The sequence below is a fragment of the Mesorhizobium sp. LNHC229A00 genome (assembly GCF_000502415.1).
GTDB lineage: Bacteria > Pseudomonadota > Alphaproteobacteria > Rhizobiales > Rhizobiaceae > Mesorhizobium.
This window is the reverse complement of the sequence record NZ_AYWQ01000026.1, coordinates 1-41,395: the sequence shown is the minus strand read 5'-3', so window position 1 is coordinate 41,395 and position 41,395 is coordinate 1. Positions and strand designations below refer to the sequence as shown.

General features: G+C 60.1%; 42 protein-coding genes and 4 pseudogenes. 12 read left to right on the top strand and 34 right to left on the bottom strand.

The features are described 5' to 3' along the window. From X742_RS0138725 to X742_RS142515, 8 genes and pseudogenes are all read right to left on the bottom strand, one after another. Nucleotides 1–260 (bottom strand): hypothetical protein (locus tag X742_RS0138725; RefSeq protein ID WP_031248610.1); only part of this gene is annotated, 260 nt, incomplete at its 3' end. Between the two features lie 254 nt (nt 261–514). Next, nucleotides 515–1,541: pseudogene (locus tag X742_RS1000000176195) on the bottom strand (IS30 family transposase); the annotation flags it as partial. Between the two features lie 775 nt (nt 1,542–2,316). Beyond that, the gene (locus tag X742_RS1000000176190) at nt 2,317–2,556 is read right to left on the bottom strand and encodes an MFS transporter (RefSeq protein ID WP_245275642.1); all 240 of its coding nucleotides are present in this window, start codon (nt 2,554–2,556) and stop codon (nt 2,317–2,319) included. Between the two features lie 17 nt (nt 2,557–2,573). Further along, on the bottom strand, nt 2,574–3,536 hold the full coding sequence (locus tag X742_RS01000000170845; RefSeq protein WP_245275641.1) for an arabinose transporter: 963 nt from the start codon (nt 3,534–3,536) through the stop codon (nt 2,574–2,576). 47 nt (nt 3,537–3,583) lie between these two features. Then, a complete protein-coding gene (locus X742_RS142500) occupies nt 3,584–4,327 on the bottom strand; it encodes an SDR family oxidoreductase (protein WP_023775055.1) in 744 nt (247 codons plus the stop codon). A 29-nt stretch (nt 4,328–4,356) separates the two neighbouring features. Continuing rightward, nucleotides 4,357–4,752 carry a cupin domain-containing protein gene (locus tag X742_RS142505; RefSeq protein WP_023775054.1) on the bottom strand — a complete coding sequence of 132 codons (396 nt, stop codon included), beginning with the start codon at nt 4,750–4,752 and terminating at the stop codon, nt 4,357–4,359. Nucleotides 4,753–4,771: 19 nt separating this feature from the next. Then, the gene (locus X742_RS142510; RefSeq protein ID WP_023775053.1) at nt 4,772–5,239 is read right to left on the bottom strand and encodes a cyclophilin-like fold protein; all 468 of its coding nucleotides are present in this window, start codon (nt 5,237–5,239) and stop codon (nt 4,772–4,774) included. Then, nucleotides 5,236–6,426, bottom strand: a complete 1,191-nt coding sequence (locus X742_RS142515) for an MFS transporter (protein ID WP_023775052.1) — start codon at nt 6,424–6,426, stop codon at nt 5,236–5,238. The genes X742_RS142510 and X742_RS142515 overlap by 4 nt, the downstream gene beginning before the upstream one ends. Before the next feature lie 148 nt (nt 6,427–6,574). Here X742_RS142515 and X742_RS142520 point away from each other — a divergent pair, with 148 nt between their 5' ends. Then, nucleotides 6,575–7,468 carry a LysR family transcriptional regulator gene (locus tag X742_RS142520; protein ID WP_023775051.1) on the top strand — a complete coding sequence of 298 codons (894 nt, stop codon included), beginning with the start codon at nt 6,575–6,577 and terminating at the stop codon, nt 7,466–7,468. 109 nt (nt 7,469–7,577) lie between these two features. Here the strand turns inward: X742_RS142520 and X742_RS142525 are convergent, their stop codons facing one another. Next, nucleotides 7,578–8,411, bottom strand: a complete 834-nt coding sequence (locus X742_RS142525; RefSeq protein ID WP_031248607.1) for an SDR family oxidoreductase — start codon at nt 8,409–8,411, stop codon at nt 7,578–7,580. A gap of 33 nt (nt 8,412–8,444) precedes the next feature. After that, the gene (locus tag X742_RS142530) at nt 8,445–9,608 is read right to left on the bottom strand and encodes an NADH-dependent flavin oxidoreductase (RefSeq protein ID WP_032925065.1); all 1,164 of its coding nucleotides are present in this window, start codon (nt 9,606–9,608) and stop codon (nt 8,445–8,447) included. A gap of 108 nt (nt 9,609–9,716) precedes the next feature. On the opposite strand from X742_RS142530, the gene X742_RS142535 reads away from it, so the two are divergent. The 3 genes from X742_RS142535 (at nt 9,717) to X742_RS142545 (ending at nt 11,634) form a co-directional block, all read left to right on the top strand. After that, nucleotides 9,717–10,610 carry a LysR family transcriptional regulator gene (locus tag X742_RS142535; protein ID WP_023775048.1) on the top strand — a complete coding sequence of 298 codons (894 nt, stop codon included), beginning with the start codon at nt 9,717–9,719 and terminating at the stop codon, nt 10,608–10,610. A 400-nt stretch (nt 10,611–11,010) separates the two neighbouring features. After that, on the top strand, nt 11,011–11,223 hold the full coding sequence (locus tag X742_RS142540) for a hypothetical protein (RefSeq protein WP_156939467.1): 213 nt from the start codon (nt 11,011–11,013) through the stop codon (nt 11,221–11,223). Nucleotides 11,224–11,430: 207 nt separating this feature from the next. After that, entirely contained in the window at nt 11,431–11,634 is a 204-nt protein-coding gene (locus X742_RS142545; protein WP_023775046.1) for a hypothetical protein, read from the top strand. Between the two features lie 212 nt (nt 11,635–11,846). Here X742_RS142545 and X742_RS142550 read toward each other — a convergent pair whose 3' ends face one another. Beyond that, entirely contained in the window at nt 11,847–12,038 is a 192-nt protein-coding gene (locus X742_RS142550; protein WP_023775045.1) for a hypothetical protein, read from the bottom strand. Further along, the gene (locus tag X742_RS142555; RefSeq protein WP_023775044.1) at nt 12,035–12,328 is read right to left on the bottom strand and encodes a hypothetical protein; all 294 of its coding nucleotides are present in this window, start codon (nt 12,326–12,328) and stop codon (nt 12,035–12,037) included. Before X742_RS142555 ends, X742_RS142550 begins: the two co-directional genes overlap by 4 nt. A gap of 301 nt (nt 12,329–12,629) precedes the next feature. On the opposite strand from X742_RS142555, the gene X742_RS142560 reads away from it, so the two are divergent. Beyond that, nucleotides 12,630–12,893: a hypothetical protein gene (locus X742_RS142560; RefSeq protein ID WP_023775043.1), complete on the top strand. Its 264-nt coding sequence runs from the start codon at nt 12,630–12,632 to the stop codon at nt 12,891–12,893. A 15-nt stretch (nt 12,894–12,908) separates the two neighbouring features. Here X742_RS142560 and X742_RS1000000173300 read toward each other — a convergent pair whose 3' ends face one another. From X742_RS1000000173300 to X742_RS142565, 3 genes and pseudogenes are all read right to left on the bottom strand, one after another. Then, nucleotides 12,909–13,172 carry a PilZ domain-containing protein gene (locus X742_RS1000000173300; protein ID WP_084569678.1) on the bottom strand — a complete coding sequence of 88 codons (264 nt, stop codon included), beginning with the start codon at nt 13,170–13,172 and terminating at the stop codon, nt 12,909–12,911. A gap of 4 nt (nt 13,173–13,176) precedes the next feature. Further along, nucleotides 13,177–14,034: pseudogene (locus X742_RS01000000170840) on the bottom strand (ATP-dependent DNA ligase). A 1,323-nt stretch (nt 14,035–15,357) separates the two neighbouring features. After that, nucleotides 15,358–16,365 (bottom strand): alpha-hydroxy-acid oxidizing protein, encoded by a 1,008-nt coding sequence (locus tag X742_RS142565; protein ID WP_023775038.1) that lies wholly within the window; start codon nt 16,363–16,365, stop codon nt 15,358–15,360. A 202-nt stretch (nt 16,366–16,567) separates the two neighbouring features. Between X742_RS142565 and X742_RS142570 the strand changes: the two genes are divergently transcribed. Together X742_RS142570 and X742_RS142575 are read left to right on the top strand one after the other, a co-directional pair. After that, on the top strand, nt 16,568–16,951 hold the full coding sequence (locus X742_RS142570; protein ID WP_023775037.1) for a hypothetical protein: 384 nt from the start codon (nt 16,568–16,570) through the stop codon (nt 16,949–16,951). Nucleotides 16,952–17,427: 476 nt separating this feature from the next. Then, on the top strand, nt 17,428–17,640 hold the full coding sequence (locus tag X742_RS142575; RefSeq protein WP_023775036.1) for a hypothetical protein: 213 nt from the start codon (nt 17,428–17,430) through the stop codon (nt 17,638–17,640). A 449-nt stretch (nt 17,641–18,089) separates the two neighbouring features. Here X742_RS142575 and X742_RS1000000176185 read toward each other — a convergent pair whose 3' ends face one another. The 7 genes and pseudogenes from X742_RS1000000176185 to X742_RS0138685 all read right to left on the bottom strand — a co-directional run bounded on the left by X742_RS1000000176185 (nt 18,090) and on the right by X742_RS0138685 (nt 22,002). Further along, nucleotides 18,090–18,260 carry a hypothetical protein gene (locus X742_RS1000000176185; RefSeq protein ID WP_245275640.1) on the bottom strand — a complete coding sequence of 57 codons (171 nt, stop codon included), beginning with the start codon at nt 18,258–18,260 and terminating at the stop codon, nt 18,090–18,092. Nucleotides 18,261–18,413: 153 nt separating this feature from the next. Beyond that, the gene (locus tag X742_RS0138700; RefSeq protein ID WP_031248604.1) at nt 18,414–18,731 is read right to left on the bottom strand and encodes a hypothetical protein; all 318 of its coding nucleotides are present in this window, start codon (nt 18,729–18,731) and stop codon (nt 18,414–18,416) included. Between the two features lie 358 nt (nt 18,732–19,089). Continuing rightward, nucleotides 19,090–19,635, bottom strand: coding sequence for a restriction endonuclease (locus X742_RS1000000171740; RefSeq protein WP_348524194.1), 546 nt, complete (start codon nt 19,633–19,635; stop codon nt 19,090–19,092). A 219-nt stretch (nt 19,636–19,854) separates the two neighbouring features. Next, nucleotides 19,855–20,099, bottom strand: a pseudogene (locus tag X742_RS1000000174370) (DNA methyltransferase); the annotation flags it as partial. An 85-nt stretch (nt 20,100–20,184) separates the two neighbouring features. Further along, nucleotides 20,185–20,838, bottom strand: coding sequence for a DNA methyltransferase (locus X742_RS1000000171730; RefSeq protein WP_023775032.1), 654 nt, complete (start codon nt 20,836–20,838; stop codon nt 20,185–20,187). A 281-nt stretch (nt 20,839–21,119) separates the two neighbouring features. Further along, nucleotides 21,120–21,353, bottom strand: a complete 234-nt coding sequence (locus X742_RS142580; protein ID WP_023775031.1) for an Arm DNA-binding domain-containing protein — start codon at nt 21,351–21,353, stop codon at nt 21,120–21,122. A 241-nt stretch (nt 21,354–21,594) separates the two neighbouring features. Next, nucleotides 21,595–22,002, bottom strand: coding sequence for a hypothetical protein (locus X742_RS0138685; RefSeq protein ID WP_031248602.1), 408 nt, complete (start codon nt 22,000–22,002; stop codon nt 21,595–21,597). A 349-nt stretch (nt 22,003–22,351) separates the two neighbouring features. On the opposite strand from X742_RS0138685, the pseudogene X742_RS0138680 reads away from it, so the two are divergent. After that, nucleotides 22,352–23,071, top strand: a pseudogene (locus X742_RS0138680) (ATP-binding cassette domain-containing protein); the annotation flags it as partial. Between the two features lie 25 nt (nt 23,072–23,096). Here X742_RS0138680 and X742_RS1000000175030 read toward each other — a convergent pair. Then, entirely contained in the window at nt 23,097–23,234 is a 138-nt protein-coding gene (locus tag X742_RS1000000175030) for a DUF1127 domain-containing protein (RefSeq protein WP_198019264.1), read from the bottom strand. Between the two features lie 211 nt (nt 23,235–23,445). Here X742_RS1000000175030 and X742_RS142585 point away from each other — a divergent pair, with 211 nt between their 5' ends. Next, nucleotides 23,446–24,351 carry a transcriptional regulator GcvA gene (locus X742_RS142585; RefSeq protein ID WP_023775028.1) on the top strand — a complete coding sequence of 302 codons (906 nt, stop codon included), beginning with the start codon at nt 23,446–23,448 and terminating at the stop codon, nt 24,349–24,351. Between the two features lie 396 nt (nt 24,352–24,747). Here X742_RS142585 and X742_RS1000000173285 read toward each other — a convergent pair whose 3' ends face one another. The 6 genes from X742_RS1000000173285 to X742_RS142610 form a co-directional block, all read right to left on the bottom strand. Next, the gene (locus X742_RS1000000173285; RefSeq protein WP_245275639.1) at nt 24,748–25,008 is read right to left on the bottom strand and encodes an IclR family transcriptional regulator C-terminal domain-containing protein; all 261 of its coding nucleotides are present in this window, start codon (nt 25,006–25,008) and stop codon (nt 24,748–24,750) included. A gap of 248 nt (nt 25,009–25,256) precedes the next feature. Then, nucleotides 25,257–26,171, bottom strand: a complete 915-nt coding sequence (locus X742_RS142590) for a dihydrodipicolinate synthase family protein (protein ID WP_023784717.1) — start codon at nt 26,169–26,171, stop codon at nt 25,257–25,259. A 51-nt stretch (nt 26,172–26,222) separates the two neighbouring features. Further along, nucleotides 26,223–27,914 carry a hydantoinase B/oxoprolinase family protein gene (locus tag X742_RS142595; protein ID WP_023775026.1) on the bottom strand — a complete coding sequence of 564 codons (1,692 nt, stop codon included), beginning with the start codon at nt 27,912–27,914 and terminating at the stop codon, nt 26,223–26,225. After that, on the bottom strand, nt 27,914–29,755 hold the full coding sequence (locus X742_RS142600) for a hydantoinase/oxoprolinase family protein (protein WP_023775025.1): 1,842 nt from the start codon (nt 29,753–29,755) through the stop codon (nt 27,914–27,916). The genes X742_RS142595 and X742_RS142600 overlap by 1 nt, the downstream gene beginning before the upstream one ends. A gap of 7 nt (nt 29,756–29,762) precedes the next feature. Further along, entirely contained in the window at nt 29,763–29,948 is a 186-nt protein-coding gene (locus X742_RS142605; protein WP_023775024.1) for a 4-oxalocrotonate tautomerase, read from the bottom strand. A gap of 22 nt (nt 29,949–29,970) precedes the next feature. Then, nucleotides 29,971–31,503: an altronate dehydratase family protein gene (locus tag X742_RS142610; RefSeq protein WP_023775023.1), complete on the bottom strand. Its 1,533-nt coding sequence runs from the start codon at nt 31,501–31,503 to the stop codon at nt 29,971–29,973. Nucleotides 31,504–31,727: 224 nt separating this feature from the next. On the opposite strand from X742_RS142610, the gene X742_RS142615 reads away from it, so the two are divergent. Beyond that, nucleotides 31,728–32,429 (top strand): GntR family transcriptional regulator, encoded by a 702-nt coding sequence (locus tag X742_RS142615; protein ID WP_023775022.1) that lies wholly within the window; start codon nt 31,728–31,730, stop codon nt 32,427–32,429. Nucleotides 32,430–32,458: 29 nt separating this feature from the next. Here X742_RS142615 and X742_RS142620 read toward each other — a convergent pair whose 3' ends face one another. From X742_RS142620 to dctP, 5 genes are all read right to left on the bottom strand, one after another. Continuing rightward, nucleotides 32,459–33,502: a hypothetical protein gene (locus tag X742_RS142620; protein WP_156939465.1), complete on the bottom strand. Its 1,044-nt coding sequence runs from the start codon at nt 33,500–33,502 to the stop codon at nt 32,459–32,461. Between the two features lie 87 nt (nt 33,503–33,589). After that, nucleotides 33,590–35,059 (bottom strand): aldehyde dehydrogenase, encoded by a 1,470-nt coding sequence (aldA, locus tag X742_RS142625; RefSeq protein ID WP_198019263.1) that lies wholly within the window; start codon nt 35,057–35,059, stop codon nt 33,590–33,592. Between the two features lie 19 nt (nt 35,060–35,078). Next, nucleotides 35,079–36,386, bottom strand: a complete 1,308-nt coding sequence (locus X742_RS142630) for a TRAP transporter large permease (RefSeq protein ID WP_023775019.1) — start codon at nt 36,384–36,386, stop codon at nt 35,079–35,081. Between the two features lie 9 nt (nt 36,387–36,395). Beyond that, nucleotides 36,396–36,833, bottom strand: a complete 438-nt coding sequence (locus tag X742_RS142635) for a TRAP transporter small permease (protein WP_198019262.1) — start codon at nt 36,831–36,833, stop codon at nt 36,396–36,398. Between the two features lie 51 nt (nt 36,834–36,884). Beyond that, nucleotides 36,885–37,910, bottom strand: coding sequence for a TRAP transporter substrate-binding protein DctP (gene dctP / locus X742_RS142640; protein ID WP_031248597.1), 1,026 nt, complete (start codon nt 37,908–37,910; stop codon nt 36,885–36,887). Between the two features lie 175 nt (nt 37,911–38,085). Between dctP and X742_RS142645 the strand changes: the two genes are divergently transcribed. Together X742_RS142645 and X742_RS142650 are read left to right on the top strand one after the other, a co-directional pair. Further along, on the top strand, nt 38,086–39,078 hold the full coding sequence (locus X742_RS142645) for a dihydrodipicolinate synthase family protein (protein ID WP_023775016.1): 993 nt from the start codon (nt 38,086–38,088) through the stop codon (nt 39,076–39,078). Nucleotides 39,079–40,013: 935 nt separating this feature from the next. Then, nucleotides 40,014–41,039, top strand: coding sequence for an IS110 family transposase (locus X742_RS142650; RefSeq protein ID WP_031248595.1), 1,026 nt, complete (start codon nt 40,014–40,016; stop codon nt 41,037–41,039). The last annotated feature ends 356 nt before the right edge of the window (nt 41,040–41,395 follow it).

The following is a 41,395-nucleotide window of genomic DNA, read 5'->3' as shown; positions in this document are numbered from 1 at the left end:
GGGCGAGCCTGCCCGGCCGCGCGGGCATTCTCGCGGGTATCCGCCGCCTCGCGTTTCGCTCGAGCCTTACGCAGGCTGCGGCGAGCCCGAAGAAACGCCAGGCCGATCCCTCCTATCGGGATGAGAAGCAGGAGCGTTCGGCGCAGGAGAAGCGGTTCGATCATCGCGCCGTTCCATGTCTCGACGCCGGCCACCAGCATTATCATCGCGAAGACCGCGACTAACAACGTCGCGACGAAGGTAAGGATGGCATCGAGCATTTGTGTCCCCGCCACGAGCTGTCACGTCGAAAGTGACCCCGCAACGAAGATCGTATGGCTGCGACGGCAAGTCCAGCCTGTGCACGCGTTGCCGCCCAAACAGGGGTGGTCATGTTGCGAGCATGCCTCCGTCCAACATGATGTCGGCTCTTAAAGATTAGGACACCAAGCTGTCGGATTGCTGTCCGCCCATTCCAGGTACATGTCCGATCACGACAGGCGAATGGCAGCTTTGCGCCGGTGGGTTCAACCGGTCACTGCAACACCTTGTGTAGCCTATCGGCGGGTGTTTCGAAGTCCAGGGTTTTTCGGGGGCGCTGATTGAGCCGCAGGGCGACGCTGTCGAGTTGGGCCTGCGGGACCTGCGAGAAGTTGGTTGTTCNGGGGAAGTACTGCCTGAGCAGGCCGTTGGTATTTTCGTTGCTGCCTCGTTGCCAGGGACTGCGCGGGTCGCAGAAGTAGACCTGGAGATCGGTTGCGACGGTGAAGCTCTTATGACGAGCCATCTCCTTGCCTTGGTCCCATGTCAACGAGCGCCGCAGCTCTTGGGGCAATGTGCCGACTTTCTCGGCGAGGGCCGCCACGACAGTCGCTGAGTCCCTTCTGGCCAACTTCACAAGCATCGTGAACCGGCTGTGTCGCTCGACCAGGGTGACGATGTTCGTGTCGTTTGCTCCGGTGAGCAGATCACCCTCCCAATGACCTGGGATGGCACGATCCTCTGCCTCGGCGGGACGCTCGCGGATGGAGACCATATCGAGGATTTGACCTTGCCCCGTTCGGTTGCTCTGTGCACCTTTGCCGAGGCGCATCTGTCGTTTGGTGCGCAGATGGGCTGTCAGCTCCTTCTTGAGCACCCCTCGCGACTGGATGAACAGGCTGCGATAGATCGCNTTTGGTGCGCAGATGGGCTGTCAGCTCCTTCTTGAGCACCCCTCGCGACTGGATGAACAGGCTGCGATAGATCGCTTCATGAGATATCCGCATGCTTGGATCGCCTGGGTACGCTCGCTTCAGCCAACCCGCAATCTGCTCCGGCGACCATTGCAGTGCCAGCTTTTGCGCCACCCGCCACCTTAGCCGTCCAGAGCATGCCAGGCGACATTGCTTCGGGCGAAGCGCGCGCTGCCAAGCCTGCTTGTCGGCTCGGGTTGCTCGATACGCTTGGGCACCGCCATTGCGCGAGATCTCGCGACTGACCGTTGATGGGGATCGCCCCAGACTTCGTGCAATAGCGCGGATGGCAAGACCTGCCGCAATCCCGCGAGAGATCTCNCGTTTGGTGCGCAGATGGGCTGTCAGCTCCTTCTTGAGCACCCCTCGCGACTGGATGAACAGGCTGCGATAGATCCGCTTCATGAGATATCCGCATGCTTGGATCGCCTGGGTACGCTCGCTTCAGCCAACCCGCAATCTGCTCCGGCGACCATTGCAGTGCCAGCTTTTGCGCCACCCGCCACTTTAGCCGTCCAGAGCATGCCAGGCGACATTGCTTCGGGCGCAGCGCGCGCTCCCACGCCTGCCTGTCAGCCCGAGTTGCACGATACGTTTTTGCACCGCCATTGCGCGCGATCTCGCGAAATATCGTTGTTGGAGATCGCCCCAGACTTCGTGCAATAGCGCGGATGGCAAGACCTGCCGCAATCCCGCGAGAGATCTCTTCGCGCTCCCCCAGCTCGAGCGCCGAGGCCGCTCTACGCCTTGCTGACGGAGCAATGCCGCCGTGTAAGGATACGATCCGCTGAACGCCGCCCTTGGTCCGGCGGTCTAGTGCCCGCGAGATCGATGAAATGCTCTGACCCTGCTTCCACCGCTCCCAAAGCTCGGCCTTCTGCTCCGGGGTAAACCAGATCCGTGACGTCACCATGCGACACCTCCCAATCCTCTCAGATTAAAGGTGTTGCGGCGACCGGTTGAACCCACCGCCTAAAGCCGGACCTAGAGGCCAACTTTTCCTGTTCCGAAAGGTGACGTTGGAGGCGACCGCTAGGAACGTCGCCGTCGTGTCGCCTGCGGTTATTTTTCAACTTGCATTGGGATGGCTACCTTGGCCGGTTTAACGACGCGGGTAGCCGTCCGCCGTGGCTTCGATGCGCGTTGACGCTAAATGCAAAGCAATGGCAGTTGTACAAAAAGTGACACCGGCACTGATAACGAACACAACGCTCAACCCTGCTCGATCGGCAACCCATCCCAACGCCGGGCTTCCCAGAGCCATCGCGACATCCAGAAACGCCGTGTAGATGCCCATTGCCAACCCGCGGTTTCGCGGCGATGTGCTACCAACCGCTTCCACGCCAAACCCGGGGTAGACTAGCGAGTACCCAGCCCCGCCAGCGCGGCTCCCAAGGAAGCAAATACACTGCTTCGTGCCAATCCGATTAGCAGAATCCCCGCTGACTGCACTAGCACGAATATCAAGGCGATCTTTGCACCGCCGTACCTGTCAGGCAAATGACCGCAGAACACACGTGCTACGATCAGCGCAGTTCCAAACGCCGTGAATCCAACCCAGACGGGTCGCCAATGATTGTCGGCATACAGAAGGGAGCTGAAGGCAAGGATTGAGCAGTAGCCGACACTGGCGAGTGCCGCACCGACGCCTGGCAGCCATACTGCGCCAAAAACAGCTCTCAAATCGGATCTTCTCTGTCGCAGCTGTATCCGAGGGTTCGGCGCTCGCATGAGCGATCCCAGGACCAGCAACGGCAATAATGTTGTTAGCAGCCCTATCGCCGCAAAGCCGTGGGCTGTGAACAATATGGTTCCGAAAGGTCCGCTGAAGGCCAACGCCGCGAACATCGCAGTGCCGACCCATGCAATCACCTTTCCCGAATGCTCCTTATCAACGAGCACCAGGCCCCAGGCCACCCCACCAGTGATGATGAAGCTCTCGGCACCGCCCAGCACCGCGCGTCCAACGACGAGGATCGAGATGGAGAGAACGGGGGAGCGCGCGACGGCGATGGACAGAAGATAGAACAGCCCGGCAGCCGCTGCGGAAACCAGGCCCACCAGAACGGCTCGTTTTCCTCCGTTTGCGTCGGCAAAAGAACCAGACCACACGCGTGAAACCAGGGACGCCGCGAACTGCGTTCCTGCCACCATGCCGACAACGACGCTACCGAACCCCAGATTCTGGCTGACGTGCAGTGGAAGCACAGGCAATGCTGCACCGATGACAACAAACCCGGCCAACACCGCCGCCATGGGGGCCAGCAGGCTAACCGCGACCGAACGCGATGGTGTTGGCGATGATGTCGGCAGGTGTGTCATTCGTCAGAAGCAATCTGATCACGTTGTATGCGCGGCTTCGGTTTGGATCACCAGGGTTGGTTGGCGGGCCCGACCGTGAACTCGTTGATCGTGGTGTCTTCCGGTGCATCGATGGCGAACGCAACCACGTGAGCAATCCGGTCGGGCGAGATTCCGTATTTGTCATAGGTATTCTGCATCGCGGCGGCCGTGCCTTCGTCGCTGATTGTTTCAAGCAGCTCCGTGTTGATCGCGGCCGGATAGATGGTGGCGGTGCGGATGTTCGTCCCTTCCATGGCCGATTCCATGCGCAGGACTTCCATGAAGTCGCGCACGAACCATTTCGTGCCTCCATAGACCGCGCCATTTGGATAGGCCTTGAGCCCGGCGACCGAAGAGGTCGCGATGATGTGTCCGGATTTGAGTGCGAGGAACTCCGGCAGCACCGCGGCGACGCCGTTCAGGACACCCTTGACGTTCACGTCGACCATCTGGTGCCAGTCGTCGGTCTTCAGTGCAGATAGTGGCGAGATCGGCATGAGGCCGGCATTTAGGAACATGACATCGACGCGGCCGAACGTCTTCCTGGCCAGCTCGACGATAGCGTCGTTGTCGGGCTGCTTCGTCACGTCCAGTTCCTTGTAGGCCGCCTGACCGCCGTCGTTCGCGATCTCGTCGACGATTCGCTTCAGCTTGTCAGCGCGCCGCGCGCCAAGGACGACCTTGGCGCCTTTGCTCGCGAGCAGCTTCGCGGTTGCCTCACCGATGCCCGATGAAGCTCCGGTGATGATTACGACCTTGTCCTTGATCATGGCTGTTCTCCAAAGTTGATGGTTTGGTCTCAGGCGCCGTATTGTGCGTCCGTCACATGCTCCCTCCAGTCGACGACCTTGCCGTCCTTAACCTCCTGAAGCGCGATATGAGTCATGGGGGTTTCCGCCGACGCGCCGTGGCAGTGCTTTTCGCCCGGGCCGAACCAGACAACGTCGCCGGGACGGATTTCCTCGACCGGTCCTCCTTCACGCTGGACGCGGCCGAGGTCGGATACGACGATCAACGTCTGTCCGAGCGGATGCGTGTGCCAGGCGGTGCGGGCGCCGGGCTCGAACGTCACTTGCGCGCCCTGCACCCGCGCGGCGTCGAAGGGGTTGAAGAGCGGGTCGATCCGCACCGTGCCTGTGAACCAGTTTGTCGGACCCTTGCCGGAAGGTCTGGTCCCAGCGCGAAGAATGTCCATGGTGATCTCCTATGCGTTCTCAAATGCGTTCGATCCGGAGCGGGAATTCGCCGCGTATGTGCAGGGCCTGTTCGCTCCCGTTGAAGCGGCCGAGCCTGATCAGTCCGGGATGGCGATAGTTGGCGTAGAACATGGCCAGGTTGCCCCAAGGCATGAAGTAGAGGTCGTAGGGCTGCTCGTTTGCGAATGGACCGCTTCCCTCCTCAGTCAGCTTGCGCGGCAGATAGGCGATCTTCTCGTTATGCGCGTGGTCCTCGATCTTGACGTCGAGCGGCAGCATGGAGAAGAAGTCGCGGGCTGAGGGATTGTTGTAGAGCGCGGCGGTCATGGTCCGGCCGTTGAACATCATTCTGATCTTCATGTCGGTGGGCTCCTGGCTGGCTGGGTCGTTGCCCTCTTGGCTGGCGGCAGCGCGCGGCGCAACCGCCACCGCGAGCGCGGCGCCGAGCAATGTCCTGCGGCTGAGCGTTGCGCATTCGGTGGTCATGGCAACAACCTCCGGGCAATATGCGATGCGGCAACAGCGGCGAGGGCCGATCCGACGAGCAGCACCGCGCCGAACGCGAATGCACCCCACCAGCCGACCGCATCGAAGAGCGTGCCGCCTATCGCGGCGCCGCCGGTGATAGCGAGCTGGATCACGGCGACCTGCAGCCCACCGCCGGCTTCCGCGTCGTCCGGCAACATGCGGCTGAGCCACGTGCCCCAACCGACGGGCGCGGCTGTGCCGAAGAAACCCCAGGCAACGAGCAGCAGCGCTGTGGGGATCGCCGACGCGCCGACGGCGATGAGCGCTATCGCCAGCGCGGCCATGACCAGCGGGATGACGATGAGGATGCTGAACAGGCGCGTGCGCAAGAGCCGGCCGATGCACCAGGTGCCGAGCACCCCCGCCAACCCCATGGCCAGCAGGATCGCCGAAAGCGCGGCGATATCGAGCCGGGTGACGTTCTCGAGGAAAGGGCGCAAATAGGTAAAGAGAGCGAACTGGCCTATGAACAGCATCATGATTGATGCCATGCCGATGGCAACCGGAAGGCGGCCAAGCAGGGCCAGCGGATTGCCTGGACGCTTCCTTTGGCGCGGGGGCAGTGCTGGAAGGCTGATCCACTGCCAGACCAGCGCCAGCAGACCGAGCGGCACGACGAGAAAGAAAGCGCCACGCCAGCCGATAAAGGCGCCAAGAAAGCTGCCCAGCGGTGCGGCAATCGTGGCGGCAATGGCATTGCCAGCGTTCAGCATGGCGAGGGCCTTTGGAACCATGTGTTCCGGCACAAGGCGCATGACGATCGCGGTCGACATCGACCAGAAGCCGCCGATCGCGACGCCGAGCAGCGCCCGGCCAACCATGAGGAACGCGTAATTCGGCGCAAAGGTGACGACTATACCGGAGACAATGAGGAGAACCGTAAAGCCGGCGACGACCATCCGACGGTCAATTCGGCGGGTGAGGCTGGCGACCAGGAGGCTGCTCACCACGGCAAAAGCACCCGAAATCGAAATCGCTTGTCCGGCGCGGCCTGCGGTGGTGGCGAGATCGGCCGCGATCGGACTGAGCAGGCTGACCGGCATGAATTCCGACGCGATAAGCACGAAAACGCATAGGGTCATTGACGGCACCGCACCCCACGCAGCGCGGTCTTCGATCAGTTTGGTGTCGTAGGTCGTTTGCATAGTTGGCATCCCGGCAACGCAGCCGGGTGGATCAATTGCCTCCCGTCGCGATGCCCGGAATATATCGTTGAGGAACCCATTCGGTTAGTCCACATAATCCGCATGGACTTATGTGCGCGTGATATAAATGCTGGTCGGGAGGTGACGTATGCAGCGCGATGGCATGAAGGATCTGCTCTGGTTTGTTGCTGTCGCCCGAGAGCGCAGCTTCACCAAGGCGGCGGCCAAGCTCGGTACCTCGCAGTCGACCCTGAGCTCGACAATCAAGGATCTGGAAGCTCGGCTCGGAGTCCGTCTGCTCACGCGCACGACACGGAGTGTCGCACCGACCGAGGCCGGCGAGCGACTTTTCCAATCTCTCGTTCCCCGCTTCGAGGAAATCGAATCCGACCTTGCAAGCCTGGTGGCCTTTCGCGACAAGCCCTCCGGAACGGTCCGTATTACCCTGTCCGACCATGCGCTCCAGACGACCGTCTGGCCGAAGCTCCAGCCCTTGCTCAGCGACAATCCTGACGTGCGCGTCGAGCTCTACAGCGACAACGGCATGAAGAACATTGTGGAGGAGCGCTTCGACGCAGGCGTGCGGCTTGGTGAGAGCGTCGACAGGGATATGATCGCAGTGCGCATCGGGCCGGATTGGAGGCTCGTGGCCGTGGCTTCGCCGGACTACTTTTCCCGCCATCCGGTTCCCACCGCCCCACAGGATCTGGTCGATCATGACTGCATCAATATGCGGCAGGCGACGTTCGGCGGATTGTATGCCTGGGAATTCGCCAGGGATGGCCGCGACCTTCGTGTGCGGGTGGAAGGCCAACTCACCTTCAATTCGTCCATTCCCATGATCGAGGCTGCGACAAGCGGTTTCGGGATCGCCTATGTCCCGGAAAACCTCGTCAGCCACCACATCGGCGAGGGACGCCTTAGGCTCGTGCTTGACGACTGGAGTCCGCCTTTTGCCGGCTATCACCTCTACTATCCGAGCAGGCGACAGCTCTCCCCTGCGATGGCGGTGATCATTGACGCCCTCCGCCATCGCATCTGAATCCCAACACAGTGCCTATGGATTATGAAGCTGACATCGGTAACTGGTAGGAGCCTATCAATGGCACTCATAAATAGACCTGCGACAACGGCCGTGCCGGATGCGACGTTCAGCTGTCGAATGCCAGTGAGCTGGATAGCTCCTCATGTGCATCGACCTGTTGCTGCAACAGAGCGAGTTTCTGCCTGACCATGCCAAGAGCATCGGCGCCAGCGATGAACCGACGGGGCAGCTCCGGCTTGTCGACCAGAGTGATCAACGCCTGCCCGAGTTTGGCCGGGTCGCCGACTTGCTGACCGTTCGCGGCTTTCCAGCCCGTTATCTGCTGGGCGCGACGTTCGCTGTAGTCGCTTACGGAAGACGGAGCATATTGAGTGGATTCATCCGCCAGTAGCTCTGTGCGGAAAAACCCCGGGTTCACGATCATCGTTTCAATGCCGAACGGCGCCACCTCGGCTTGCAGCGACTCGATCCAGCCATCCACGCCGAATTTTGCCGCAGCGTACGCAGAACAGAACTCGAAGCCGACCAGGCCTGCCGTCGATGAGATGGCAATGACCTTGCCAGAACCCTGCGCGCGCATGACCGGCAGGACTGCGCGGGTGACATTCATGGCCCCGGTCAGGGTGGACGCGAGCTGAAGTTCGATGTGAGCAGGAGTGAGGTCCTCGAAATACCCGGCATAGAAGCCCGCGGCATTGTTGACGAGCACGTCCAGGCGCCCAAAGCGGTAGAGGGTTGCCTTCACCGCAGCATCGGCGTCGGCCGGCTTGGTCACATCCAACTTGACGACCAAAAGATTGTCCGACTGCCCGATCGCCTTGGCGACCCGATCCGGGTTACGACCGGTCGCAACGACTTTGTCGCCGATGGCCAAGACCGCCTTGGCAAAGTCGAGACCCATGCCTCGCCCAGCGCCGGTAATCATCCATACTCTACTCATAGCCGTATCCTTCCTGGCCAGTATCTTTTCAATTTATGCCGCGTTGGCTTTTGGCATGTCCGTCTCAGCCGTGATCTTGAACCATCCGGTGGCGGACTGAATTACACCCCATAGTTTCGCTGGAATATCGATACCTCGAACGCTCGACGGCCGGATTTCGGTCTCGATCAAATGTTCGCGGCCGCTCTTTGCTAGCTCGACCCACTCCGGGTTCATCACCAGTCCTTGCCCAACCGCGACGAGCGTGAGGCCTCTCGCTAGGGCGAGTTCGGCCTGAACAGGCGTCCTGACCTGGCCCGCGGCAACGACCGGGACCCGACCGCTGGCTCGGTGAGTGATCAGGCCGGCGATGGTGTCGCCCTCGGGCGCCTCTATAGGCTTTGCCTCGAGAACGCTCGTTAGAGATGCATGGAGGTAGTCCACACCTTCATCGATAAGACGTTCGATCAGCTCGTACGTCTCAGCAATACGCAAGCCACCTGCCTCGGGTTCCTCGGGTGACGCCCTGTAGCCCACGAGGAAGGGGCGGTTCGCATGTGCGGCGACCACTCGCTTTACTTCACGCACCACGGCGATTGGGAAACGCATCCGATTTTCGAGCGTGCCGCCCCATTCATCGCCACGCTGATTATAGAGAGGCGAGAAGAAGTTCTGGATGAGAAATCCGTGAGCGCCATGCAGTTCGATGCCATCGAAGCCTGCCTCGATGGCCCGCAGTGTCGCCTCGCCAAAGGCAGTAATGATCGCGAGGATTTCGTCATTCGTCAGTGCGCGTGTCTTCACACCGCCCGGATTGAAGGGACCGGGCGGGACTTCGAGGGCGCTGGCGCTGACGACCTCGCCGCCGGGTATAAGCGCCGGCACGGCCTTATTCCCGGCGTGGAAGATTTGCAGGACGGCCAGGGCCCCGCCACTTTTGGCCGCTGACGCTAGCCTCGAGAGGCTTGGGGTGAAACGGTCGTCGTAGGAGGCGAATTCGCCCGCAAAGCCGATGCCGTCGGGCAACACATGGGTGCAGCCAGTGAGCACAAGTCCGACGCCAGTCGCCCGACGGCGGTAGTAGGTGATCTCCGCATCAGAGACCGTTCCGTCGTCATTGGCCGACCAGGTGGTCATCGGCGCCATGACAATCCTGTTGTCGAGGCTCAACCCGTTCGGAAATTGGAACGGCTGGAAGATCTGTCGTGAGGTGTCCACAGCATTTCCTTTCAACGCGCGTTTCGTTGTCTGCGGGGTGAAATAGCGAATAGGACTCGATACGATTAGTCGCTATAATCTGCATGAAGTTAGAAATGGGATTGATAAATGAGGCGCGGTGATTTCAGCGAGCTGGCAGTCTTCATCGCCGTGGCAGAGGCTGGCAGCTTCACACGCGCCGCAGCAAAGCTCGGTCTATCGCAGTCGGCGCTCAGTTACGCTGTCAGGACGCTGGAACAGCGCCTGGGGGTCCGGCTGATCTCGCGCACCACACGCAGCCTGTTCGTGACCGTAGCTGGAGAGCGCTTGCTGAGAAGCCTGCGACCGGCCTTTGATCACATCGAAAGCGAGATCGCCGCCGTCACCGCCCTGCGCGACAAGCCCACCGGCCTCATTCGGCTGACGACATTCCGGTATGCTGCCAAATCGGTACTGTGGCCCGTCCTCGCCAAACTCCTGCTGGAGTATCCGGATATCGAAGTGGAATTGTGCCTGGACGAGGGGCTGGTTGACATCGTTGCAAACAAATTCGACGCCGGTATCCGGATCGGCGAGCAGGTCCAGAAGGATATGGTGGCAATAAGGATCGGCCCGGACCTGCGCATGGCGGTGGTCGGATCACCGTCGTATTTTGCAAACCGAACGGTACCAACGACGCCGCGCGAACTTGGGGAACACAGAGGCATCAGCTACCGTCAGAAGACCGGCGGCGGGCTCTTTGCCTGGGAGTTCGAGAAAGGCGGGGAGGAACTTGAAGTCAGGATGAACGGCCCACTCGTCATCAACGACGGTGAAATGCTCGAGGATGCGGCTCTTGACGGGCTCGGTTTAGCATACACGTTTGAAAGCCAAGTTGCTCCGTTCATCGCAGACGGACGCCTTATCCGGGTACTGGAAGACTGGTGCCAACCCTTCTCAGGCTATCACCTCTATTACCCCAGCCGACGCCAGCACACCGCAGCCTTCGCTCTACTTGTCGAGGCACTCCGTCTCAAGGCGTGACAGAATTGCATTCAAACACGTATGAGTTATCCTTCCCTCATACGCACAACCCTGCGGAACGTCGACGATCGGGTTCCCGCTCAGGCAGAATAGGCGGGCGCCCTGGCAACTTGCCCTTGAAAAAGTGTCAACTTAATCTGACGGACTGCGTCGCGGTGAATGTCCGATTCCAGAATTCAGTGCCTTAAGCCGCCATTCCGCTTCCGGCCCGCCACAGTCTAGCGGCGTTTCTCTGGTGGCCATCATGGCCGAAGGAGAAACGAAATGGGACACTCGTGCTACGACCTCACCGGCTCCGATCGCCAAGCATGGAATGCTGGCAAGAAGGTTGGAACGAAACGTCCGCTGAAACCTCAACAGATATGGGCGATTTTCCGCCCGATGCGGGAGCGTGATAACGGTGGTCTACACAGTGATTTGGTGCGGCAAACAGGGCGTAGTTGAAAAGTCGCCCTTCGATGCCGAGAAAGATGCCAGGGAGCATGCCCAAGCGGCGTTCGCTACCCGACAAATTGATGACGGCGTCGTGGCGGTGGAAGTTCGCAAATATGACGGCACGGTTGTCTTTAGCCAAGCGGGCGGCAGCGGCGGCTGCATAGACAGCAGCGGCTAATAAGCGCTCCGAGGGCCGCTGGGCAGAGGAGTGGAAAATTGACCGGGGTACCGCGAGGCCCTTTCAGCTTGCCTTCCGCTCGCAACGTGCAACATCGAGAAATCGTGTGGCTGGCGCCGATATCTCGCGGTGCGGCCTTTCTTCTGCCACCCGAGGCGCGTTCATCGCCCTTTCACGTATTCTACTGAGTAGCACAAAGGAGTTCACATGGCTGCTACCGCAGTTCTGGTCTGGTACCTGGTAATCGCCGGCCCGCAGGGCGGCATGGTGGTGCTGCCCAGCACTTTCGACAAGCGCGAACAGTGCGCCGCCGCCATCACCGAATATCAAAAGCAGCCGACCCCCACCGGCTGGTCCGTGCAGTGCGTGCCGAGCGCCTCGCCCTTCACCAACAATGGATCAGCCGAATAGCTCCGTAACGCAGAAATGCCCGCCGCCCCATTCACGGCAGCGGCGGACCGATCTTGACCTTTTTGGGCCGGATCTTCGGCAGACGAAACGAGGGAGAATCCCCTGCCGCCTGGGCTAATCTCTATCGGTCATTTACGTTCCGCCGCGCTTCGATCAAAGGTGGGTTTCCAATCGCGATTCCGCTCCCGATTTTGGCCGTCATAGTCCGCCGCTCACGGGCCCGCAGCCTTGCAATTCGAGCAGCCGAACAGCCCGGCGAGATCCTGACGCATCGATCCGTGACCGGCGCCGAGCCTATCGATCAGCGCCTGGACGTCGAGCTTGATCGACTTGCAGCTCATGGGGTGCGCGCAATTGACGTAAAGGCTCTCGCGGGCGGCCAGCCTGTCGGCAAGAGTTTTCATCCACGGAAGCGCTCGGTGTGCCAGTGGACCTTGCCGTCGATCTTCATGGGCTTGTGAATCATCAGGCGCTTCGGCAAATGCTCCGGATGCACCTCAAGCAGCGTGATTTTGATTTGCGGCTTGCACCGGCTGCAGTCGAACTTCAGCGTCAACGGATCGACCCCCCCGCCATAGACCATCATCAAATCGGCCGATCGGCAGTAGCGGACATTGCCACAACTGCATTCTGCCTTCACAAGCATGTTGTGCCGGGTCGCCTTCCCCAGCGTGTCGATCGGATCGTGAGCCATCCTGACAAAAAGAGGAACATATTCGTTTCGGTCAAGGGATCCTTGACTCTTTTGTTCTTATTTTGTTCACTGCCGGCAGGATAGCAACTGGAAGCTAGCGCGATGAGCGATGAACCCGCTAGGCTTGCTGATGGCATGACTGCCGTGCCGCGTGAACGGCAGAGAGTTGAGAACCACGTCTGCGAGCATGGTGGATGCGGCTTGCGGGCGCCTTTCGGCTTTGCTCGGCCGAAGCAAAAGCCGCACTGGTTTTGCCTTGGGCACCGCGCCGACGGCGATCTGTACCTTTAAGGAGCGATGAATGTCCGACCACGTCCTACCGGGCCATAAGAAGCCAAAGCTGATCGTTGTCGTGGCATTCGACCGGGGCGAGGATGGCGAGTTGTTCACCGCCTATGGCCCGACAGATCAGCAAAGCGAGGATCGCGCCATTCGTACCGCCAAGGCGCTTACCGGGCAACATGTTGGCGTCATAGCGTGGAGCCGTGATGCCGATCCTGCGTTAGGGGACTATGGTCCGCCGACCCTGCTGTTCACCAACGGCGAAGTGCCCGACATGGAGTGACCGAGCACCATCTTTTCAATAAATTTGGATGCCAAGCCGCTCGTTTCTTCTCCACCTCACCACGGCACGATATTCGACGCCATCTGCATGGATGTGCAGAACGAACCGATCAGGAACAACCACGCCGGGATCCACTCGTAGCTCCGCACCATGGGCGTGCTGATTTCGGACGGAGCAAGCCACCTTCACGTCTTCGGTGATGATGGTCCCATCCTTTAGGACAGCCATCCGGGGATGCGAGCGTCGTTCAATCGGTGGATCATCGGGGTTGCCGCTCATGGTGTCATTCCTCCCGGAAATCCTGCAGCGAGGCGTGCCGCAAATCTTCTTCGCCGCGCAAGTGCTTCACACGGCCAATGATGCCTGGCTTGACCCACTGCGTCGCCGGCCGTTTCATGCCCTTAGGCGCCGGCCCGCGTGCTCCTGGAACGCTTCCAAAGCCGCTCACGGATCGCCTGGCTCGAATTGATGAAGGCCGAGCCGACATAGCGACCAGTTGCGCGATCGGCCATCAATGGTGCAAAGGCTGGCTTGCCGGCCTCCCGCTCCACCCCCAGCAACTCATATTCGTCGACCGAATAGAACCGCTTTCAGCCAGTTTGCGGAAGGGCCGCTGCGGTATTTGCTGTCGCGCCGCTTGGACACCATACCCTCGAGGCCGGCTTGGTCGACAAGCGTGCAAGATCGCCTTCGCTGGGCCCGGAAGCGACTCGCTGAACTGGATGCGTCCACCGGGCTCGATCATGCTGGCCAGGACCTCGCGACGCTCCTCCAGCACCATGTCGCGCAGATCGTGGCCGTTGAGATGTAGCAAATCGAAGGCGACAAAATAGAGATCGTGCTGCCGGCGCGTGATCGCTTTGCGGAGTTCGGCGAAGTCCGACAATCCTGCTTCGTTCAGCACGATGATCTCGCCGTCAATGATGGCGCTCTCCGCGCCGAGGCTCTTAGCCTCTGTCACCAGGTCGCGATATTTCGCCGTCCAGTTGTGGCCGTTGCGTGTGAAGATCCGCGTGCCGTCTTCATCGATGATCATCTGTGATCGGTAGCCGTCGAACTTGACCTCGTGAATCCATCCATCTCCCTCGGGAGGCTTCTCAACAAGGGTCGGCATCAGGGGCGCGACGAAGTTCAAACGCATGCACTGGGCTCACAAACCGCCATTTAATCAGCATGTGCTAAAATGGTTCCCGGAACATTTTTAGACGAATTGAAAGTTCGATAGCGATGACAAAGCTATCCGATCTCGGTCCTCTGATCCCTGGCAAGCTGCACGGTGGCGACTTAATCGGCGAAAAGGGCCATTTCTACAATTGCCCGAACTGCGGGCAACGGGTCGATCAATGCGACTTGCGTTAGGTGTTTTGGCATGAGGAGCCGGGACATGAGCCGCTTGAGCCGGAGTTCGAGGCAAAGGTCATTAAATTCCGGAAGAGATAGTTGCCCGCCGCCCCATTCACGCGTGCCGCATATCCTCCTCGCCGCGTGGATGCTTGACACGGCCGTTCAGCACGACTGCTGAGCGTATCGTTTAACACAATCCCCAATTGGTAGACTCGCGCGATGCACGGGCAGTTAATCCCTCCGGGCAAAGGAGGGGCAGCGAACTGGGAGGAAACGATGCCTGTGCAAAAAGGCGACTATCGAACGAACAGAGCCGACTACGCCATTGCCGTGATGCATAGCCGAGCGACCACTGACGGCAGTGATCGCGATGAGTTACTGGCAAGAAAAAAGAAATCCCTTTGGCTGAAAGACCAGCGATCCGTGAGATTGTCCGCAAACCCGGCGGAAAGTTCGTCGTCAGGACGGAAAAACAGACCGCGCGGTTAGCCCGTGCGAGCCGACCAAGAGTCGCGGCCCCCCGATTGAGCAAACAAACAAGCCCGCCAGGAGCCAGCGGGCTGATCGTTCGTACAGTTTTGGTCTTCAGGTTGCGACGGTGGCCGACGGGCCAGCAACTACCCTGGAGAGCCGATCCTCTTGTGGGGATCAGCCCTGTGGGAACCAGGTATCACGGCGGTTTCACTCGCCAGCCGTATTAGAAAGTTCTCCGGTGCGTTCTCTGGTCAGCGCTACAACGCGAGCATGAACGGAGCGATCACATCCAACGGCGGCGGCAAGTCTCCCGGAGCGCCCAGAGGCAATAGCAACGCGTTCAAACATGGGCGGTACTCGGCTGAAGCAATGGCGGAACGTCGGTACTTCCGCGAGCGTCTTGCGGATATCAAAGAAGTTATCGAGTTGGTGAGGTGATATGCCAAGGTCCCGTCAACGAGCCACGCTGGAAGCGGGCCTAAAGAACTGACTGGATTGATCGGCGGAGAGTTCTCATCATGGTCGGTGGAACCGATCCTTGCCGCTTCGCCGGGCTAGTGGATCCTATCGGTCGGTTGAGGCTCGTCGGATTTTCGCGAGCGCCGAAGACGACTTCTATCCTGGTCCCTAAATGCGGGCCAGGCTTTCACCAGATTACCGACCGGTCGATTTCGCCGATGCGCGCCCGGCCGGTTAGCGCCATTGCCATCTCGAAGTCACGGCGAAGCAGGTTGACGCAGTGGGCTACCCCCTCGGCCCCAGCCGTTGCTAGGGCGTAGACATAAGGGCGGCCAATCATGACAGCGGTTGCCCCGATGGGGATCCGGCCGGCCACCCGTTCCGCGATGGCGGGCAGGGCGTCGATGGCTGCCGGCAGTGTGTCGAGGTTACGCGAACCGTGGTTCGAGACGACGATAGCATCTGCACCAGTTCCGATGGCTTGCTCGGCATCGTCAGGATCGAGGATACCCTTCAGGATAAGCGGCAGGGTTGTCAGCGAACGCAGCCAGGCAATATCCGCCCAGGTCGGCATGGCCCGCTTTTGCGCAGTGCCGACGTTAAGCACGCCGGTGTTCCGGTCCTTGAAGTACGGCGTTGCAATGCTATCGGGCATTTTGAAGCCTGCCCGGAATTTGCCTGCGGCGATCGCCTGGCGTTTTGGCAAGTCGACCGTCACGCTGATCGCCTTTGCGCCCAGTGCCGCCATGCGAGATACGAGTTCGCCATTGAAACTGCGATCGCTTTGCCAATAGAGCAGGAACCATACTGGCGACTGGCTCTCCGCTAAGCAATCCTCGATTGCCGCCGTCGCCGTAGTTCCCACAATGAACACCGCTCCCGCCACTCCGGCGCCGCGCGCCGCGGCCACCTCACCTTCCGGATGCGCCAGCCGCCGATACGCTATTGGGGCCAGGATGATTGGATGGGGCAGCCTTTGCCCGAAGAGTGTGATCGCGGTATCAAGTCTTGTGACATCGCGCAGCACACGCTGCCTCAACTTGATGCGGTCGAATGCGGCTTCATTGTCACGCTTGGTGATTTCGTCGCCAGCACCCCCGGCAATGAACTCGTAAACCGCATGCGGCAACACCTCTCGCGCAGCTGGTTCAAAATCCGCCAAGCCGAGAAACCGGGTTTCGATGTCAAGTGGCATTGACCAGTCCGATCGGTATCTCAAAAAAGTCGGCGATTTCACAAGCAAAATTGCTGCAATCCGCAAGGGCGGCACGACGCGCAGGGTCAGCGAGTTCCCATCAACGGAGTTTCCGGGACATGATGCACATTTGTTGGCCGCTGGTTCCTCTCCATGAGATGTCGCGGCCAATCAAGACTTAGCGGCGCTTCCGAGCAGCGGCGTGGCATGGTTCGGAACCCTGCGCGCGCTCGGCGTGCCGCTCGGCCACCTGGTCATGCTGATGGTGCTGGAGCTTGTTGTGCTGGCGACGCTTGCGGGCGCGCTCGGCGCCGCGCTCCGCTATCTCATGGCAGCGCTCCTGCTGCCGGACGTCGCGCTACGCCGGCTCTTTGGACTCGATGCCAAGGCCGCTTGCTCCGTCATACGTGAAGTAAACCGGCTCAGAGCCCAGTTCCCTCAAATGCAAACCGCCGCTCCAGTTGACGAGACCGGAAGCGGCGGAAATTGCGGGGGACAGGAAACCGTTGCGGTGGCTCGATGTAACAATATAACGCCTCGCCACAATTCCGCAATCTCATTCGTCAACGGAGACCATCGCCAGTGACGCTATCCCGCACCTTTTGTTCGACCCGTGTCTGCTCGGAGGTTCCCGGCCGCAAGGACGATCGCGTGCGCTTAATCGGCCGTCCTCTCTCGATCTCGACCGAGCCGATCGCCAGCAATGGCGGTGATGGAGATCTACAGGCCCGCCGCGGCCGTAGCCAAAACGCGGAACCAGAAAAAATTGCGGGCTCTGTTGTGCCCATTGCACCCCGCAGCCTTGAGACCGGGCAACCCCCGGAACGGTGGAAAACGGCGACGCGCTGTCATTGGGATGACGACCTGACCAGCGATCGACGTGTTGGCGCCGAAAAAAGCCGACGGCGGACTGCGTAGCGACAATGCGTGGCCTCTCTTGCGGGAGAGGGAAGGGAAGCGAGTATGCGGGACCATTGGTCCTCTCCCTCGTCGGGAGCTTGAAGGTGGCCCCAAGGGCATACCTCAAGGCGGAGAGGGCGCAGCTATGCGGAAAGGGAATATATGCCGGATTCTAGGGCCTACCGCTCCGCAGCCGCATGGATTGAACAAGCCCTTGGCCACCTGGCCGAGGCCGTCGAGCAGATGCCAGACGAGCGCTTCCTGGCTGAGCACCAGGCGGCGCACGATGAGCCACGCTCGCCGTCGGACGACATGGTGGCCGCGACGCTCGAGCGTGAGTTCTGGCGCCGCTGGCCGTCCGGGCGCGACGAATGACCGGCGGCCTACATATTGCTGCAGGGCGGCACCGGCGGTCTCGGCTTGTGCGGTGTCGTCCGGCGCGTCGGCCAGTTGGGTGCGACGGAGCGTGCCAAAGAGTTGGCGATTGGCTTGATTGGAATGGTTGGCGTGGCAGCCCGCCGCTTCAGCAAAGCCGCCGACATCTTGGCCACAAGGTCTCTAACTTCCATAGGCGTCTCCGCCCGAGAAGCCCGCAGATTATCCATAGCACGGCCTCGAGCCCGCCGGCATTAAAGTTTGACATAGCGCCGCGCCGAGCGGGTCTAAGCGATGCTCAACGAACGGCGTTGGAACCGCCATGGAGCTTCGTTCGCACTGAACAGAAATCCGCGATGGGGGGATATCGCCGGAAACCAGCCCTAATAAGCCCATGTGGCCGACGCGACAATCGGCCGAAATGGCGTGACGGGAAGTTGACTTGGTGCTCACATACCGAGCGTCTGGCCCGTTTCCAACTGAAGGAAACCCGCCGAAGGATTTCTGTAAACCGCGTCCTGGAACGCTTCGACGGCAGAGCCATGGGTGACATCGACCAGGACGGCCGCCGCGGCTTCAACCTTGTCGACCGCTTCGTCGACCTTGTCGAAGCGCATCATCATTCGATCATGGAGCGTCGACAATCGCGCGGCATGATAAAGGCCGCTGCGCTTGCGACCGTCGGAGTCCAAAGGTTGAAATACCATCGTCATGGCGAAACCTTTCGCTCCGATGATGCCCGGCTCCCGGTGCAGAAGCCGGGCAGTCAGAGATCAATAGTCGGTATCGCTATCGTTGTTGTCGTCTTGCTGGACAACGACGTGACGGTGACGATGCATTGGACGGTCGACCGATCCGGTGACCACAACGTCGCTGGACCGGTGGTGACGGCGCCCCTGATCGTAGAAGGTCACCTGACCATGATGGCGATGGTGGAGACGCTGCCCGTCCCGGTTGATGATCACGGCGTTGTCGTCGTTCCAGTGATGGCGGTGATGTCGGTGGGTCTGGATGACGACGTCCTGTGCGGACGCGATCGCAGGTGCCGCCAGGGAAAGCGCCAACGCGCTAAGAACGATTGCGGTTTTCATTTCGAATTCTCCAAGAAACTGAGACGCCCTTCGCTGAGTAAACCTTGCTCAACGACTTTCGTTCCGCTGCAGTCGTGGCGGGTGGCCCCCCGGGGGGTAGGGTCGATCTTTGGCGGGCATGGGGCAAGGACCGCTCCGGGGTTTCGTTCGCAGTGCCATCAAAAAAGCAAGGCCCCCTTGTCGCGGCAGAGTCGGCCTCAATGCCATGTGCAGCAAGCGACACAGCCGCAAAAGTTTGTCGAAAAGGCGCGAGAACTGGGGGACGGACGAGTCCGAAGAGAACTTTGACCGCGTGCTCAAGAAGGTGGTTACGTCGAAACCAGCAAAGGACGATAAGCCCGACAAGGCGGGCCGATAGTTATCCTTGTTTGGCTTTGCGCGTGTATGCCGATCTGGTGACTTCAATGTCAACGGGCCGGATGGGCCTATTCGCCTTACGCTTCGGCATCTCTGCCGCCCCTTCGATTGGAAACAGCATTTCTGTCTGACCTTCAATCCGCTTGCGGTTACGCTTAGCCAATGGTGGCGGAGTTGAAAGAACCTCCGGCGGGTCTACCATTCCCGGCAGAAGCACGGGAGATGGACCAAACAACTGCTCGATAGTGACGATTTGAATCTTAGGCACCCGCTTGTTCGTGGGGCCAGTGTCACGCTCCGACGCTGCCTCTCGAACCATCGGCCCCGTGGAAGGATTGACGCAAACAAGAACGCCAATTTCTGCCTCCTCTCGCTTCATGACCGACTTAAGTTTGTGAATTGCGTCCACGCCGACGTTCAAACCACCTTTCACCGAGACTATCGCCCGGCTGGCGCGGTCCTTGCCTAGTTGATGATAGCGAATAATGCCATCGATGCCGCCATGCGCGCCCGGTCTGTCCTTGGGCAATCCATCGAGTTTGAACACGGCCCATTTTTGGAATTCGAGCCAATCTCGTGCGGCGAGAGCTCTCGCGTCTTCGGCATCCTCCGGGCGCCCGTAGAGGGTGTAGTTGCTTTTAATTTTAGGGCCGAACGCCTTCACAACCCGTTCTTCGATGACGTGGATAGCGAGGTAGGTGACATCATCGATCCCAATCCATTTGCGACCTAGCTGTTCAGCCGCTTGGATAGCAGTGCCGCATCCGCAAAATGGATCCAACACAATGTCACCTTCGTTGATGAGGCGAAAATAATACGCTCCAATAGCGCCTCCGGCTTCTGCGTCGGATATCTCAGCCTTTCCTGTGAACTGGCGTGTATCGGCGGCAAATCGGTCCAGACATCGGAAGCGGCCACGCCCGGACTTTCGTCCAGATAATTCTTCTTTCGTAGGCGGGCATCGTCCTTCGCTGGGAAGAAGAGGCTATTCTCCCGGTCAAGCCGTTGCATGACTTCGAGTGACACTTTCCAGCCATTGGAGTGAGGCTTGTAAACTCGGCCATTGCTGGCGCGATAGTCGTAACGAAGGTTCGGCCTAACGGCAGGATTCACCAAATCCGACCGTCGAAAAAAGGCGCCCATCTGGGTCTTTATGGACAAAGTGTTCCGCAACGTATTCGGGGCTATAGGGCGCATATATCTGGTTCCAGACAACTTGGTCGGACTTCCCATAGAGTAAGATAACGTCATGCACCGCAGCGGCCCTCTGGCTTGCGTTCGCATGGGCGCTTGTCCTTTTCCAGATAATCTCGTTTCTGTAGTTCCTAACGTTGAATATCGCGTCCAAGATCAGTTTTAGATAGTGGCTGGCCGTCGGATCGCAGTGCAGGTAGAGCGACCCTGTGGGCTTCAAGACGCGTCGCATCTCGATCAGACACACTGCCATCATCGCGAGGTAAGCCATCATATCGCTGCCCGCGAACACCTTCTGAAAGGCGTCAAGCAAAGCACCGGCTTCCAAATGGCGAGCCGCCGTCTCGTCCAATGCTCTTTGCGCGTCTATGCCCCAAGTCCAGGTATCTTCGAATGCATGGGATTGAGCTTTCGACGCGCCGCCGTGCTTGGTGCCATAGAGGACATTGTAATTTGCGTTCGAATTGAACGGTAGGTCTAGGTAGATCAAATCAACGGACTCTGCTGGCATTGCCCGAAGAACATCAAGATTATCGCCGAAGTGAAGCTCATTCATAGCTTTTATCCCCGGCAACAGAGTTGCAGGTTGCGGTTAAGTATTTGAGAATTTAAGATTTGTTAACTAATGATTGGCTAGCGCCAAGCCATTCCCCTACGGCTGGGTAGCGCATGCTCGCACATGAGCGCGGATTGCGGCTGAGTCTCTGAGTCCCATGCGGAGGTCTGCAAGGTCGGAAAGCAGGGCAAGCATTCGCGCACGGTCGCGCGCAAGGCTGACACGTAGCGCTCGCGCTAGCTCGATCTCCATCCACCCTTCGGCAAAATCAAATTCGGTAATCAACGCGTGACAGGTCCGCTGTTTAGTGTGAGGCTAACCTTCAACAGCGGCTTGTGGCCTTCACGAACTTCAATTGAAAGAATCTGGTGGTCTGGTCGATCGATGCCTCTGGCAAGTTCGGCCAGTGTCTTGACGGCTTCCAGCCTTGCAGTTTCGAGATCCGCTATCTCTGTTCCCAACTCGTCTGGAAGCATCTTGTCGTTGTCGCGGTAGTCGAAATGGTAAGTCGGCATGGCGCAACCTCCCTCAAGGCGGGAGCACAGATCACTCTTTACCACTGGGCACCCTACCCATCGTTGGGATTTTATACCGCCAAATTCGCGTTTCAATACGATGTACGAATCGTACAAATAATGCCCTAAAAGGGAAGCCCGCTGCCTATTCGACAGCGGGCTTTTTGCGGACCTGATTGAGGAGCTGCGGCTGCGTCCACGGGGAATAACCAATGGCGGGCAGAATTAGTTCCCTAAAATTTTATCTACTCCATACCAGCTGGTAGCTACTGCCGATGATCCAATCCACCAACCCAGCCTCGATCCGCTCGCATCCGGTGAATTCATGTACCAGGCTCGTAGCCAGTTCGCGCCATTGACACTCCGGCACGCCCGTTTCCAAAACCAGATCGTGGAAGACCTTGCGGATAATGTCGGCATCGAATGCTGACACGGCAACAGGAGCCGCGTCGGCATCTTCCCAACCGTGCGCCACGTCCTCGCGATGACGTTGACCAAGGCGCTTCAGCAGTTCGCGTGACGCTTGAATAGCCTTCCGAGATTGATCCATGTCCCGGCGAAACGCGGATGCCCCTGCTATGGAATGATGTCGCAACCTGAAGCTGGTTTCAATGACCGACCGTGCGACCTCCAAATGTGGTTGTGCCATCGCGGCCTCCCTTCCAGCGAAGAGAGTTTTTTACACCCTTCGGGAGGCCGTCTCAAAGGGAATCAATGTACAATTTTAACTAATGGGAGCGGGCCGGCCTGTCAGGACCATATCCCTATTTTCGATCTAGGTTTGTCAACGATATAATCGCCTTAGCGGAAGGAACTCACGAAGCGGTCCACGTTTCGGTGGCGGCAAGTTTCCTCGACGCCCCCCCACATGGAGACGTCGCGGTGACGACTAAGGCTCCTGGGACTATACGATGGGAACGCTGGCGCGATCGGCAGTCTAGGGGCGAGATTGTCGTCTCGGTTCCGGTAGACCATTCTCTGTCGACGGCCACGGCCAGCGCGAATTGTTTCAGGCGCTGTTTGGCGCCAGCAAGGCCAACGGCACCATCGAAATCTGGGGCAAGTCCACCTCGATCGGCACTCCTCGCCAAGCGCTGATCGGCAAGGATGGCATCGCGCTGGTGCCGGAGGACCGGCGCGGACAGGGCCTGCTTCTTACCAAGAGCGTGCGCGAGAATTTGACGCTTTCCGTGATCAAGCGCTTCACCGAACACGGCTTGCTGAGCCGGCAAAAGGAGGCTGCCCTGGTTAAGGAAATGGTCGACTTCCTGCACATCAAGGCCGGCACGTCAGAGCAGCTTGCCGGCACGCTGTCGGGCGGCAACCAGCAGAAGGTCATCTTCGGCAAGATGCTGCTGACGCAGGCGCGTGTGCTGCTGCTCTACGATCCGACGCGCGGCGTTGACGTCGGCACCAAGGGTGAGATCTTCCAACTGATGCGCGACCTGGCGGCCAAGGGCTATGCGATCCTGTTTCATTCCAGCGACATGCCGGAGCTCGTCCACGTTGCCGACCGCGTGCTGGTGATGCGCAATGGCAGCATTGCCGCGACGTTTACTCTTTGCGGTGTGGCGGTCCTCTCCATACTGCTTCGCGAAAACCTGATGCATTTCGTTGAGAGCCGGCCGCGCGTGTTCGATGCGATCACGCGCACCATTGAAGGGTTGGCTGGTGCGGCTCTTGTCGTCTTGGCAGTCCATGAAATCTTGCTTCGCTGATCCGACCACGACGCGGGTGCGAGAATTAGGCCTGCCAAGGCCACTTTGCGCATTCGTTCCGAACCTGAGTGCGACTCAGACCCAGATCGGCAAGCTGATGGTCTTCGAGCTCGGCCAATTGTTCGCGTTGGCAGTGGAGTTGTATCCAGCGCGACACCACCATGATTGGTCCTATCACACTGATGAAGATGTGACGGCCATGTGTCGGCAGCGACGCAGAAGACCTCCGCCCCTCAGTCATCGAGTGATTCAACATTTCTCATCCTTCGCGGCATCCGTGTTGACGTACGGCGTTGAAGTGCTCCAATCTGCCCGCCGGCGCAAAGCATTGTTTCTCGTGCTTGGCCCAATTTTTCTCATAACATGGTGCAAGATTGGCTCGCCGACTGCCATCGCTAAATGCTCTTAAGGCCTTCGAGGCGGCGGCACGCCATGAGAGCTTCACGAAGGCGGCGGAAGAGCTGTCCGTGACGCAGGGCGCGATAAGCCATCAGGTGAAAGCGCTCGAACTCGAATTGGGCATCAGGCTGTTCGATCGAGAATGGCAAAAGCTGAACATCACGCGAGCCGGCCTCTCCTATCTGGAGGTGTTGCGCGACGCGTTCGACCGGATCGCTCTCGGCACGGAACGCATCCAGCATCTATCTCGGGCAGGGGCTCTGACGGTCAGCACCTCGCCAGACTTTGCCGCCAAGTGGTTAGTCAACCGCCTTGGCCGGTTTGCTGAGATGCACCCCGATATCGATCTGCGGATTTCAGCAACAATGCATCACGTCGACTTCGCTAGAGAGGACGTCGATCTCGCCGTGCGACATGGGGATGGCAATTGGGCGGGGCATCATGTTGTCCGCCTGTGCTCCGAGCAACTGTTTGCGGTTTGCAGTCCCAAACTTCACCAGCGGATGCGCGAGCCGTCCGACGTGTTGAAATTTCCGTTGCTGCATCTTGATGACCGAAAGGACTGGTCGGAATGGCTCGAGGCCGCCGGCGTGGTTGATGCCGAACTCTCTCACGGACCGATCTTGAACCGCGCCAGCATGGTCATAGATGCCGCTGTCGACGGCCAGGGCATCGCACTCGCCCGCACCACGCTTGCGGCGTGGGACCTCATCAACGGTCGTCTCGTAAGACCGTTCGCCGTTGCTCTGCGATTGTCCAAGACCTACTGGATCGTCTGCCCCAAGGCGAGGTCGATGCTCCCCAAAATCACGACATTCCGGGACTGGCTGTTGGCCGAGGCTGCTGATGACGTACGTCGCCTCCAGACGCTCGTTCCATAGGCCCAATACTTCCGATCGCGAAGGCCAAGTAGTCGCAGCAACGCAGAAATTACTCGCCAAAGGCTCATTTCTTCGACTAACTTTTGCGACGGGCTAACGTCCGGTTACCAGCCGCAAATAGTAGTTCGGAGGAACGCCGAGAAGTGTCCGCTAGTGGCGCAACCGCGACCTCCAGGTCCAACTCGACGCCGTCGCTCGGAAGCTTAATCAGCGACCTCGAAAAACCCTGGACTTCGAGACCCCGGCCGATAGGTTGCAGAGGGTGTTGCGATGACAAGTTGAACTCACCGCCTCAAGTCGGCGGCTCGGGCTGTTTGGTGTCTAGTCGGTGAGCAGACATTTGGTACGCAAAGCGAATTGTCTGCGTCCAAAGCAGTTCACGCCTCCTGGTCGCATTTAGCTGGTTGGGGCGATGTGAGAACCTTCGAGGGCATTCAGCGCCTCTTCAATTTGGCGGGTATCTCGATGCAGCAATCCAACCAGCGATACCAAACGGTCCGGAGCCAATCGCGCACTCGTCATGTTAATTGCCATAGCAGCGATTGCATCTCTTCCGCGAGGCAAAATGGGAACCGCGAGCGCCGAAATGCCAGCGACCAGTTGACCATTGTCGAACGCGTAATCGCGATCTCTAATCACCGTTAGCGCCGCACGCACGTTGGTTCCTGGGAGGTTTCCGTACCGGCGATAAACGCCTGCATTTGTGCCGCAAACGCCCGCATTAATGCAGGGCCATCCTGTGTGTCACCTCAGCAGTACTCAGACGTCCGGCCTGCCACTTTGTCGGACAGAATAATCCGGGTGGATTGTTCGCGCTCGACGTTGGCGTCGAGGGCCTGACACTGCCGGCATTCAACGGCTAGCTTTTGCTTTGCACTTCGCCACAGACATCACTGGCGGCCACATCAGCCCTTTCCAACTTTGCGACCGGCCAAGCATGATAGATCTGAAATCGCCTGCATGATGATCTCCTCGACGTTCGCCCGTTCCTCACCAGTGATCGGGAGGCGTGGTTTTCGGACATGCTCTGGGGCGCCGTACACCAGATGCTCGGCAAGTTTTATGTACTGGACCAACTTGACGTCGGTATCGAGATGAAACGCCGGCGTCAGCAGCCGGTACAAAGGAAGTGCCGTCGCGAAGTCACCGCCGCGTGCCGTGTTGAACAGGGATACGCACTCGGCTGGCCATGCATTCGTCATGCCAGAGACCCAGCCAATGGCACCCAGCGCCAGGCTTTCAAGGATCAGATCGTCCACGCCGCAAAAGATATCGAAGCGATCGCCGAAGGCGTTAAACAGGTCGGTGACCCTGCGGATGTCACCGGTTTCTTCCTTGACGGCCACGATGCCGGGTACGTCGACCAGCGCCTTCAGCGTTTCGACATCAACGTCAACTTTGTAGGCAATGGGGTTGTTGTAGATCATGACCGGCAGATCGCTCGCCTCGGCCACCGTTTTGTACCAGGCGACGGTCTCCTGGCGGTCGGTGCGATAGGCGAGGCTAGGGAAGGTCATCAGGCCTTCGGCTCCAAGCTTCTGGTAGTTGCGAGCCGCAGCCGATGCATTGTCGGTGGACAGCTCCGCAAGGCCCGACAGCAGCGGCACCCGTCCCGCGACGACTTCTTTCGCGGCGCGAACGACAGTGTCGCGTTCCGACTGAGTGAGCGTGGCATTTTCGCCAAGCATCGGCAGCACGATCACGCCGGAGATGCCATTTTCAATGAGCCTATCGATGCTGTTCTGGGTAGCTTCGATATCGATCGCTCCAGATGCCTGCATCTTCGTGGTGACAGCGGGAAATACGCCTGTCCAAGTCATATCAGATCTCCAGTTTTTGCAGGCACCTTAGCCGGCATTGTGTGTTGGACGTCAGGTTGAAGTGTCGTCGCCGTCTGCCTTTGGCTCTGCCTCAAAACCATAGTCGGCCATGGCGCGCGCAGGTGAGATCTTTCCGTTGGCCAGGTCGGTCGCGATGGAGTCTCGGCCGCGACTTGCCGGGTCGCCCCAACCACCGCCGCCAGCCTGTTCATGGCGGATCACCGTGTCCTTGCCGATCTCCAGCGTCACCTTTGCCGGCAGCACGCGCCATTCGCCGTCTTGTTTCAGCAGATTCCTTGAACTCGCCGCCGCCTGGCCGCCGAACAGCCCATAGGGCGAATGCTCGTGACGGTCGGCGCGCAATTGCAGGACCGCCGTGTCCGCCTGCAGACGATATTGCCGCACCAGTCCTAGCCCGCCACGAAATTGCCCGGCGCCGCCGGAATCTTCTCGCAGCGCATACTCCTCCATCATCACGGGATATCGCGCCTCGATCGTCTCAATAGGCAGGTTCGACATGTTCTGGCTGGGATTGGTGATACCTTCGATGCCGTCCTTGTCGGACCGACCGCCCCAGGCACCGTTGATCATATCCACCAGGATAAAAGGTTTGCACTCAGGCCCGTGATAGCCGCCGATGGCGACTACTGTGTTGCCGCCTTCGCCTGCCGCCATCAGCCGCTTCGGCGCGATCTGTGCCAGAGCCCCCATCACCGTGTCGACGACGCGGTAGCCAGTCAGCGCCCGCGCCGCCACCGGAGCCGGCATGTTCGGATTGAGGATCGATCCCTCCGGCGCCGTCACGGTGATGCAGCGATAGACGCCGGCATTGTTGGGAACGTCGTGGTCGAGGGCGCAGCGTATGGTTAGATAGGTCGAGGACTTGACGAAAGAGAGCGTGGCATTGATCGCGCCCTTCACCTGCGGCGACGAGCCGGCGAAGTCGACCCACAGATGGTCGCCCTTCACCGTGATCCGACAGACGATCGGGATCGGCGCGGGCGAGAAGCCATCGCCGTCGATGTAATCGGTGAAGGCGTACTCGCCATCCGGCCAGCCGGCGATCGCCTTGCGCGTCAGTTCCTCGCCGTAGTCGATCAGCCGGTCGAAATAGGCTTCCAGTTCTTCGCCGTACCGCTCGAACAGCCGCAACATCTCGCGTTCGCCGATGTTGCACGTGGCGTATTGCGCATCGAGATCGCCGAGCACCATGGCCGGCAGCCGCACGTTCTTCTCGATGATCTTGAACAACGTCCTGTTGGGCAGGCCGCGCTCATAGAGCTTCATCGGCGCGATGCGCAGGCCTTCCTGGAAAATCTCGGTCGAATCCGACGCATTCGAGCCCGGCACCCGGCCACCGACATCGCAATGATGGGCGATCACGACGGAAAATCCGAGCAATCGTTTGCTGGAAAAGATCGGCTTGAACATGAAGATGTCGGGCAGGTGCATGCCGCCGTCATAAGGATCGTTGAGCACGATCACATCGCCCCGGAACATGTCGTCGCGGAAGCGCTCGACGATCACGTCCATCGCGTCCGGGACGGCGCCCAAGTGCAGGGCGACGGTCTTTGCCTGGCTGAGGATCCGCCCTTTGGCATCGCAGAGCGTCACCGAATAATCGAGAACATCGCGCACAATCGGCGAGCGGGCGGTGCGCATTACCGCGTAGGCCATGTCGTCGACGATGGTGTCGAGCCCCGACTTGATGACCGCGAACGTGATGGGATCGATGGCGGTCATCAAGCAGCCTCCAGCGTCGCGATCAGGCTGCCGGTCGCATTTGGTTCGACCNCTTCCACCGCGTCGTTTGGCGTGTAGCCGTAGGTGTCGCGATAGGCCGCGATGAACGCCGGCCGCAGGGAAGCTGCGTCGAACGCACCGGAGAACGGTATGGACAGCGACGCGTCCTGTCCCTCGAGGCGCAGATCGATCGCCTCGCTGAAGCCGACCGTCTCGGCCGCATAGCCCTGTCTTGTCAGCGCCACGGTAGCGGCCGCGCGCATCTCGCGCCGCAACCTTTCAACCACTTCAAACCCCAGCAGATCGAGCCTCGCTTGCGCCGACCGCAACTCGTGATGTTCGATGCTGCCGGCCAGCATGCCCATTGCCGTGAACACCCCTGGCGACGGCGGAAACACAACCCGTGTGATGCCGAGCGTTCTGGCGAGATCGCAGGCATGCACCGGACCCGAGCCACCGAAGGCAAGCAGCGTGAGGTCGCGCGGATCGAGACCCCGCTCTACCGTGACGGCACGGATGGCGCGAACCATGTTGGCGTTGGCGATCTCCCGGATCCCGCAGGCCGCCGCTGCCGCGGAGAGCCCGAGTGGGCTTCCCAGCGTCTTGTCGATCGCCATGCGCGCTGCCTCGACGTCCAGCCTCAGCGTGCCGCCAGCCAGTCGCGGCGGCAAGTAGCCAAGCACGACATTGGCATCCGTTACCGTCGGCCGTGCGCCGCCCAGCCCATAGCAGACGGGACCGGGATCGGCGCCCGCCGAAATTGGACCGACAGTGAGCAGGCCGGCGGCGTCGATCGCGGCGATGGAACCGGCGCCGTTGCCGACCTCGGCCACATCCACCGTCGGCACCCGCATCATGTAGCCGCCGGCCTTGAGGAAGCGCGATGGCACCGACATTCCGGCGCGGAACTCGTATTCATGCGTGCGGCTCAGCACGCCCCGGTGGATGAGTGCCGCCGATGCCGTCGTTCCGCCCATGTCGAAGGCAACGAGATTGGGTTCGCCCAGAGCCGCGCCGATGCGTGCGGCACCGACGGCGCCTGAAGAACGACCCGACGATATGAAGAAAACCGGCTTGCTCTGCGCAGTGGTGGACGCAGACAGGCCGCCATTGGAATTGCCGATCAACAGCGGCGCGGTGACACCCGCCGACCGCAATTTATGCTCGAGACGCTCCAGATACCCCTTAAGCGGCGGCAGCACGTAGGCATTCACAGCCACCGTCGAGGTACGTTCGTATTCGCCCGCTTCGGGCAGCACGTCGACGGAGGCCGTCACCGCGATCTCGGCGAAAGCCTGCGAGAAGATTTGCGCGGCGCTGCGTTCATTCTCTGGGTTCTTGTAGGAATTGAGGAAGCAGATGGCGACGGACTGGATGCTTTCGTCACGAAAGAAGGCGCCCGCCCCGAGCACGTCCTCGGCGACGACCGGTGTTTGGATGGTGCCGTCCGCCAGCGTCCTCTCGGCCACTTCCAGCCGGTATCGCCTGGCAACCAGCGGTTCCGGCTTGTCCCAGGTCAGGTCGAACATGCCGGGCGTGCGCAGCCGGCCGATCTCCAGCACGTCGCGAAACCCCTTGGTCGTGATCAGTCCCGTGCGGGCGCCAAGTTTCTGCAGCAGTGTGTTCGAACCGACCGTCGTCCCGTGCAAAATCTCAGTGAGGGCGGCGGCAGGGATGTCGGCGGCAGCCAGCACTTTGGCCATGCCCGATATGACGGCGTCCTCGGGTGCCGCCGGCGTTGAGCTAACCTTGGCCGAGAAGGTGAGGCCGTCATTTCTGAGCAGCACCAGATCGGTGAACGTGCCACCGATATCGACGCTGAGCCGTGCCGACTGCATCATTGGCACGCTATTTGTCGGACGCGAGCTTGCCGCCCACCGCCCAATCGTGCTTCTCGACGTCCTCGAAAATGATGTCGATCACGTCAGGACCGCATTTGAGGATGCTCGCCGCTTCGCGCGTCACGACCTCGACGAATTCGCGTTTCTGATCGATGCTGCGTCCCTTGAGCAGCCTAACGCTGATTGTCGGCATGATGTCCCTCCGAATTCCTGGCCTATAGCCACGCGTTGACATGCCATGGCGCGAACTCGTCGTCGCCGTAGCCGAGCAGTTCGCTCTTGGTGGCTTTGCCCGAGGCGGTTGCGATCATCTCGCGAAAGATCGCTTCGCCCATCTCGTTGATCGACCTGTCGCCATCGAGGATCGATCCGCAATTGATGTCCATGTCCTCTTCCATGCGGGCATACATTTCGGAGTTGGTCGCGAGCTTGATCGAGGGTGCCGGCCGGCAGCCGAAGCAGGAGCCGCGCCCCGTGGTGAATGCGATCAAATTGGCGCCGCACGCGACCTGACCGGTCGCCGACATCGGATCGAAACCGGGCGAGTCCATGAACACCAGGCCGCGCTTGTCTATTGGACGTCCATAACCGTAGACCTCGACGAGGTTGCTGGTGCCGCCCTTGGCCACCGCGCCCAGCGATTTCTCGAGGATGGTGGTCAATCCGCCTGCCTTGTTGCCTGGCGAAGGGTTATTGTCGAAACCTTGCGGTTCGCGGCTGGTGTAGTCGTCCCACCATTCGAGCAGCCCGATCAGCCGCTCGCCGACTTCCTTGCTCACGGCGCGTTCGAGCAAGAGGTTTTCAGCACCGTAAATTTCCGGTGTCTCCGCCAGGATCGCCGTACCGCCGCAGGCAACGAGACGGTCCACCGCGGCACCGAGTGCGGGATTGGCGGAAATTCCCGAAAAGCTGTCGGAGCCGCCACATTGCAAGCCGACCATGATCTCGCTCGCAGGGACCCTCTGTCGTTGCTTCTTTGCCGCCTTTTCCAGCATGGCTTCGACCATCTCGATGCCGCGCGAAATGCTCGAACGGGTTCCGCCGGTCTCCTGCATCACCAGCTTGGCCAGGTCGTCACCGAGCTCGAGTTGCTCTTCGTCGATCAACTGGTCGATCTGATTGTCCTCGCAGCCAAGCCCGACAAGCAGCGCGCCAGAAAAATTCGGGTGCCGCGCGTAGCCCGCGAGCGTCCGCCGAAGCATCTTCATCGACATAGAGCCATCGGCGACGCTGCAACCTGACTTGTGGGTCAACGCGACCACCCCGTCGACGCCCGGGTAGGGCAGCAACCGCCTCGGATCACGGAAATGATCAGCGATCATGCGCGCGACCAGCGCCGAGCAATTCACCGAGGTCAGGACGCCGACATAGTTGCGTGTTCCAACCTTGCCATCCGCTCGAAGATAGCCGTCGAAGGTCGGGATATCCGATGGCAACCGCACTGGCGCATTGGATAGTCGTGTGCCGATCGCACGCCCTGCCATCGATGCCTCGAAACCCATATTGTGAAGGTGGACATGCGCCCCAGCGGGGATAGCGGCCGTCGCCAGACCGATCGGCTGGCCGAGGCGGTGGATCACCTCTCCCTGTTCCAGCGGTCGCAACGCTACCTTATGGCCGAAGGGGATAGCGGTGGTTGCAAGCGGGCCAAACGGCACCAGGGTCTCGCCGGCCTGGATGTCGCGAAGCGCCACGGCCACCTCGTCGTCGGGCTTCAGCTGTAGAACCACGCTTTTCACTTCGGCCATTGCCCACCCCTAGGGAAGCAATCAAACATAGTTTTGCCTGATTGTCAGCAATCAGCAAACATAAATCTGTGTGCCACCTTCAGGGCTCTCTCGTCCCCAGCGGCTTTGGGTGCCAAACAGCATTTTCTCAATGGCGATGAGCTATCGTTAATTGTCAGCAATGCCGGTTGCGTGGGCCAAGGCGCCGGAATATGTAGTTGGCACCGTTGGCCATGAGTCGATCGATGACGAAGCTTACAAGTCTCAAGTCTGAAAAGCGTCTGCTCGACCGCAGGGCCGCCGACCAGATACGCTCGCATATACTCGAAGGCGTGCTGCCGGCCGGCGAACGGCTGCTTGAGACCCAACTATCCGAGGAACTTGAAGTCAGCCGCGGCACAGTGCGTTCGGCACTGGCGCAACTGGCCAATGAAGGTCTTGTCCAGCAGGTGGCCTTCACCCGCTGGGAAGTTTCGGGCACCTCTACCGTCGATGCCTGGGAAATCTACACGCTGCGCGGCGCGCTGGAAGGGTTGGGCGCGCGCCTTGCCGCGGCCAACGTTAGCGAAACAGATGGAATGCGCCTGCGTGCCATTGCCGACGACCTGCTGCACGCCATTCGCGAGGGCCGCTTCCAGGATGCCACAGGGATCGATTTCGACCTGCACGGGGCGATTATAGAGCTAGCCAGGCATGAGCGCCTGGCCGAACAACACCGCTTCATCGTCCAGCAGGTCCGCTTCCACATGGTGCAATCGGGCTTTCTGCCCAACGACTATGAAGAGCTGATTGCCGAGCACAAGGCGTTGATCGAGGCGGTGATCGCCGGCGATGCAGACCGGGCCGAGAAGCTGGCGCGCAATCATAACGATGCCGAAGTCAAGCTGCTGGCGAAACTGTTAAAGCAAGGCGGCAGCGCCAAGCCCATCCGGGAAAAGGCGTCCTGAGGGCGCCACCTGCAATATGACAAGGCCGGCTATCCAGGCGTTTGGAGCGCGGCGCGCAGATTGTCGCTGAGGATAATCTTTTCGCCTTTGAAACCGCCCAAAGCGGTGCGCATCAACGCCAGGTCGATCTCGGCGCTGTGTTCGCGCGAGTAGCCGTCAAACGCCGTGGCATCGCCGGGATAGCGTCCGTGCGGGTGCTGGTAGAGGTCCATTCCGGCTATCACGATCCGTTCGGCTCCAACTGCCGCGGCCACGGCAATCATCAGCGCACCGTTGGTCGGGATCATTGGTCCGGAAAGATCTGCGAGCGTCGGATCGAAGGCATCAAGAAAAATATAGCCAGCCGAAGGAGGACGCATCGCCCTCGTATGGCGCATCAGGATTGGCCGGCCGATCGCAGCGGTCGGAAAGGTGATGATCGGCCGCCGTCCAGAACCGGGAAGGTCGGGATCGGCGGTGAAGACGACAGCGGGCTCCGTCATCCAGCCGCGCCCGCGCCAGTTCCAGTTGACGCGAAACAGCGCGGCATCGCGATGGTCCGAAAGTCTCGGATCCTCGGATGATGGACCGTTGCCAAGACAGACTATCGTTCGTGGATTGCCGAGCCGCGTCTTGAGGTCGGCCAACGAAGCGATACTACTTCCACCCAGCAGGTCGATCAGGAATGTGCTGGTGGAAACCGGACGAGCCGGCAAGTCGCGGGGCGGCAGCATTGTCGCGACCGTCCCGGCTGTCATGGGCTCGTTGCTGTCGAGGACGCCGGCCTTCCCAAATTCCGCGTTCAGCCTCGCCGGACCGATGACCAGGATCGCTTCCAGACGACGCCGCCAAAGCCCGGCGCCCGCTGGATAGGGCAAGGGCAGCACCAGTTCATGAGGATATCGCCGGCGCAGTTCCGAGAGGTCTTCGGCCGCCGCTGCCAGCACAAGCCGATAGCCGGGTCGCTGCCGGAGCGCTGCATCGGCCGTCTCATAGACCCGGCCGATCTCGTCCGGCGTGCCTGCCAGCACCACTGTCGCGCGGCCTTGCGGCAAAAGCAGCCCGAAGCGCTGTAGTTGATCGGCAAAACTCATCGCACCGCCCGTGCCGTTGCGGCCAGCCTTACGGTCCCGGCGGCGAAGGCGCAATGCCTTGCCTATTGCGCGCCCCGACGAAACGACTCAAGCGTAGTTGACGTAGATAGTCTTCTTCTGGAAATAGGCATCCAGCCCGTACTTGCCGTCCTCGCCTCCGATGCCGCTGTCGCGGATGCCGGCGTGGTGGGCATGCACGGCGTCGCCGCCGGGCCGATTGACATAGATCTCGCCGAACTTCAGCTCTCGCACCAGCCGCATCACCCGGCGCATATCCTTGGTGAAGACGTAGGCCGACAGGCCGTAGTTCGATTCATTGGCAAGCCGCAGCCCTTCATCGAAATCACCGACCGTCATCACCGGAACGACCGGGCCGAAGACCTCGTCCTGCATGATGCGCATCTGATTGTCGGTGACGGTCATCACCGTTGGCTCGTACCAGTGTCCGCGCGCGAATTCGCCCTCTGTCAGGCGCCGCCCGCCGGTCAGCACTTCAGCACCGGTGGAGCGTGCCATCTCGACCATGCGCTCGACCTTGTCGAGTTCCATGCCGCTGAATTTCGGCCCGACATCCACCAATGTGGTGGGATCGCCGACCTTTAGTGCCTTCACCGCGCGGGTGAACTTCTCCAGGAATTCGTCGGCGACGCGCCTATGCACATACATGCGCTCGTTGCAGATGCAGATCTGGCCGCAATTCTCGAAGCGCGACAGCACGGCCGCGCGAACGGCTGCTCCGATGTCAGCATCCTCGGCGACGACGAAGGGCGCCTTGCCACCGAGCTCAAGCCGCAGCAATTTGAGATCTTCAGCAGCGGCACGGAAGATCTCCTTGCCGGCGCGCACACTGCCGGTGAGCGTGATGAGACGTGGGATAGGATGGCGCACCAGCGCCGCACCGATGCCTTCGCCGGTGCCGCTGACGACATTGATCACGCCAGGCGGGAAGTCGAGCTGCGAGGAGAGCTGCGCGATCTCCAGCGCCGAGATCGGCGTGCCCTCATGCGACTTGATGACGATGGTGTTTCCGGCGAGCAGCGCCGGACCCATCTTGCGGCACATCAGCGCCGCCGGATAGTTCCAGGCCGTCAGGCCGATGACGACGCCATGGGCGACACGCTGGATCCAGATCTGCTCGTCCGGCACATCGGACGGAATGATGTCGCCGGTGATGCGGCGTGCTTCCTCGGCGGCGTAGGTGAGATAGAGCGCCGCCCCCTCGATTTCGCCGCGCGCCTCGTGGATCGGCTTGCCTTGTTCGGCAACGACGATGCGCGCCAGCCGTTCGCGGTTTTCGAGGATCAGCCGCGCCAGATCCTTTAGCAATTGCCCACGCGCCGCCGGCGGTAGCGCTTCCCAACCAGGCTGGGCGGCGCGAGCGGCCACCAGCGACCGGTCGGCGTCGTCCGCGCCGCCTTTCGGCACCGAGGCGATCACCGCCTGCGTTGCCGGGTTTTCGACCTCGATCCATTCCTTGATGGTGGAATCGACCCATTCGCCATTGATGTAGTGGCGGTAGCGATCGGTGCCTTTGACCAGTTCCTTCATAGCGGGCATGTCATGTCCTCGGGCTAATTCAGTGGAATGTTCCTACCGGCACGTAGCCCGCCATCTCCGGCAGCCAGAGCGTAATCTGGGGCACGAAGACGAGGACGAAGAGCGCTAGGATCAAGATGAAAAGCATCAACCAGACTTCGCCAAGAATGGTCGCGACCTTTATGCCGGTAATGCCTGATATGAGGAAAACCAACTGTCCCATCGGCGGTGTAATTAGCCCGATCATCATATTCACCGTGGAGACGACGCCGAAATAGACGGGATCGATGCCAAGTTCCCGCACGGTCGGCATCAGGATCGGGATGACGATCAGCAGCATCAGCAAGGTGTCGAGCAGTGCGCCGAGGATCAGGAACAAAACCGTCACGAGCAGCATGAACATCAGCGGGCTGAGGTCCAGCGAGGCAATCCAGCTTCCGAGCTGATCCGGTATCTGCTCTGCCGCGACGACGTAGTTCATCAGCACGGCACCGGCGATGGTGATCGCCACGATGGCGGTCGAGCGCGACGATTCCATCAACACATTGAACAGGACCTTTGGCGACAGTGTCCGATACCAGAACAGCGCGAGCAACAGTGCGCAGAAAGCCGCCACCGCCGCGGCTTCGGTCGGAGTGACCGCGCCCGAGTAGATGCCGCCGAGCAGGATGACGGGCAACACCAGGGTCGGTGCCGCGTCGCGTGTCACGGCAATCGCTTCCTGCCGGGTTGGCTTCGGCTGTGTCGGAAAATTCTGCAGCCGCGCCTGCACTGCCACCACCGCCATCATGACCAGCGCCAGAAAGATGCCGGGGCCGACACCCCCCATGAAAAGATAGCCGATCGACGTGTTGGAAACGACGCCGTAGAGCACCATCGGGATGGAGGGTGGAATGATCGGTCCCAGGATCGAGGATGCCGACGTCAGCGCCGCCGCAAAACCGGGGCGGTAGCCGGCCTTGATCATCATGTCGATGGAGATCTTGCCGGGACCTGCCGCGTCCGCCAGCGCGCTGCCGCTCATGCCGGCAAAGATCACGCTGGCGACGATGTTGACATGGGCGAGCCCGCCCCGAAACCGGCCGACGAGGAGGTTGGCGAAGCCGAACATCTTGTCGGTCATCTTACCGGCATTCATCAACTCGGCGGCAAAGATGAACAATGGCACCGCGAGCATGACGAAGTTGCCGTAGATCCCATTGAGGCTCTGGCTGGCGACCAGGCCCATGTCGCGGCCGGTGATGACGAAGTACACGATGCCGGAGGCCAGCATGGCGTGGCCGAGCGGCATGCCGGCGAACATCCAGACGAAGAACAGAACGAACATCACCTCGACGGCGAAGGACATGAAAAATTCCTAGATATGCTGTTCCCAACCGGGTCGTAACAATTGCCAGAGGCGCCGAAGTGCGCTGACGACTAGGGCGACGAGGAAGATCAGGAAACTTCCGAACACGAACTGCATGGGAAGATGCAGCAAGGTCGAGTGACGATTGCGAAGGAACAGGATGTAGTCGAAAGTGCCGGGCAGGGCGGCAAGGAACACCACCGCCAGGGAAAGCGTCACGAAGATCGCCAGGACTCGTCGCGACCGGGGTGGAAACAGGCCGTAGATAACGTCGAAGACGATGTGCTGCCGCTCCTTGATCAGTATGTCGCTCGTCCAGAACACGATCCACACATAGGCGACCACGCAAAGCTCGTTCGTCCACGATATCGGCGCGTTGAAGACGTAGCGGGCGACGATGCCGATTACGAAGCCGGCGAACATCACGGCAAAAGCCACGACGCTCACCGACTCCGCCAGTCGCTTCCAAACGATGGCCAAGGACTGCATCAACCGAGCTTAGGCAGCGCCGATACGATCAAGCATGCCCTTGGGCCAGGTCTTCGAAAAGTCCGAATTGACGAAAGCATCGAGCACATGTTTTTGGAAAGCCGCGACGTCGGGGGTCGTCACCTTGTTGCCGTGTGCCTCAAGGAACGCCTTGCCATCGTTTTCGGTGGCGATCACGCCGTCGTCATTGACCTTCTTGCCCACTTCCTCGGCCGCGAGGATCGCCTTCTTCTCATCGTCACTGAGCCCGTCCCAGAACGCGGTCGGCATTGTGAAGAAGACATTCGCAACCTGGTGGCCGGTCAGCACGACCTGTTTCGACACCTCGTAGAACTTTGACGCGATGGCGTCCGGCAGCGGGTTTTCGAGGCCGTCGATCGTGCCGGTTTGCATGGCAAGATAGACTTCCTCGAAGGCCAGCGGCGTGGCGCTGGCGCCAAGCGCGTTGCCGAGGAATTGCCAGGCAGCCGAACCCGGCATGCGCAGCTTCACGCCCTTGAGATCCGCCGGCACATTGACGGTGCGGGCTGTCCGCAGGATGACATGCCGCGTGCCGAGATACTGGCTCCTAAGGATCTGCAATTTCAGATCGCTCGCCACCTTGTCCTTGAATTCCTTGCCGATGTCGCCGCCGTACACCGCATCCAGGTGTTTGGCATCGCGAAACAGATAGCCGGTGGTGAAGATCGAGAATTCCGGGACCAGTTCCGAAATATCCGAAGGCGAGGTGAGAGCGATTTCGAGATTGCCGCGCTGCATCGCCTCGATTTCCGTGCCCTGCGCGAACAGCGTGCCGTTGTAGTGCAACTGTACGTCGAAAGCACCCGGCATCGACTTGTCGAGTTCCGCCTTGAACGCTTGCAGCGCCTTGGATTGCCATTCTGTGTCCGGACCGGGCGTCGAGGCACGGATGACCTTGCCTGCCGCGAAAGCGAGCCGCGAGACGAAGGGCGCCGCCAGGACGCCCAAAGCGCCGGCAACTACCGTGCGGCGGCCAACGGCACGATTAAGAAATGAAGACTCCTGTTTGCTCATGCTCTTCCCCTCTGCGTCGCTGTTGGGGCGCCTTCGATGGAGCGCCACCTGACGAACGGATGGTTTCACCACAGCTACAAATCGTCAAGCTGAATGTTGACAATAGGCAATCAATCATCATTTGTTGCAGCTGGAGGGCACAAACTGCTCCTCAAACAGACGAGCGAGCCCACCTATGAAGATCCAGACGCCAGCCCTGCCGAGGATCGATTGCTTGATGGTCGCGGCGGCGACACCGCTGACGGCCGACCTGCACCCCGACATCAAACTGCTCGTCCGTCACATCGAGATGCTGTTCGGTGCCGGTTGCGACGGCATCGCGCTCTTTGGCACGACGGGCGAGGGCACCGAGTTCTCGGTGGAGGACAGGACAGAAGCACTCGATGGCGTCATTGCCGCCGGTATCGCGCCAGGTCGGCTCATCGTCTCGGTCGGCGCACTGTCGATCCCGGATATTGCACGGCTGGCTCATCATGCGCTCGACCGTGGCGTTGACAGCCTGCTGCTGATGCCGCCTTGCGTCTATCGCGGCGGCATCACCGAGGACGGCACCTTCCGCTTCTACGCGACTGTCATCGACCGTATCTCGCGTGTCGATCTGAAACTGTGCCTCTATCATTTCCCGGATATTTGCGGCGTCCCACTGACGACGCGCGTCATCCGGCGGCTGGACGAGGCCTATCCGGGGATCATCAGTGGCGTGAAGGACAGCGGCGGGGACCTGGATTTCACCGAGGCCTTGATCGGCCGCTTCTCGCACTTGTCCATCTACACGGGCTCTGAGACCCATCTACCGCAAACGCTCGCGGCGGGCGCGCGCGGCACCATATGCGGACTCGGCAACGCCATGCCGCGTCTGATGCGGGCGATGTTCGACGCACCGACCGCCTTCGATCGCCGCAAGCTCGTGCCGGCCTTGTTGGGCGGCGACTCCATCCTTTCGAGGAAACCGTTCCCGGCCTCGGTGAAGGCGGTGCTCGCGTCGGCCAGTGGCGAGCCGGGTTGGAACCGGGTTCTACCGCCGATGTCGGAAATAGCCATGCCCGAAAGAGACTGGTTGCTGCGGGATTTCTTCAGTTGGGAGCAGAACTTGCCGCCGGCTTGGCGGACCTTTCAGCCTAGCGAACAGGAAGACCGCTCGCAAGTTGTCAAGATGAAGCGGGCCTGAGCTGTTCTTCTTGCTGCCGCTGGGAGCCGCGTCGGTACATCTGATGCAGAAAGCCGACCTATTGTCTTAGATACCGGTCAAAACGTCGAAAAAAATTCGCGACGATTTTCCTTTCAAAATCAATAGCTAACTTTTTGACGGTTCTGGTGACGGCACTTACGGTTGCTCGAGAGGAATTTTCTAGTGATTTCAATTGATGTATGTCTCTGAAAAAATCGATTACGAGAGGGTAAAAACGGCGGCAATAGCGTAATTCCGGCGGCAATTTTCGTCGCTCCGCAGTTGTCGTCCCAGATCGGTTCTCATTCTCCTTTATCTAGCGTTCTTCCATCTCTGCCTACAGGACCCATCTGCACTCACTTTCAGGATTGTTGTAAAGTGGGTTCGAAGAGCGAGAGGCTTACGGCCCACTGAAGCCCGAGATTATGTGCAAAAGGCAACGCACTCAGCTGAGCGCTTCCGGCTCGTCTTGAACCCTCGTCGAAAAGGATGAAGGCGTCGAGTGTAAATCGCACGGCCTTGGCCGAGCCTTCTGATCTTTGGTCAGCGGCAGATTCCGATGGGGACCCGACCGCCATGGCTCAATTTGCTCTTCGCAGGGAAATTTCCCGGCCAAACACAAAGCCCGCCAATCGGCTCGATGAGCGGGTGTAAACGACGTCTTTTCTTTCTGCTAATGCTCTATCACGATGATCGCCGGAGCGGAATCGCCCCAACGTTGACAGGCCGTGCACGCTTGCTCAGAACGGGTCTCTGGTCATCTTCTTCATGGGCGCCCCAGGCGTGCCCTCCATGCGGATCCTGCGGCACCGACCGAGGTGGTCAAGGCAAAAAAGATCGGATGATTGGGGCCCCGGCGACCTCCCTGCATGGGAGTAGCGGGAGGTCGGTCTTCCGGGCAAGCTCCAACGGTTCAACCGGTCAGGAGGTCTGCCATGGAACTGTTCGTGGGTCTTGATGTTTCCGTTCGCACCACCAGCGTGTGTGTGATGGACACTGGTGGTAAACTTATTCGAGAGAGCAAGGTGGAGACCGAGCCGGAGGCGATCAGCGCCCTGCTTCATGCGATTGGCGGTCCCTACAAGCGCGTCGGCCTTGAAGCCGGTCCGCTTTCGCAATGGCTCTACAGTGGCCTGTCGGCCGCAGGCTATCCGGTGATCTGCGTCGAGACGCGGCACATGAAGGCCGCGCTCTCGGCTCAGATCAACAAAACCGATCGCAACGATGCCCGCGGCATCGCGCAGATGATGCGCGTCGGCCTCTACAAGCCGGTTCATGTCAAGACCGTCCGGAGCCAGGAGATCCGGATGCTGCTCACTGCGCGGAAGTTCGTGCAGACGAAGATTCTCGATGCGGAGAACAACCTGCGAGGCCTGCTGCGCAACTTTGGCCTGAAGGTCGGAGCCGTAACCCGGCTGCAGTTCGAGCGACGTATTATCGAGTTGCTCGAACAATCCCCGCATCTGCAGTTGGTGATCGACCCCCTCCTGGAAGTCCGCCGTGTTTTGAGAGAGCAGTTCCAGCGCCTACACAAGGCAATGGAACGTCTGGCCGAGAGCGACGACACCTGCAAACTGCTCATGACTGCCCCCGGTGTCGGACCGATGGTTGCCCTGAGTTTCCGAGCCGGCGTCGACGAACCGGCGCGGTTCAGCCGATCGCGCTCCGTTCCAGCCCACTTCGGATTGACGCCCTCGCGTTACCAATCCGGCGAGATCGACCAGGATAAGGGCATTTCGAAGTGCGGCGATGCCGGGATTCGATGGGCATTGGTTGAAACCGCCGGCATTCTACTACGTATCTCGAAGCGGAGTTCGCCACTGAAGGCGTGGGGTCTCTCCGTCGCTCGCCGGCGAGGTATGGCAAAGGCTACCGTGGGGGTGGCACGGCGTCTGGCGATCATCCTGCATCGGATGTGGGTCGACAACATACCCTATCGCTGGGAGGCCAACGCCGCCTGAGAGATCGAATTAAAGGGTTCCACGTCGCCGCGTGGATAGAGGTCCCGTTCAGGGACGACTGGGTAGGCAATCTCGAGGCTGGCTTGGACGTCAGCTCGGACTGATAGTTCGCAAAAAAGATTCGGTGCGGGCGATCCGCTGCCATATCGTTGCAGAGCACGCAGCACACCAAAACAATGAGAGGACCCCGCTACGAGATCACTCCCCGACAGGCGAGAAAAACAGACGAATTCAAACGCTGTCACAATCGTCGACTGGAACATCTGACCTGCCCCTAAGAATTTCCTCCATCTGAGATTAGAGTCCGGCCCTTGATCGAAGGACGGACTGATGAAGAGAAAGCGGTTTACGGAAGA

Bases quoted from the DNA above. Each gene is read 5' to 3' on its own strand.
- X742_RS142590 (WP_023784717.1), bottom strand. From the start codon at position 26,171: ATGACTTGGACAGGCGTATTTCCCGCTGTCACCACGAAGATGCAGGCA.
- X742_RS142575 (WP_023775036.1), top strand. From the start codon at position 17,428: ATGCCGGATTCTAGGGCCTACCGCTCCGCAGCCGCATGGATTGAACAA.
- X742_RS1000000176185 (WP_245275640.1), bottom strand. From the start codon at position 18,260: ATGATGCGCTTCGACAAGGTCGACGAAGCGGTCGACAAGGTTGAAGCC.
- X742_RS142595 (WP_023775026.1), bottom strand. From the start codon at position 27,914: ATGACCGCCATCGATCCCATCACGTTCGCGGTCATCAAGTCGGGGCTC.
- X742_RS142620 (WP_156939465.1), bottom strand. From the start codon at position 33,502: ATGAGTTTTGCCGATCAACTACAGCGCTTCGGGCTGCTTTTGCCGCAA.
- X742_RS142580 (WP_023775031.1), bottom strand. From the start codon at position 21,353: ATGCCGACTTACCATTTCGACTACCGCGACAACGACAAGATGCTTCCA.
- X742_RS142525 (WP_031248607.1), bottom strand. From the start codon at position 8,411: ATGAGTAGAGTATGGATGATTACCGGCGCTGGGCGAGGCATGGGTCTC.
- X742_RS01000000170845 (WP_245275641.1), bottom strand. From the start codon at position 3,536: ATGACACACCTGCCGACATCATCGCCAACACCATCGCGTTCGGTCGCG.
- X742_RS142605 (WP_023775024.1), bottom strand. From the start codon at position 29,948: ATGCCGACAATCAGCGTTAGGCTGCTCAAGGGACGCAGCATCGATCAG.
- X742_RS142615 (WP_023775022.1), top strand. From the start codon at position 31,728: ATGACGAAGCTTACAAGTCTCAAGTCTGAAAAGCGTCTGCTCGACCGC.
- X742_RS142535 (WP_023775048.1), top strand. From the start codon at position 9,717: ATGAGGCGCGGTGATTTCAGCGAGCTGGCAGTCTTCATCGCCGTGGCA.
- X742_RS1000000175030 (WP_198019264.1), bottom strand. From the start codon at position 23,234: ATGGTGGTGTCGCGCTGGATACAACTCCACTGCCAACGCGAACAATTG.
- X742_RS142645 (WP_023775016.1), top strand. From the start codon at position 38,086: ATGAAGATCCAGACGCCAGCCCTGCCGAGGATCGATTGCTTGATGGTC.
- X742_RS142515 (WP_023775052.1), bottom strand. From the start codon at position 6,426: ATGCAAACGACCTACGACACCAAACTGATCGAAGACCGCGCTGCGTGG.
- X742_RS142565 (WP_023775038.1), bottom strand. From the start codon at position 16,365: ATGCCACTTGACATCGAAACCCGGTTTCTCGGCTTGGCGGATTTTGAA.
- X742_RS142545 (WP_023775046.1), top strand. From the start codon at position 11,431: ATGGCTGCTACCGCAGTTCTGGTCTGGTACCTGGTAATCGCCGGCCCG.
- X742_RS142500 (WP_023775055.1), bottom strand. From the start codon at position 4,327: ATGATCAAGGACAAGGTCGTAATCATCACCGGAGCTTCATCGGGCATC.
- X742_RS1000000171730 (WP_023775032.1), bottom strand. From the start codon at position 20,838: ATGAATGAGCTTCACTTCGGCGATAATCTTGATGTTCTTCGGGCAATG.
- X742_RS0138700 (WP_031248604.1), bottom strand. From the start codon at position 18,731: ATGAAAACCGCAATCGTTCTTAGCGCGTTGGCGCTTTCCCTGGCGGCA.
- X742_RS142550 (WP_023775045.1), bottom strand. From the start codon at position 12,038: ATGAAAACTCTTGCCGACAGGCTGGCCGCCCGCGAGAGCCTTTACGTC.
- X742_RS142505 (WP_023775054.1), bottom strand. From the start codon at position 4,752: ATGGACATTCTTCGCGCTGGGACCAGACCTTCCGGCAAGGGTCCGACA.
- X742_RS142630 (WP_023775019.1), bottom strand. From the start codon at position 36,386: ATGTCCTTCGCCGTCGAGGTGATGTTCGTTCTGTTCTTCGTCTGGATG.
- X742_RS142555 (WP_023775044.1), bottom strand. From the start codon at position 12,328: ATGGCTCACGATCCGATCGACACGCTGGGGAAGGCGACCCGGCACAAC.
- X742_RS142510 (WP_023775053.1), bottom strand. From the start codon at position 5,239: ATGACCACCGAATGCGCAACGCTCAGCCGCAGGACATTGCTCGGCGCC.
- X742_RS1000000173300 (WP_084569678.1), bottom strand. From the start codon at position 13,172: ATGAGCGGCAACCCCGATGATCCACCGATTGAACGACGCTCGCATCCC.
- X742_RS142560 (WP_023775043.1), top strand. From the start codon at position 12,630: ATGTCCGACCACGTCCTACCGGGCCATAAGAAGCCAAAGCTGATCGTT.
- X742_RS142650 (WP_031248595.1), top strand. From the start codon at position 40,014: ATGGAACTGTTCGTGGGTCTTGATGTTTCCGTTCGCACCACCAGCGTG.
- X742_RS142520 (WP_023775051.1), top strand. From the start codon at position 6,575: ATGCAGCGCGATGGCATGAAGGATCTGCTCTGGTTTGTTGCTGTCGCC.
- X742_RS142610 (WP_023775023.1), bottom strand. From the start codon at position 31,503: ATGGCCGAAGTGAAAAGCGTGGTTCTACAGCTGAAGCCCGACGACGAG.
- aldA (WP_198019263.1), bottom strand. From the start codon at position 35,059: ATGCCCGCTATGAAGGAACTGGTCAAAGGCACCGATCGCTACCGCCAC.
- X742_RS0138685 (WP_031248602.1), bottom strand. From the start codon at position 22,002: ATGGCACAACCACATTTGGAGGTCGCACGGTCGGTCATTGAAACCAGC.
- dctP (WP_031248597.1), bottom strand. From the start codon at position 37,910: ATGAGCAAACAGGAGTCTTCATTTCTTAATCGTGCCGTTGGCCGCCGC.